Below are 57,671 nucleotides of genomic sequence, written 5' to 3'. Positions count from 1 at the left end.
CGGTATCGCGTACGACGCCGTGGCACGAAGAAGGGTTGCACAGCCACCTGTTGTTTCCATGTGAGGACGAAACGGACACTCGATACGGTTCAACAGCCGGTGATCCGGCGCTCACCTGCGGTTTCTTGTCCGATACAGGCATCACGGCGGGCCCGGCGGCACGTCCCGCATGTGGCAAAGGTCTCGATTCGGCCACGGGTGCCGGGGTCGGCTGCGTCACATTCGCCCGACCCACGGCACAGGGCCGCCCCCGGCACCGAAGTGACGGGGGGCGGCCCTGTGATTCAGCCGGTCCGGTACGACGTCAGTCGTTGCCGTTGCCCGGGGCCGGCGTCGTCTTCTGGATCTGGAGCAGGAACTCCGCGTTGGACTGGGTCTTCTTCATCCGGTCCAGGAGGAGCTCGATCGCCTGCTGCTGGTCGAGCGCGTGCAGCACCCGGCGCAGCTTCCAGACGATCGCCAACTCCTCGCTGCCCAGGAGGATTTCCTCCTTGCGGGTGCTGGACGCGTCGACGTCCACCGCCGGGAAGATGCGCTTGTCCGAGAGCTTCCGGTCGAGCTTGAGCTCCATGTTGCCGGTGCCCTTGAACTCCTCGAAGATCACCTCGTCCATGCGCGAGCCGGTCTCGACGAGCGCGGTGGCCAGGATGGTCAGCGAACCGCCGTCCTCGATGTTGCGCGCGGCACCGAAGAAGCGCTTCGGCGGGTACAGCGCGGTCGAGTCGACACCACCGGACAGGATGCGGCCGGAGGCGGGGGCCGCGAGGTTGTACGCACGGCCGAGGCGGGTGATGGAGTCCAGCAGGACGACCACGTCGTGACCCAGCTCGACGAGACGCTTGGCGCGCTCGATGGCCAGCTCGGCGACGGTGGTGTGGTCCTCGGCGGGACGGTCGAAGGTCGAGGAGATGACCTCGCCCTTCACCGACCGCTGCATGTCGGTGACCTCTTCCGGACGCTCGTCGACCAGGACGACCATCAGGTGGCACTCGGGGCTGTTGACGGTGATCGCGTTGGCGATCGCCTGCAGGATCATGGTCTTGCCGGTCTTCGGCGGGGCCACGATCAGCCCTCGCTGGCCCTTGCCGATGGGGGCGACCAGGTCGATGATCCGCGTCGTCAGGACGTTGGAGTCGGTCTCCAGACGGAGCCGGTCCTGCGGGTAGAGCGGGGTCAGCTTCTGGAACTCCGGGCGGCCGCGGCCGGTTTCGGGCGCCATGCCGTTCACCGAGTCGAGGCGGACCAGGGCGTTGAACTTCTCCCGGCGCTCGCCGTCCTTGGGCTGGCGCACCGCACCGGTGACGTGGTCACCCTTGCGCAGGCCGTTCTTGCGGACCTGGGCGAGCGAGACGTACACGTCGTTCGGGCCCGGCAGGTAGCCGGAGGTCCGGATGAACGCGTAGTTGTCGAGGATGTCCAGGATGCCCGCGACGGGGATCAGGACGTCGTCGTCGGAGACCGGGACCTCGTTGGCGAAGTCCTCGCGGCCACGACGGCCACGACGGTCGCGGTAACGGCCACGACGGCCGCGACGGCCGCCCTCGTCGTCGTACCCGTCGTCCTGCGGGCCGCCGCCCTGCTGGCCCTGGCCCTGGCGCTGCTGACGCTGGCCGCCCTGCTGGCCCTGGCCACCGCCCTGCTCGTCGCCCTTGCCCCTGCGGTCGCGCTGACGGTCGCGGCGCTCCCCGCGCTCGCCGCGCTCCTGGCGGTCGCCCCGGTCGCCGCGCTGACCGCGGTCCTGGCGGTCGCCGCGACGGCCCTCGGCCGTGTCGGCGGCGGCTTCGGCCTTGGCCTCGGCGCGGTCGTCGCCCTTGGGCTCGGCCTGCGTCTCCGCCTTGGCCTCGGCGGACTTGCCCTCCGCCTTGCTCTCCGGGCTGCCCGCCTGCGCGGTCGCACGGCGCCGACGGCGCTCGCCCGCGGGCTGGTCGTCGCTGGCCGGCTGGCCGGGGATGTCGATCTGCTGCTGGGCCGCGGCCTTCTCGGCGGGCGCGGCGGCTGCCGGCTCGTCCCCGGTGCGCGTCTTGGAGGTGGCGCGGCGCTTCGGCTTGGTCTCGGACGCCGCGGCGGGCGCGGCGGCCTTGGGCGCAGCGGAGCTACCGGCCTGCGCCTCCTTGATGACCTCGATCAGCTGGCCCTTGCGCATCCGCGCAGTGCCCTTGATGCCGAGGCCGGACGCGACCTGCTGCAGCTCGGCCAGGACCATGCCGTCAAGGCCGGTGCCGGAGCGGCGGCGCCGTGCGGTGGTGCCAGTGGCAGCACCTTCGGCGGGCGCGGCGCTGTCGACGCTCTTGTCGGCAGTCACGCCCATCAGATCGGTGGTGTCGCTCACGAAGGGTCCTTCCCTGGAGCGGACGTCGGCCTTCTGGCTCGGCGACCGGTTGTGCTGTCCGACTGCGGTCTGTTTCTTGCGGACCGTGCCGGGGCGGTGGTCCGCCGGGTACGGCGGAGAGATGAAGGTGTGCAAGGGCCCGGCGCGAGCATCCCCCTGCTCGGCCCACTCCTGGACAAGCGAGGGGTGTCGTGCCGGTTCCGGAGCGTGCACGAAACTGCTCAGGCAGGCTGCTCAGGCAGTTGGGGAGGCTCCCGGAAGAATTGGTGGTCCCGGAAAGGGACACGAAGCAACGCGCCACATAGACGTCGGTTGCAGACTTGAGGTTAACACTACCGGCTCCAACAAACATTCCCCCTCTCACTCACCGGCAATCACTTCTCGCCTACGGGACGAGCGGCAGCACACTCGCGCCCGGGGCGTCGAGAGCGAGGCGATTGGCCGCCCACCCCTCGCCCGCCAGCTGTGCGACCTTGTCGGCCGCACCGTCCTCGGCCAGTGCGAGCACGGTCGGCCCGGCACCGGAGATGACCGCGGGGACGCCGTCCGCGCGCAGTCGGTTGACGAGTTCCACGCTCTCGGGCATCGCCGGGGCGCGGTACTCCTGGTGGAGACGGTCCTCGGTGGCGGTGAGCAGCAGCTCGGGGTGCCTGGTCAGCGCCTCGACGAGCAGTGCGGCACGGCCGGCGTTGAAGGCGGCGTCGACATGCGGGACCGAGCGCGGGAGCAGCCCGCGGGCGGTTTCGGTGAGCACCGGCTTGCCGGGGACGAAAACCACCGGAACGATGGATTCTGCGGGATCCATCCTGATCGCGCGCGCCGATCCGCCGTCCATCCACGCCAGCGTGAAGCCGCCGAGCAGACAGGCCGCGACGTTGTCGGGGTGGCCCTCGATCTCGGTGGCGAGCTCCAGCAGGGCCGCGTCGTCGAGCCGTACGTCCCCGCCGGTCGTCACGGCGCGGGCGGCGACGATGCCGGCGCAGATGGCGGCGGAGGAGGAACCGAGACCGCGCCCGTGCGGGATGCGGTTGGCGCAGACGATCTCCAGGCCCCGGGGCTGCCCGCCGAGCAGGTCGAAGGCCGTGCGCAGGGAGCGTACGAGGAGGTGGCTCTCGTCGCGGGGCAGCGTGTCGGCGCCCTCACCCGCGATGTCGATGTGCAGTCCGGAGTCGGCGACGCGGACGACGACGTCGTCGTACAGCCCCAGCGAAAGGCCGAAGGCGTCGAAACCCGGGCCCAGGTTGGCGCTGGTCGCGGGGACGCGCACCCGGACGGCGGCGGCTCGGAAGGCGGGACCGGCCATCGGTTGGACGACTCTCCTTGTGTGACAGCGGGGGGGTGGTGAAGCGTTTTCTCCGTGGTGGCGGGAGGTCGTGGTGACGGGGAGTGGAATTCCGGGGAACCGACGGCCACAACGGCCCAGGCACCGCGGCAGATGCGGCGGGCGAGTTGAGTACAGCTTATCGAAGGAAGGTTCTGTGGCGACATAGGGCGCACAGGAGGCGCACGATGCGTGTCGCACTCCTCCCCTGCGCTCTCCGCCCCGAAAAGAGGCGGTTGAGCTGGGTTCTTCCCCGGCCCGTCGGGCATGACCGACGGGCCGGGGCAGGCTCTAGACCAGGCCCAGCTTCTCTGCGGCGGTGGCCGCGTCGACCGGGACCGTGACCGGCTGCGGGGCGCCCGCGACGGCCCAGTCGGGGTCCTTGAGGCCGTTTCCGGTGACCGTGCAGACGATCTTCTGGCCGGGGTCGACCTTGCCCTCTTCGGCGGCCTTCAGCAGACCGGCCACCGAGGCGGCCGAGGCGGGCTCGACGAAGACGCCCTCCTGGGAGGCCAACAGCCGGTAGGCGGCCAGGATCTGGCGGTCCGTCACCTCATCGATGAATCCGCCCGATTCGTCCCGGGCGTCCAGCGCGTACTGCCAGGAGGCCGGGTTGCCGATCCGGATCGCGGTGGCGATGGTCGACGGGTCCTTGACGATCTCGCCGCGCACGATGGGCGCGGAGCCGGAGGCCTGGAAGCCCCACATGCGCGGGGTGCGCGTGGAGACCGCGTCCGCCGCGTACTCCTTGTAACCCTTCCAGTACGCGGTGATGTTGCCCGCGTTGCCGACCGGGAGGACGTGGATGTCCGGGGCGTCGCCGAGCGCGTCGACGATCTCGAACGCGGCGGTCTTCTGGCCTTCGATACGGACCGGGTTGACCGAATTGACCAGTGCCACCGGGTAGTTGTCCGAGAGCGAGCGGGCCAGCGTCAGGCAGTCGTCGAAGTTGCCGTCGACCTGGAGGATCCTGGCGCCGTGCACCAGCGCCTGGCCCATCTTGCCGAGCGCGATCTTGCCCTGCGGCACGAGGACGGCACAGACCATGCCGGCCCGCACCGCGTACGCGGCGGCGGAGGCGGAGGTGTTGCCGGTGGAGGCGCAGATGACGGCCTTCGCACCCTCCTCCTTGGCCCGGGTGATGGCCATCGTCATGCCGCGGTCCTTGAAGGAACCGGTGGGGTTGGCGCCCTCGACCTTGAGGTGCACCTCGCAGCCCGTGCGCTCGGAGAGGACCTGAGCGGGGACGAGCGGCGTACCGCCCTCACGAAGCGTGACGACCGGCGTCGTGCTCGTGACCGGAAGGCGGTCCCGGTACTCCTCGATGATGCCGCGCCACTGGTGGGTGCCCTTGCTGGTCATGGGTCCTTACTCCCCTTCAACACGCATGATGCTGGCGACACCGCGCACGGTGTCGAGCTTGCGCAGCGCCTCGACGGTCGCCGAGAGGGCGGCGTCGGACGCGCGGTGGGTGACGACGACGAGGGACGCCTCGCCGCCTCCGTCCGGTCGGCCTTGCTGGCGTACCGTATCGATCGATACGCCCTTTTCGGCGAAGACCGTCGCGACCTGGGCGAGCACGCCAGGCTTGTCGGCCACGTCGAGACTGATGTGGTACCGCGTGACCACGTCGCCCATGGGGCTGACCGGCAGACGCGTGTACGCGGACTCACCGGGGCCGGTGGCCTCGTTGAGCTTGTTGCGGCAGACCGCGACCAGGTCGCCGAGGACCGCGGACGCGGTCGGCGAGCCACCGGCGCCGGGGCCGTAGAACATGAGCTGACCGGCCGCCTCCGCCTCGACGAAGACCGCGTTGTACGCCTCGCGGACGGAGGCCAGCGGGTGGCTCAGCGGGATCATCGCGGGGTGGACGCGGGCGGTGACCGACTGCCCGTCGGCGGCGCGCTCGCAGATGGCGAGGAGCTTGACGGTGCAGCCCATGCGGCGGGCGGAGGCGATGTCGGCGGCGGTGACCTCGGTGATGCCCTCGCGGTGCACATCGCCGATCCTCACCCGGGTGTGGAAGGCGATGCCGGCGAGGATCGCGGCCTTGGCGGCGGCGTCGAAGCCCTCGACGTCGGCGGTCGGGTCGGCCTCGGCGTATCCGAGCGCGGTGGCCTCGTCGAGCGCCTCGGAGTACCCGGCTCCACTGGTGTCCATCTTGTCGAGGATGAAGTTGGTCGTGCCGTTCACGATGCCGAGGACCCGGTTGACCTTGTCACCGGCGAGCGACTCGCGCAGCGGCCGTACGAGCGGAATGGCGCCGGCCACCGCGGCCTCGTAGTAGAGGTCCCGGCCGTGCTGCTCGGCGGCGGCGTGCAGCGCGGCGCCGTCCTCGGCCAGCAGCGCCTTGTTGGCGGAGACGACGCTCGCACCGTGCTCGAAGGCGGTGGTGATGAGCGTGCGGGCGGGCTCGATGCCCCCGATGACCTCGATGACGACGTCGATGTCGCCCCGTTTGACCAGGGCCGTCGCATCGGTGGTGATCAGCGCGGGGTCGATGCCCTCGCGCACCTTGGAGGGCCGGCGCACGGCGACACCGGCGAGCTCGACCGGCGCACCGATGCGCGCGGCGAGGTCGTCGGCGTGCGTCGTCATGATGCGCGCCACCTCTGAGCCGACCACTCCACAGCCCAGCAGCGCCACCTTCAGCGGACGCGTACGCATCATCCGACCTCGTTTCCTTTACATCCGATGTGTGGACCAGTCTCACTCACCGGACGGGAGTTTCTGCCACTCGTCCGGATCCTGAGACATCTATTTCATCAGCCGACATCGAGACGCAGGAGATCTTCCTCCGTCTCGCGCCTGACGATGACACGCGCCTGCCCGTCGCGCACGGCGACGACCGGCGGACGCAGGGCGTGGTTGTAGTTGCTCGCCATGGAACGGCAGTACGCGCCGGTGGCGGGCACGGCGATCAGATCGCCGGGGGCGAGGTCGGACGGCAGGAACGCGTCCTTGACCACGATGTCGCCGCTCTCGCAGTGCTTGCCGACGACCCTGGCGAGCATCGGCTCGGCGTCGGAGGTGCGCGAGGCGAGCGCGACGGTGTACTCGGCGTCGTACAGCGCGGTGCGGATGTTGTCCGACATGCCGCCGTCGACGCTGACGTACGTGCGCAGCCCCTCCAGGGGCTTGATGGTGCCGACCTCGTACAGCGTGAAGGCGGTCGGGCCGACGATGGCGCGTCCCGGCTCGACGGAGATCCGCGGGGTGGCGAGCCCGGCCGCCTCGCACTCGCGGGTCACGATGTCGCCGAGCGCCTTGGCGATCTCGTGCGGCTCGCGCGGGTCGTCCTCGGAGGTGTACGCGATGCCGAGCCCGCCGCCGAGGTCGATCTCGGGCAGCTCCACCCCGTGCTCGTCGCGCACCTCGGCGAGCAGCTGCACCACGCGCCGGGCGGAGACCTCGAAGCCGGCCATGTCGAAGATCTGCGAGCCGATGTGCGAGTGGATGCCGATGAGCTCCAGGCCGTCGAGGGTGAGCGCCCGGCGCACCGCCTCGGCGGCCTGTCCCCCGGCCAGCGCGATCCCGAACTTCTGGTCCTCGTGCGCGGTGGCGATGAACTCGTGGGTGTGCGCCTCGACGCCGACGGTCACCCGGATCTGTACGCGCTGCCGCTTGCCGAGCCGCTGCGCGATGTGCGCGACACGGGCGATCTCCTGGAAGGAGTCGAGCACGATGCGGCCGACACCGGCGGTGACCGCCCGCTCGATCTCGGCGACGGTCTTGTTGTTGCCGTGGAAGGCGATGCGCTCGGCGGGCATCCCGGCGTCCAGCGCGGTGGTCAGCTCACCGCCGGAGCAGACGTCGAGGTTGAGCCCCTCCTCCTGGAGCCAGCGCACGACGGCGCGCGACAGGAAGGCCTTCCCGGCGTAGAACACGTCGGCGCCCGGTCCGAAGGCGTCGGCCCAGGCGCGGCAGCGGGCCCGGAAGTCGCTCTCGTCGAGGAAGTAGGCGGGGGTGCCGAACTCCTCGGCCAGCCGCGTCACTCCGATCCCGCCGACGGTGATCGCGCCGTCCTCGTCGCGGGTGACGGTACGGGCCCAGACCTTCTCGTCCAGGGCGTTGAGGTCGGTGGGCGGGGCGGTGTAGTGCCCCTCCGTCATGACATCGGCGTGACGGGGCCCGGCGGGGTGTGCGGATCGACTCATGGTCTTGCTCTCTCGGATCTCTCAGAGGACTTCGGGTGCGCTGATGCCGAGCAGGGACAGGCCGCCCGCCAGCACCGTCCCGGCGGCTTCGGCAAGAGCCAGCCGGGAGCGGTGGGCGGCCGAGGGTTTCTCGTCACCGACGGGCAGCGGCGAAGCGCTGTCGTGGAGGTCGAAGAAGGCCAGCGCGAGGGCTTCCAGCTGCCGGGCGACCCGGTCCGGCTCGCGGTGCCGGGCGGCGGCGGCGAGCACTCCGGGGTGATCGGCGAGCAGCGCGCCGAGCGCGGGCGCGTCCACGCTCTCCTCGTACGCCGCACCGAACCCGAGCTGCCGGGCGTTGCGCCCCAGCGCGCGGATCCGGGCGTGTGCGTACCGCACCCGGAACAGCGGGTTGCTCTCCTGCTGCACGAGGAGCTCGCCGCTCCCCGTGCCGCGGGGCCGGTCGTGCGGGGCGGACCGCAGCAGGGCCCAGCGGGCGGCGTCGCTCCCGAGCCGCTCGAAGAGGTCACGGTCGGCGGCCGGCACCGGCGTCACGTGCAGCGCCTCCCCGCCCGCCGTCCGCTCCCCGACCTCGGCACCCTGGGCCCGGAGCAGCCGCTCGACGGTCCCGGTGACGACGCGGGCGCGGAGCTCCTCGACGGGCGCGAACGAGACCGCCGCTCCGGCGAGGGCGTCGCCGTGTCCGTACGCCGTGCCCCGCGCGGCGACGGTCCGCACCAGCCGGTCGAGGCCGCGTGCCCCGTCCCGCAGCGTGAAGTTCAGGAATCCCGGCCCGGTGACCTCGACGTCCCCGATGCCCGGCGCGTCCAGCATCCGTGCCCGGAGGATCTCCGCCACGTCCCTGGCCGGCAGCGCGGCGGGCCGGGCCAGCTGGAGGGCGACGGCGCAGGCGTACTCCCCGCGCCCGCCGGGGCGCGTCCGCTCCACCCGCACGCGCGCGGGCACGGGCGCGCGCAGGGCGTCCTCGTCGACCGCGCGGCGCACGGCGTGCAGCACGGTCCTGGAGAGATCGGCGGGGGTCACAGGACAAGCGTATGGGAGGAAGGGGGGCACCCCGCGACCCGGTTTCGCCATGCGGTCACCCCGCGGCACGCTCCGCGGCTCCGGCACCCTGCCGGCCGTCGAGCGTCGGCGGGTCGTCGCGCTCCATCAACTGCTGTACGAGCCGCACCAGCTCGGTCGGCTCGAAGGGCTTCGCGAGGAAGGCGTCGACCCCTGCGGCGACCCCGCTGTCCATCTCGTACGCCGTGCAGGCGCTGATGATCGCCACGGGCAGATGTCTGGTCCGCGGATCGGAGCGCAGTCTGGCTGCGGTCTGCAGACCGTCCAGCCTGGGCATGACGACATCGAGCGTGATCACATCGGGACGGACCCGATGCACCAGATCCAGACACTCGACACCATCGGCCGCGGTCACGACCTCGAAGCCCTCAAGCTCCAGGTTGACCCTGATCAAATGCCGGATGACCTTGTTGTCGTCGACAACAAGCACGCGGCCACACGCCCCTGACACACTTCGAGAGTAGGGGCGACTCCGCGGCTGCGTCCGGGTTTTACCCACTTCCGCCCCCGGACGGGTGGCGCGAGGGGTGGCCGGATGCATCCGAAACGCACCGCACGCCCCCCTCCACCCGACCCTCGCAGCCTCCCCGGCCGACCCGGAAATACCTGTTCACGGACACCCCGCGGAAGCTGGTAGTGTTTCACCCGTCGCCGAGCAACACAGCGATACGCCCTCGTAGCTCAGGGGATAGAGCATCGGCCTCCGGAGCCGTGTGCGCAGGTTCGAATCCTGCCGAGGGCACCTTGACACTAAGGCCCTGACCAGCAGAAATGCCGGTCAGGGCCTTAGTCGTGCATGCCGAAGCGCACGCGGGACAGCCACCGGTACTGCCTCTGCGCAAAGCGAAGACGCTGCATCACCTCGACCGCCACGAAGCCGGTCCTGGATCCCGGAGTTGCTTCGCACGTGACTGAGCGCGGCTGGGATCGCAAGTGGTTGATGGCTTACAGGATCTGCGGCGCAAGAACCGCGGCCGGGCGGCGGAGCTGGCACGCGGCGTGCGGGCCTACGCGGAGCGGCTGTCCGGGAAGGCCCTGGGGCTTGTCGACAGCGCGGGCTTCTCCTGGGAGAGCGTCGCGGCCTCGCTCGGCCGGCTGAGCGAGGCGAGGATCGACCGCGAAGTGTGGGAGCTTCCGCTCCTCCAAAGGGATCGGCAGCCACTCGCGCAGCTCATCGGCGTGATGCTGGAGGCGCCCGCACTCAGGGACCATCCGGTCGGGATCGCGGATGAACATGATGGGCGCGCCGACGACTTCATCGCCCGAGGCCCGCACCTGGAGCGTCCTGATGCGCAGGGCCTGCCCGAGGCTGCCCGAGGCCGACGCGGCGCTCGTCAGGCGCGAGCTGCAGCCGCTCCTCAAGCCGTACAGGGAAGTCGTGGGGGACTACGCCCTTCACCGTCGGCAGGACCGGCCCGGCCGACGGAACCGCCGCCAGAACAGGACTCCGGTGGCGGAATTGACGACGACAGCGCCCAGCGTGGCGAACAGAGGCGGCCCCGGGGGACCAGGTGCGACGCGCCGTCCGAATTCCAAGGGGTTCGGACCCGTGGTACGTACGGGCTACGCGCCCGCGTCGTCCGGCCCGTCGGAGCCGATCTGTTCGGCCCGCAGCGCCAGGTCCTGGAGCACGTCGGCGGAGGTCACGTCGGTCTGCCCGGAGTCGTGCACCTGGGCCAGCATCGCGAAGGCCAGGGTGAACGCACCGACGAGCTGCTCCACCGCGGCGCCGACCTCCCGGCCGACGAGCGTCGCGACCTCCTCGATCGAGGCGTCCTCGGGGACGGAGATCCGGGGCATCGTCTCGTTGAGGAGAACGGTCACCACACTGGGATCGGTCTCCAGGTCCTCACGGTCGACATTCTCTTCGAGCAGCCGACGGATCTCGCCCGCCTCCGTGAGGATGCCCACCACGCGCTTCACCACTTCGCTCTGCTCCATCCGGCGAGCATAGGCGCGGAGCGGTGCGGGCGGTGATCAATCGGAGTTTCGGGGCGCCCGGCCGGTGTGCCTGAGGGGAGCACGGGTGGCACTCGCGGCGTCGGGGGCGGGGCGCCGCGCCCCGGAAGTGCGCCCGGATTGACACTGTTCGGGGTGTCGTGGATGGTGTTCCGGCCGGGTTCGATTCGAGGCCCGGCTTGCTCAACCGTTGGGGGGCCGACGTGAGTTGGGACGATCAGAGAGTTACCGGCGGAGCTGGTTCCGGTTCGCCGCCGCCCGGATTCGCCCCGCCTCCGCCGCCACCCGCGCAGCCGCCCGTGGTCGGACCGCCGCCGCCCGGGGGCGGGCTGCGGTCCGCGGCCGTGGCGTTGCTCAATCTGAGCGGGTTCGGGCTCGGCTACGCGCTGATGCGGTGCTGGGTGCGGGTGGCGTTGTGCTGGGCCGCGACCGGTGCGCTGCTGTGGGCCCTGCTTCCGGCCGAGCCCGAAGGGGCCGCCGGCGGGGTGGTCGTCGCGTATCTCGTCGCGCTGGTCCTGGCGGCCGTGGACGGGGCGCGGGTCGCACGGCGCCGGGCGGTCGGCGGGTCGTGGCGGCCGGTGGTGGCGGCGGGGGCCGGTCTGGTGCTGCTGGCGGTGCCCGCCGGGGGCGTGGTGGCCTACGGCTCCGCGCAGGACGAGGCCGTGGAGCAGATGCTGCTCGACCGGCTGGACCGGGGCGACCGGAGCGTCGAGGCCGTTTCCGGCAGGCCCTTCGCCGAGGCGCGGGACGACTACCGGGCGGCGCTCGCCGTCTACCGGGACCTCGGGGAGGAGCATTCCGGGTCGAGGGCCGGGAAGCTGGTGCCGCAGCGGCTGGACGCGTACTACAAGGCGGTCTCGGCGCCGTACCGGCAGAAGAAGCTCTGCGAGGCCATCGAGCCGCTCGCCTTCCTGCGGACCCTGCCCCGGGAGATCGACCCGAAGCTGCTGGGCGATCTCGCCGGCTACCCCGACGGTCCGCTCGCCGCCTCGCTGTACGCGTGCGGGGTGTCGAAGCTGGGCGCCGTACCGACCGGCGGCAAGGACGGCGACGAGCTGGGTGAGCTGCTGCGTACGTTCCCCGACTCGGCCGAGGCCGGGAAGGTGGGGCCCGCGGTCTCCGGGAAGATCTCTCAGCAGAACCGGGCCGTGCGCGGAAGCGACCCCTGCGCCGCCAGGGACACGCTGCGGCGGCTGCGTACGACCGCCCTCGCGATGCCGGACAAGTCCGTCTCGGCACTGGCCCCGAAGGCCGACGGCGGTATCCGGAACGGCGAATACGCCTGCGGCGTCGCCCAGTTCAAGGCCAGGAAGTTCAGCCAGGCACAGCTGACGCTGACGGAGTTCGCCGCGTCGTACAAGAAGGACGAGCGCGGGGCGCGGGCCCGGGACATCGCCATCGCCGCCGAGATCGCCGACACCCGGGCGGCGGCCGGCAAGCACCTGCCGCCCTCGGGCAGTCCCGGCGGGGCCCGGATGGAGCTGGTCATCAGCAACGACGCCCCGGACGGGGTCGAGATCCTGTACACCGGGCCGGTCACCGGGAAGACCGCCGTCAAGGGGTGCGGCAGCTGCGGGACGCACTCCGGGCCGACCGCCTCCCTGTCGGCCTGCAAGGCCAAGGGGAAGAGCTATCCGCATGTGACGCTCCGGCTCCCGGCGGGCGAGTACCACTTCCTGTACAAGCACCGGGGCGGCTCGTCCCGAACGACCGTCAGCAGTTACGCGGACGGGTCGAGGATCCAGCCCGGGTACCGCTACACCAGCTGTACGTATGTGTCCACTTCGCCCTCGTTCGGGGTCGGACCGTCGGACTCGCTCACGCACACCTGAGGGTTCGGCAAGAGACGGCAGAGGTGACACGGGGCGGCAGGGGCAATTGCGCAGAAATCATGCGAACTCCCCTGCCGACTCGTGCACTTGGTCGATTCTTGGTCATCGCATGCCCCTTACATGAGATGTTCCTCGCCAGAGTGGCGCATTACATGTGCACATCATCCGGCACATGTAATCCACACGCGTAGACCCACATCGCAGGGGGTTGTATGAGAACCAGCCGCGCGAGAAGTCGCGCCGCCCTGAGCATGGCAGCGACACTGCCACTGCTGGCCGGCGCGCTCGCCCTCGGGACACCGAACGCCAGCGCCGACTCCGCGCCGAGCGGGCGGGACGCGCTGCAGGGCACCAAACCCGCCTGGGCGACCGCCGGGGCGGACCGGGGAGCCACGTCCGACAGCGGCAGGGTCAGCGTCCGGGTCCACCTGGCCGGGCGGGACGCGAAGGGGCTGGCCGCCTATGCCGCGGCCGTCTCCGACCCGCGGTCCCCCTCGTACGGGAAGTACCTGAGCGCCGCTCAGGCGCAGGCCCGGTACGGGGCGACCCAGCAGCAGATCGACCAGGTCAGCACGTGGCTGAAGTCGAACGGGCTGACCGTCACCGGTACCAACCGGCACTACGTCTCGGCCACCGGTGAGGTCGCCGCCGCCGAGAAGGCGTTCGGCACCCAGCTGCGCAACTACCGCAAGGGCGACCGGACCTACCGCGCACCGGCCTCCACCGCCTCCGTCCCCGCCGCGCTGAGCGACGCCGTCCTCGCCGTCTCCGGCCTGGACAACGCGCCGCACAAGTCGAGCCACGACGAGACGCTGCCGCCGCCGGACGCGGTGTTCCGCAACTCCGGCCCCTTCTCCACGTACTACGGCTCGAAGACCGCCTCGACGCTGCCGAACGCCTACGGGACGCAGGCGCCGTACGCCGTCAAGGGGTACACCGGCAAGCAGCTGCGCGCCGCCTACGGTGCGGGCAGCTGGACCGGGAAGGGCGTCACCGTCGCGATCACCGACGCGTACGCCTCGCCGACCATCGCGAAGGACGCCGCCGAGTACGCCAAGCGCAACGGCGACGCGCCCTACCGCCGCGGTCAGCTCACCCAGGTGCTGCCGGACGACTACACGAGGACCGAGGAGTGCGGGGCCTCCGGCTGGTACGGCGAGGAGACCCTCGACGTGGAGGCCGTGCACGCGGTCGCCCCCGCGGCCGACATCGTGTACGTGGGCGGCGCCTCCTGCTACGACGCCGATCTGCTGGACTCGCTGAACAAGGTCGTCGACCACCGGCTCGCCGACATCGTCTCCAACTCCTGGGGCGACGTCGAGGCCAACGAGACGCCGGACGTCGCGGCCGCGTACGACCAGGTCTTCAAGATGGGCGCGATCGAGGGCATCGGCTTCTACTTCTCCTCCGGCGACGACGGCGACAACGTCGCCTCGACGGGCACGAAGCAGATCGACGTGCCGTCCAACTCCGCCTGGGTGACCTCCGTCGGTGGCACCGCGCTGGCGGTCGGCAAGAACGACAAGTACCAGTGGGAGACCGGCTGGGGCACGCTCAAGTCGAGCCTCTCCGAGGACGGGAAGAGCTGGGACGGCTTCCCGGGCGCGTACACCTCCGGCGCGGGCGGCGGCACCAGCTCGTCCGTGCAGCAGCCGTTCTACCAGCGCGGTGTCGTGCCCGACTCGCTCGCGCGGGCCAACGGGAAGCAGCGGATGCGCACGGCCCCGGACATCGCGGCCGTCGCCGACCCGAACACCGGCTTCCTGGTCGGCCAGACCCAGACGCTGCCCGACGGCTCGCTCGGTTACGACGAGTACCGCATCGGCGGTACGTCGCTGGCCGCGCCGGTCATCGCCGGTGTCCAGGCGCTCGCGCAGCAGGCCCGGCACGGGCTGCCGATCGGCTTCGCCAACCCGGCGATCTACGCCCGGTACGGCTCGAAGGCGTACCACGACGTCACCGACCACCCGCTGGGCCCGAACCGCGATCTCGCGGTGGTCCGGGTCGACTACGCCAACGGCGTGGACGGGGCGGACGGCCTGCTGACATCGCTGCGCAGCCTCGGCAAGGACGCCTCGCTCAAGGCGGTCAAGGGGTACGACGACGTGACGGGTGTCGGGACTCCGGCGGCCGGCTACGTGAACTCGTACCGCTTCCCGTTCCGCAGGCACTGAGCCACCGGTCCGGTACCGACGGCCGTCCCGGGGCACTGCCTCCGGGGCGGCCGTCGGTCGTGTGCGCGCCCGCCGGGGCCGGGCCCCGGCTCACGCCGAGGCGCGCTTGCGGGAGGCCGGCTTCTTCGTCGCCCGCTTCGGGTCCGACTTCGCGGTGGTCTTCTTCGCCGCCGTCCCGGAGCCGGTCCTGTCGCCCTGCTTCTTCGTCGACCGGGCGGCGGTCTTCCTGGCGGGCGCCCGGCTCGACGCGGACTTCTTGGCGGCGGCCTTCTTGGTGGACGCCGCGGCCTTCTTCTTCGCCCCGGTCCCGCCGGACTTCTTGCGGCCGGCGAGGGAGGTGACCTCGGCCACCGGGGCGTTCGCCGGTTCCTCCCCGGCCTCCGGCTCCTCGCCCCGGGCCTCCTTCGCCGCCCGGACGCTGCTCTCCAGGGCCGCGATCAGGTCGATGACCTTGCCGCCGGATTCGTCCGGCCCGGCCGGCTCCGGCGTCCGGCCCTCCGCCTTCGCGGCGATGAGCTCCTCGACCGCCTCGCGGTAGTCGTCGTGGAGCGAATCCATGTCGACCTCGCCGAGGGTGTCCATCAGCGCGTCGGCCAGGTCGAGTTCGGCGTCGCGGACCTTGACCTCGGTCTGCGGGGCGACGCCCTCGGGGCTGCGGATCTCGTCCGGCCAGAGCAGGCCGTGCATGGCGATCACATCGTCGACCACCCGCAGCATGCCGAGCCGTTCGCGGCCGCGCAGCGCGTACTTCGCCACGGCGACCTTCCGGCTCCGCTTCAGCGCCTCACGGAGCAGGGTGTACGGCTTGGCCGCCGGGACCCCGTTGGCGGAGAGGTAGTACGCCGCGTCCATCTGCAGCGGGTCGATCGAGGCGGCCGGCACGAAGGCCACGATCTCGATCGTCCTGGCCGTGGGCAGCGGGAGCGAGTCGAGGTCCTCGTCGGTGATGGGGATCATCGAACCGTCGGGCTCCTCGTACGCCTTCCCGATCTCGGCGGCGGTGACCTCCTGCTCGTCGATCTCGCAGACCTTGCGGTAGCGGATCCGGCCGCCGTCGGCGAGGTGGATCTGGCGGAAGGAGACCGAGTGGTTCTCGGTGGCGTTGACCAGCTTGATCGGGATGCTGACCAGCCCGAAGGAGATGGCGCCGTTCCATATGGACCTCACCGTTCACCCCTTGTGTCCGTGTAGATACCTGTAGGTCCGTGAATCATGTGATTCTTATCGTATGACGCCGATCACAGAGGTGGAGGGGCGGCGGCTGGCGCTCAGCAATCTCGACAAGGTGCTGTATCCGGCCACCGGAACCACCAAGGGCGAGGTACTGCACTACTACGCGGCCACCGCCGCGGGGCCCCTGCTCACCCATCTGGACAACCGGCCCGTCTCCTTCCTGCGCTATCCGGACGGGCCGGACGGGCAGCGCTTCTTCACCAAGAATCCGCCGCCGGGTACGCCGTCCTGGGTACGGACCACCCCGGTGCCGCACCACGAGGACAAGAAGGCCAGGCAGGTGGTCGTGGGGGATCTGGCCTCGCTGATGTGGGCGGCCAATCTGGTGGTGGAGTTCCACACCCCGCAGTGGCGGGCCGGGGCGCCCGGGATCGCCGACCGGATGGTGTTCGACCTGGACCCGGGCGCGCCCGCGAGCGTGGTGGAGTGCTGCACGGTGGCGCTGTGGCTGCGCGGGCGGCTGGCGGCGGACGGGCTGTGCGCGTACGGGAAGACGTCCGGGTCGAAGGGGCTGCATCTGCTCGTACCGCTGGAGCCGACCCCCGCCGACCGGGTGTCGGCCTACGCGAGGGGGCTGGCCGTCCAGGCGGAGCAGGAACTCGGGGACCTGGTCGTGCACCGGATGAAACGGGCGCTGCGGCCGGGGAAGGTGTTCGTCGATTTCAGCCAGAACGCGGCGTCGAAGACCACCGCCACCCCGTACACCCTGCGGGCCCGGCCCGAGCCGACCGTCTCCGCGCCCGTCACCTGGGCGGAGATCGAGGAGTGCCGGGCCCCCGGGGAACTGGTCTTCCTGGCGGGCGGGATGGGGGCGCGGCTGGAGCGGTACGGGGATCTGCTCGGGCCGCTGGCCGATCCGGACGGGGCCGGGCGCCTGCCGGAGGTGCGGTAGTCCTTCAACAGGGCCGTGCGGGAGCCTTTCCGGCGTCCCGCCACCGGAGAATGGCCGTTTCGCATCGGTCCGCCGATAGCGCATGGCATGGGCGTTTGTCATGCTCGCCAGGAAAAGACCGCATGTGGAGGGCGGATCGTCCGACCCGTGGTGCACACTCCTCGCAGACACTGCTTCGTTGAAATGCGTGGGGAGGCGATGGGGTGTTCGCTGGGATCGACGAGGTCGACTGGGCCTCGATGGAGCATGCCTACGGACCGGCCGGTGATGTGCCCGCGATGCTGCGGGGGCTGGCGTCCGCCGATCCGGCGGAGCGCGAACAGGCGCTGGACGGGATGTACGGGGCGGTTCACCACCAGGGTGATGTGTACGCCTGCACGCTGGCCTGCATTCCTTTCCTCTTCGAGCTGGTCGTGGATCCGGGGATCCACGACCGGGGCAGCATCGTCGAGCTACTCACCAGCATCGGCGGCATCGATCTGGACGAGGACGACGAGGACGAGATCGACGACGCCGAGATCGAGGGCGCGGCCAACTACGCGATGGCGGCGACCGCCGTCACCGCGGGCGCCGGGGTGTTCTTCGAGCTGATGACCGACGAGGACCCGGGGGTACGGCTCTGCGCGCCGCTGGCGCTCGCCGCGCTCCACGGCCATCCGGACCGGGTTCTCGCGCTGCTGCGGGAGCGGCTGCCGGTCGAGCCGGACGAGGAGGTGCGGCTCGCGCTGGTCGAGGCGGCGGGGCGGGTCGCCCTGCGCCATCGGCTGCTGGCCGGGGAGGCGGCGGCCTGGCTGAGCCGGCTGGCGGGCGAGGGCTTCCCGCCGGGGCTGCGGCTGGCGGCACTGGCCCAGCTGGCGCGGTGCGCGCCGGACGCCCTGCCCGGCGATGTGGTGCGGGTGGTGACGGGGCTGCTGCGGCAGCTGCGCTCGGTGCCCGCGCGCCGGTCCGGGGCGGCCCCGGCGGTGGACGCCCCGGCCGGAGCGGCAGAGGGGATCGCGGCCGTCGAGGCGTACCCGGACGCGGCCGGGGAGCCGCCCGCCGAGGAGCGGGTCGCGCCGGCCGCCCGGGTCGGCCGCTTGCAGGCGCTGTCCGACGACGAGATCCCGGCGCCCGCCGCCCCATGGACGGCGGATCTGCTGCGCACGCTGCACGCCGGGCTGGACGACCGGGTCGCCGAGCGGACGGCGCTGCTGACGGACCAGCTGCGCAGCCCGGACCGCCGGCAGCGGATCGACGCGCTCCGGATGAGCAGCGGGCTGATCCGGGTCTGGCGGGGTTCGTACGAGGAGCTCGTCCGGCTGGTCGGCGAGCAGCTCGCCACCCCCGATCCGCTGCTGGCCGAGGCGGCCTCGCACGTGCTGGAGGAACTCTTCGGGCTCGCCGCGCCCGCCGCCGACGCTCTGGCGGCGCGGGTGGCGGCGGATCCCGAAGCCTGGGTGCGGGACTGGCCGAGCGGCCCGCCGGCGCTAGGCAGTGCGGTGAAGGCGCTGGCCAGGCTGGGCGACGCCCGTGCCGTGCCCGCGCTGGCCGCCGCGCTGGAGCGGCCCGAGGTACCGCACGACGTGGGGTTCGCCATCGGGTATCTGGGGGCGGCGGCGGCCCCGCTGTCCGAGGTACTGCGCCGCAGGCTCGGCGAGGTCCCGCTCGACGAGCGGGCGCACGACCGGGCAGGCCCGCTGCTCACCGCCCTGACCGTGCTGCGGGCCGACGAGGCGGTGCCGGAGGTGCTGCGGGTGCTGCGCGGGGTGCCGGAGTACCGCGGCGAGTGGGTGCGTACGGCGGCGCTGCGGGCGCTCGGTGCGTTCGGGCCCGCGGCGCGCGGTGCCGTGCCGGAGCTGCGGGCGCTGCTGCGGAGTCCCGGGGCCGCTTCCGCGACCGAGGTCGCGAAGGCCCTGTGGGCGGTCGAGGGGGATGCCGGCGCGGTGCTGCCGGTGCTGATCGACGGTCTGGGGGCGGAGCACGTCCATGAGGTCCGGTCCGCGGCGAACGCGCTGGGCATGCTCGGGGCACGGGCGGCAGTGGTCGCACCGCGGCTGCGGGCGCTGCTGGGGCACGAGGAGCAGTGGCTGCGGATCGACGCGGCGGTCGCGCTGTGGGAGGTGTCCGGGCGGGCCGACGAGTCCGTGCCCGTGCTCCTGGCGGACTGGGAGAAGAACCATCATGTGCGCGTCCGGGTGGCGGAAGGCCTGGCGCGGATGGGTGCCGCTGGTGCAGGGTCGGATGCGGCACGCGTGCTGCGCGCCGAACTCACCTCCGTACGCCGTCACAACGCGATGGACGGCGTGTTCGGCAGCCACGACACCTACGAGGACGAAAAGCTGCTGGCGCTCTGCCGCCAGGCGCTTCTGTGGAACACGGGGAAGGGACCCACACCATGATCATTTTCGGTACGCGAGGCTATCTGTACCAGCTGGCCATATTCACGCTGGTCTGCGGCTGGTGCGGGAATCCGGCCGCGCACACGCTGCGCAAGAGGGTCACCAAGTTCACGCTGTTCTTCGTGCCGCTCTTCCCCTTCTCGACGAAGTTCGCGACCCAGTGCACCTTCTGCGGCGGGGAGCAGCAGATCCCGAAGGAACAGGCCGAGCAGCTGCTGGCGCAGCACGCGGCCTCGCAGCAGGGCAACCCCTACGGGCAGCCGCAGGGTCAGCCGGGGTACGCGCCGAACGCGCAGGGCCAGAATCCCTACCAGAGCTGACACGCACCTCCGTCGCTGCCGGGACGGACGTCACCACCGGGACGGATGTCGCCGGAGCGACCGCGTTGTTACCGAAACGGATGCCTCCATCCGTACTAAATAGGCATTACAGACTTCCTTCCGAATAGGGTCATAGGATCTGGACCTCGGAAGGGAGGGAGTCATGCGTCCGCTTCGCCGGGTGCGCCGCCGCACGGCGGCGGCCCTCGGGGCCGCCGCCGGCGTGGCACTGCTGAGCGGCTGCGTCAACGGCGGCGGGCTGCGGAGCGCCGGCCCCACCCCGACCGCCGTCGGGCCCGCCCGGCTCTGGCCCGAGCTGCCGCCCGCCTCCGCCGCGCCGTACGACTACGGCGAGGGCGAGACCGCCCGCATCCCCGGGATCGAGGTGCCGGACGGCGATGTGCACCGGCTGAATCCGGTGGCGGTGGTGCAGGCCGGTCTGCGGGCCCGGCCCAACCGGTCCAGCGGCACGGCGGACCTGCCCGCCGACACCGTGCGCAGGATCAACGCCTGCCGGACCGATCCGGCCTCCTGTCCCGTACTCCGGCCGTACTTCCGCGATCTGACCGGCGACGGCAAGGACGATCTGGTGCTCGGCATCCGGCTGCCCGACCATCAGCTCTCCGTGCGGGTCTACATGCCGGAGGGGGGCGGGCTGACCCGGATCCTGTCCACCTCGGACGCCGTGATCAGCGTCGAGCTGGCCGGCCGGGACCTGATCATGCGGGCGCCGTCGGCGATCGCGGGGTACGAGTACCGCACCGCCTGGACCTGGGACGCCCGCCAGCGCGCGATGCTGCCGACGCAGGACGAGATCCAGCGGATCCCGCCGTCCCGGGCGCCGCGCCCGCAGCTCACGACCGCCGCGCCGAGCGCGGCGCCCGTCGCGCCCACCGGCCCCGTCGGTCCCAGCGGCCCCACCGCGACGCCGTCCGCCGGTATCTCCGCGGAGCGCCGATGAGCGGGCCCGGCGCGGACGGACGCCGGTCGGGGCTCCGGCCGCGGGTGCCTTCCTGGGCCGCGACGCTCACCTGGAAGTCGGCCGTCTTCATCGCCGTGATGTGCTGTGCCCTCGCCGCCCTGCTGGGCGTACTGGTCCACAGCGAGGTGACCCGCCAGACCGTCGGCCAGGCCCGCGAGAAGGCCCTGTCCCGGCTGACGGACGTCACCGACGCGTACGAGACGGGCGAGGCGCTGCCGCCGGGTTCCGGGATCGATCCGCCGGGGCTGCCCGCCGCCCTGCGCGCCCTGGCCACGAGCGGCGAGCGCGGCACGCTCGTCGGCGAGCACGACGGGCGTCCGGCCATGTGGGCGGCGGCCCCGGCCGACGGCCGGGCGCTGGCCACGCAGGTGGACTACAGCCAGAGCGCCCGCACCATCGACAGCCTCGACGGGGCGATCGTCGGCTCCTCCCTGCTGGCCATCGGCGCCACCCTGCTGGTCGGCGCCTTCGCGGTCACCCGGGTCACCCGGCGGCTGCACCAGACGGCCCAGGTGGCCCGCCGGATCAGCGCCGGCGATCTCGACGCCCGGGTCGGCGACCCGCGTACGGCGGACCCTTCGCGTCCGCAGGACGAGGTCGCGATCGTGGCCGGGGCGCTGGACACCATGGCGTCCACGCTCCAGCGCAAACTGCAGACCGAGCAGCGCTTCACCGCCGATGTGGCGCACGAGCTCCGCACCCCGCTGACCGGGCTGTCGGCCGCCGCCGAACTGCTGCCGCCGGGGCGGCCGTCCGAGCTGGTGCGGGACCGGGTCCGGACGATGCGGGCACTGACGGAGGATCTGCTGGAGATCTCCCGGCTCGACGCCCGCAGCGAAGCGGTCGATCTCGACGTGTACGAGCTGGTGCCGCTCGTGGAACGGGTGGTGCGCGCGTCCGGGACCGCGACCACGATCCGTGTCGGACACCCGGAGCGCACCGCGCACCTGCGGGTCGAGACCGACAGACGGCGCCTGGAGCGGGTGCTGGGCAATCTGATCAGCAACGCGCACCGGCACGGCCGGCCCCCGGTGGTGCTGACGGTCGACGGGCCGGTGGTGACCGTACGCGACCACGGACCGGGGTTCCCGGACTATCTGCCGGCCGACGGCCCGCAGCGGTTCCGTACCGAGGGCGGCGGCCGGGGCCACGGCCTCGGGCTGACCATCGCCGCCGGTCAGGCCGCGATGATCGGCGCCGGCCTGGTGTTCCGCAACGCCCCGGACGGCGGGGCGATGGCCCAGGTGACCCTGCCCGAGTACCCGGAACCGGACGACGGGGAGCCGGAGCCCGGACCCTAGGGGTCTCGTCCCCCGGGCATGCCATCGGACATACTTGCTACGACATAAGGGAAATACGCACCGGCTCTTGCTACGTTGCCTGGCATGACCGCAACGACGGCGGACGCACCCCCGCCCGATCTACGGCTGCCCAAGCGGCGCGGAGTCGAGCTGTTGCTCCTCATCGGGGCCGTCCTCATCCCCGTCTACGGCTACGCCGCCGTCGGTCTGGCCAAGAACCAGGCGGTCCCGCCCGATGTGGCCGGCTACGGCGCGGGTCTGGGGCTGCTCGCCCTGCTCGCCCATCTCGCGGTCCGCTTCCGCGCCCCGTACGCCGATCCGCTGCTGCTGCCCATCGCCGTACTGCTCAACGGGCTCGGTCTGGTGCTGATCTACCGGCTCGACCTGGAGACGCCGAAGGACCAGGCGGCCCCCACCCAGCTGGTCTGGTCCACGCTCGGCGTGGCGCTGTTCATCGCGGTGGTCGTCTTCCTGCGCGACCACCGGGTGCTCCAGCGGTACGCGTACCTCTCGGTCGCCACCGCGCTGGTCCTGATGATCGTGCCGATCTTCTTCCCCGCGGTGAACGGCGCCAAGATCTGGATCCGGGTCGGCGGATTCTCCTTCCAGCCGGGCGAGTTCGCCAAGATCCTGCTCGCCGTCTTCTTCGCCGCGTACCTCGCCGCGAACCGCAACGCGCTCGCCTACACCGGCCGCCGGATCTGGAAGCTCCAGCTGCCCACCGGCCGGGTGCTCGGACCGATCGTGGCGATCTGGCTGCTCAGCGTCGGCGTGCTGGTCCTGGAACGCGACCTGGGCACCTCGCTGCTCTTCTTCGGCCTGTTCGTGATCATGCTGTACGTAGCCACCGGCCGGACCGGGTGGATCGCGGTGGGGCTGCTGCTCGCCGCGGTCGGCGCGTTCGTCGTCGGCTCCTTCGAACCGCATGTGCACAGCCGGGTCCAGGACTGGCTCGACCCGTTCGCCTCCATCGCCGCCGGTCAGGGTCCGGGCCAGCTGGCCCAGTCGCTGTTCGCGTTCGCCGCGGGCGGGATGCTCGGCACGGGGCTCGGCCTCGGCCACTCCATCCTCATCGGCTTCGCCGCCAAGTCGGACTTCATCCTGGCGACGGCGGGCGAGGAGCTCGGGCTGACCGGGCTGACCGCGATCTTCCTGCTGTACGCGCTGCTGGTGGCCCGCGGCTACCGGGCCGGTCTCGCCCTGCGCGACCCCTTCGGGCGCCTGCTCTCGATCGGTCTCGCCTCGATCCTGGCGCTCCAGGTGTTCGTGATCGCGGGCGGGGTGATGGGGCTGATCCCGCTGACCGGCATGGCGATGCCGTTCCTCGCCCAGGGCGGTTCGTCCGTCGTCACCAACTGGATCATCGTGGCGCTGCTGATCCGGGTCAGCGACCAGGCCCGCAGACCGCAGCCCGGCCACGCGGAGACCGGGGTCATCGCGGCGGTCAAGGAGGGCGAGCGGTGATCCGCTACATCCGCCGGGCCGCCGCGCTCCTGCTGCTGCTGCTCGTGGCACTGCTGCTGAACGCCGCCCGCATCCAGGTCCTGGAAGCCGACAGTCTGGACAACAATCCCGCCAACCGCCGCCTGACGATCGCCCGTTACGACCAGCAGCGCGGCAACATCCTGGTCGGCGGCAAGTCCGTGACCGGTTCGAAGGACACCGGCGAGCAGCTCGCGTACGAGCGCACGTACGTCGACGGCCCGCTGTACGCGCCGGTGACCGGCTACGCCTCGCAGACGTACGGCACGACGCTGATCGAGAACGCCGAGGACTCCGTCCTCTCCGGCACCGACCCGATGCTCGCCCCGCTCCCGCTGTGGAACGAGATCACCCGCAGCCGGCAGCCCGGCGGCAATGTCGTCACGACCGTCAAGGACTCGATGCAGCGCGCCGCCTTCGAGGGGCTCGGCGGCCGGCGGGGCGCGGTCGCCGCCCTCGAACCGTCCACCGGGAAGATCCTGGCGCTGGTCTCGACCCCCTCGTACGATCCCGGCCTGCTCTCGGGCACCGGTTCGTCCGTCACCGACGCCTGGGCGCGGCTGAACGCCTCGAAGAGCCAGCCGATGCTCAACCGGGCGATCCGGCAGACCTATCCGCCGGGCTCCACCTTCAAGATCGTGACGGCGGCGGCGGCGCTCGACGCGGACGTCGTCACGGACCCCGACGCGGACACCGGCACCCCGTCCCCGTATGTGCTGCCCGGTACGTCGACCACGCTGCCCAACGAGGCGCAGGGCTGCGAGAACGCCTCGCTCACCGAGGCGATCCGGGTCTCCTGCAACACGGTGATGGCGGATCTGGGGGTGCGGGTCGGGCTCGACGGCATGGTGGACGCCGTGCGGAAGTTCGGCTTCAACGACACCGGCCTGAAGATCCCCTCGGGGGTGGCGAAGAGCAACTTCGACACCGAGATGAGCAAGGACCAGCTGGCGCTGTCGTCGATCGGGCAGTTCGACACGACGGCGACACCGCTCCAGATGGCGATGGTGGCGTCCGCCGTGGCCAACGGGGGCGACCTCAAGTACCCGTATCTGGTGGACCGTACGACCACGCACGGCGGTACGACCGTCCACCGGAACGGCTCGCACACCTACCACCAGGCGATGAACCCGGGGACGGCGATGGAGCTGCGGAGGATGATGGTCGATGTCGTGGAGAACGGCACCGGGTCCAACGCCGCGATCGACGGGGTGACGGTCGGCGGCAAGACCGGCACCGCGCAGCACGGCATCGACAACTCGGGCAGGCCGTACGCCTGGTTCATCTCCTGGGCCCAGTCGCCCCGTTCGGGACAGCCGGCCGTCGCGGTGGCGGTGGTCGTGGAGGACGCCGCGGCGAACCGGGCGGACATCAGCGGCGGCGGCAGCGCTGCCCCGATCGCCCGTTCCGTCATGGAGGCGGCCCTGCGAGACTGACCGGATGGCTGAGGCTCGGGCACGGATCGGGGTGGATCAGGCGCTGGAGCGCATCGGGCGGGAGGATCCCCGGCTCCGCGCGTTCATCGAGGTGTGGCCGGAGCGGGCGCTCGCCGACGTGGAGCGGGCCCGGGGGCTCCCGCTGGCCGGGATGCCGTTCGCGGTCAAGGGGCCCAACGGCATCCGCTCGTACGCGGCCCGGCGGCTGATCGAGGCCGGCGGGGTGCCGGTCGGCGCGACCTCGGTGCCCGGTCCCGGCACGCACTGGCAGACCTGGGGGCTGGGCGCCCACGGCCGCACGGTCAACCCGTGGCGCCCCGACCGCACCCCGGGCGGCTCCTCGGCGGGCTCGGCGGTCGCCGTCGCGGCGGACCTCGTGGAGCTGGCGACCGGCAGCGACGGGGCGGGGTCGGTACGGATCCCCGCGGCGTGGTGCGGGGTGTTCGGCCTGAAGACGACGAACGGTCTGCTGCCCTCCCCCGACCGCACCGGGCTGGCCTCCGCCGGGGTGCTGACCCGGTCGGCGGCCGGGGCCCGGACGTATCTGGCCGCCGTCCTGGGCGACCGCGAGCCGGTGCCACCCGTCCTGCCCCTACCGGCCGTCCTCAGCCCCGATCTGGGGTACGCCGAGGTCGACCCGGAGGTCGCGGCGGTCGTCCGGCGGGCGGTGGGGCGGCTCATGGCGGCCGGGGTGGTACGGCTCGTGGACCGTACGTGCGAGCTGCTCGACCCGCGAGAGGCGTGGCAGGCGGTCCGGGGCGGGTCGCCGTCCGCGCGCGCCGCGGAGGTCAGGCGCGCGAACGACGCCGTGCTGGACGCCCTGTTCGCCCGTACCCCGCTGCTGCTCACGCCGACCACGCCCAACCGCCCGCACGGCCACGACGGTCCGGGCGAGCTCTTCTCGACCGCGCTGACCTGGGCGTTCAATCTGAGTGGGCATCCCGCGGCCAGTGTCCCCGCCGGATTCACCGCGGACGGCTGCCCGGTCGGACTCCAGCTGGTCGCGGAGCGCGGGGCCGATGTCCCGCTGCTGGCCATGGCCTGTGCGGTGGAGGAGGCGATGACCGCGAACGGCTGACCGGCCCGTGCGCGGGCGGGCGGGAAAGGGAGCCGGCCCGCCCGCGCGGCCTCAGCCGAGCGGCTCGCGGCGCCGCAGCCACTCCTCGGGCACCCCGTCGACCCCGGTGGCCGCGCCCACGACGCCACCGGTGATGGCGCAGGTCGTGTCGACGTCGCCGAGGCCCTCGGCGGTCGCCCAGAGCGCGGCCTCCAGGTCGTCCGGGTGCCGGGCCGCCGTCCACAGGGCGAACGGGACGGTGTCGTCGGCGCGGATCCGCTGACCGTTGCCCAGCAGATCGGCCGCCTTCCACGGTTCGGTGGCGAAGGGTACGTCCACGGCCCGGCGCAGCCCGTCGCGCACCGGCCCTTTCGGGGTCCGGCCGGCGACCGCGGCCAGGGTGAACTCGCCGCGGACCGAGAGTGCCGCCGCGACCGCGACGGCCACCGCGCCCGCGATCCCGTCCGGGTGCGCGTGGGTGACGGCCGCCTGGAGCGCGGCCTGCCCGGCGGCGAGTCCGAGGTCCTCGTGGAAGCGGGCACCGAGCGGGGCGACCCGCATGGCGGCGCCGTTGCCGAGGCTGCCACCCTCGAAGAGTTCTGGAGCAAGGGTGCGCCAGTCGGCCGGGGAGGCCAGCAGTTCGGGCAGCAGGATGTGCATGCCGTGGCCGTAGCCGCGGGCCGGGTCCGCCTCGAAGGCGAGGGCGAAGCAGAGCGCGAGACGGTCCTGCTCGACCCGGCCGTGCTCGTCGAGGACGCGCAGCAGGGCCCGGGCGAGGGCGGTGTCGTCGGTCCAGTGCCAGACCGGCTCCTCGGGGGTGCGGCGGGCCCTGATCTCGTCGAAGGCCCGGCGGGGCTCACGGAAGAGCGGGAACCACCGCTCGCCGAACGCGTCCCCCAGGGCCAGTCCTTCGAGGCTCCGGCGGGCGGCCGCGGGGCCGGCGGCGAGGGGCGGGGTCGGAGTCGTCATGCCCGCCATACTCCCCGCACCGGCCGATGGCGTACATCCCGTTTCGGCCCCGCGAGGGCGTGAGTTCCGGTCACTCCCCCGGTGCGCCCTGCGCTATGGCCTCCTCGACCTCGGCGACCCTGGCCCGTTCCTCCTCCTCGAACCGGTCCCGGTCCAGCTGTTCGGCCATCTCCTCGTCCTGGGCCATCAGCAGGTCCAGGTTGGAGTCGCCGAGTTCGAAGACGCCCATGTCGACGTAGGCCTTCTGGAGCCGTTCGCCCCACAGGCCGATGTCCTTGACGCACGGCACTATCCGGCTGAACAGCAGCTTGCGGAAGAGCTGGAGGTACTCCGAGTGCTCGGAGAGCTCCTTGGCCTCCTGCTTGCCGATGCCGAAGTTCTCCAGCACCTCGACACCGCTGAGCCGGTCCCGCATCAGGTGGCAGCCCTCGATGACGAACTCCTCGCGCTCGCGCAGTTCGGCGTCGCTCAGCTGCTTGTAGTAGTCGCGCAGCGCCATCCGCCCGAACGCGACGTGCCGGGCCTCGTCCTGCATGACGTACGCGAGGATCTGCTTGGGCAGCGGCTTGGTCGTCGTGTCGCGGATCATGCCGAACGCGGCCAGGGCGAGCCCCTCGATGAGGACCTGCATGCCGAGGTAGGGCATGTCCCAGCGGGAGTCGCGCAGGGTGTCGCCGAGCAGCCCCTGGAGGTTGTCGTTGATCGGGTAGAGCATCCCGACCTTCTCGTGCAGGAACCGTCCGTAGATCTCGGCGTGCCGGGCCTCGTCCATGGTCTGGGTCGCGGAGTAGAACTTCGCGTCCAGGTCGGGGACGGACTCCACGATCCTGGCCGCGCAGACCATGGCGCCCTGCTCGCCGTGGAGGAACTGGCTGAACTGCCAGGAGGTGTAGTGCCTGCGCAGCTCGCCCCGGTCCTTCTCGGTCATCTTCGCCCAGTGCGGGGTGCCGTACAGGGTGAGGGCCTCGTCAGGGGTGCCGAGCGGATCGGCGGGGTCGACCTCCAGGGACCAGTCGATGCGCTTGTTGCCGTCCCACTGCTTGTCCTTGCCCTTCTGGTAGAGGGCGAGCAGGCGTTCGCGGCCGTCGTCGTAGTCCCAGCTGAAGCGGGCGGCGCCGGAGGCGGGTACCTGCCACAGCGGTGCTTCGGGGGCGGTGGTGTAGAGGTCGTGTGTCGACACGGACGGCTCCTTCGCCTTGCATGTTTCGGCAATTCCCTCGGCAGTTGCGTCAGTTGGCAGGTTCACACGTTGGTAGACACCGGGTCAACAAGTCGCGCGCAAGGGATTGACGGCCTTACTGACGAGGAGTCTCATAAGGAGTGACCGCCGGTAACCCATGTGTGAGGTGCCTCCAGCATGACCACAGTGAGCGAACGCGACGTCCAGCTGCTTCGCGACGCACTCGGCCCGCTCCGGGACCGGGAACAGATCGCCGAGCGGCTGCTCGACTCCTCGGCCAAGCACTCCTTCGACCCGGACAAGGAACTCGACTGGGACGCGCCGGCCGAGGACGGCAAGTGGTTCTGGCCGCCCGAGCTGGTCTCGCTCTACGACACCCCGCTGTGGCGGAAGATGTCCGAGGAGCAGCGGATGGAGCTGTCCCGGCACGAGGCGGCCTCGCTCGCCTCGCTGGGCATCTGGTTCGAGATCATCCTCATGCAGCTGCTCGTCCGGCACATCTACGACCGGCCGGTGACCAGCAATCATGTCCGCTACGCGCTCACCGAGATAGCCGACGAGTGCCGGCACTCGATGATGTTCGGCCGCATGATCAAGTGGGGCGGTTCGCCCGACTACCCCGTGCCGCGCGTCTATCACAACCTCGCGCGGGTGCTGAAGACCATCTCCACCACCCCCGGTTCGTTCGCCGCGACCCTGCTCGGCGAGGAGATCCTGGACTGGATGCAGCGGCTGACCTTCCCGGACGAGCGTGTCCAGACGCTGGTGCGGGGCGTGACCCGCATCCATGTGGTCGAGGAGGCACGGCATGTCCGCTACGCCCGCGAGGAGCTGCGCCGCCAGATGGTGACCGCCCCGCGCTGGGAGCGCGAACTGACACGGCTGAGCTCCGGCGAGGCGGCCCGCGTCTTCTCCGTCTGCTTCGTCAACCCCCGGGTGTACGAGAACGTCGGCCTGGACCGCCACGAGGCCCTCGCCCAGGTGAAGGCGAGCGGCCACCGGGCGGAGGTCATGCAGTCGGGTGCGAAGCGGCTGACGGACTTCTTCGACGACATCGGAGTGCTGAACGGGGTGGGACGCAGGCTGTGGAAGCGCTCGGGCCTGCTGGCCTGAACCGGCCCGGTACGGGGGAAAGGGCCTAGGCTTCGGCATATGACCCCTGCTGCCGCCTCCGCGCCGCCGGCCCGCGCGTACCGAAGGCTCGGCGTCGAGGAGCGCCGGGCCCAGCTCCTCGGTGCCGCCCTCACCCTCTTCGCCCACCGGGCCCCCGACGAGGTCTCGCTCGACGAGGTCGCGACGGTCGCCGGGGTGTCCCGCCCGCTCGTCTACCGCTACTTCCCGGGCGGACGGCAGCAGTTGTACGAGGCGGCGCTGAGGTCCGCCGCCGAGCAGCTGATCCTGTGCTTCGGCGAGCCGCCGGTGGGAGCGCCCACCGAGCGGGTGACCCGGGTGCTGGACCGCTATCTCGCCTTCGTCGACGAGCACGACACCGGGTTCAGCGCACTGCTGCGCGGCGGCTGTGTCGTCGAGACCTCCCGTACCTCGGCGATCGTCGACGAGGTACGACGGGCGGCGGCCGAGCAGATCCTGCTGCACCTGGGCAGTGGCGCGGCGGCCGGCCCGAGGCTGCGGATGATGGTGCGCACCTGGATCGCGGCCGTCGAGGCGGCGTCCCTGATCTGGCTCGACGAGGGGAAGCAGCCGGCCGCGGCCGAGCTGCGCGACTGGCTGGTCGACCAGTTGATGGTGCTGCTGGCCGCCACGGCGGCCACGGACCCGGAGACCGCTTCGGCGGTGGCGGCGCTGCTGCCGCTGGAGACCGCCGGGGGTCCGGCAGGGCGGCTGGCCCGGCGGCTGGTCCCGGTGCTCGGCGAGGCGGCCCATCTGCTGCCCGAGGGCGGCTGATCGGTCAGACTGGGGCGGTGAGAAGCGAGAACACCGCCTTCACCGGCGGGCCCCTGGACGGGCGGGTACTGCCCGTCCTCGTCGGCCCGACCGGCCATCCGCCCAAGTGGTACGAGGTCCCCGTACCGGCCGCCGACGGCGGTCCGCCCACCGTGTACGCGTACCGCAGGGTGCCGGCCGGGCACTCCAAGCGGCTGGGGCTCCCGCGCGGCTGGGTCTACGAGTACGCTCCCGGGGGCCGCGAGCGGCACAGCCCCAAGTGGCCCTGGTCCAAGCCGGACTGAGGGTACGGGGCCCGATGGGCCGAGGGGCGGTCGGTCTAAGATCGACGCTCTGGTGCCCAGGCACGGTCAGCGAGGGGGTGCGCCATGGAGGCGCTGCGTCAGGACGATCCACGCCGCTTCGGCCCGTACACCGTGCTGGCGAGATTGCGCGGGACCGCGAGCAGCGTGCAGTATCTGGCGCGCGAGACGGCCTCCGAGGACGCGGTGGTGGTCACCGCCGCCCGCCCCGAACTCGCCGCGCTCCCCGCCTTCCGGCGCCGGTTCCAGGCGGAGGCCCGCACCGCGGACCGGCTGACCGGCGGCTGGGTCCAGCCCGTGCTGGGCGACCCGGACGACACCCCCGACGACGAGCCGCTGTGGACGGCGGGCCCGTACGTACCGGCGCTGACGCTCGCCGAGGCGATCGAGCTCACCGGGCCGCTTCCCGAGCGTGCCGTGCGGATACTGGGCGCGGGCCTCGCCGAGACCCTCGCCCGGGTGCACGCCACCGGAGCCGTGCTCCAGGGCCTGGCTCCCCGGACGGTGCTGCTGGCCGAGGACGGGCCACGGCTCACCGCGTTCGGCCCGCTGGGCGCGGCGGCCGACGCGGAGGCCCGGCCCGGCGGGCAGTTGTCCGTACGGCTCGGCTACCTCACCCCGGAGCAGGTCGAGGGCGAGGACCCCGGACCGGCTTCCGACCTCTTCGTGCTGGGCCTGCTGCTGGCGTACGCGGCGACCGGCACGACCCCGCTCGCCGACGGCCCGGCCGCCGAGGGCGCCGAGCGGATCGCCCGCACCGCGCCCGAACTCGGCGCGGTTCCCGAGGAGTTGCGCGGCCTGATCGCCCGCTGTCTGGAGAAGGACCCGGCCGACCGGCCGAGCGCCGGGGCGGTGGCGGCCGAGCTGGCCCTGGAGGGGGCGGCGGGCCTGGCGAAGGGCGGCTGGCTGCCGGAGGCCCTGGCCGCCGCGGTGGCGGAGCAGGGGGTGCGCGTACGGGAGACGGTCGCGGCCGGTGCGCCGGCCGACGCGGTCCCCGCCCCCGCCGCGGCCCCGCTCCCTGTCCTGGACACCCGGACCGCTCAGCTCGGGGACATCGGGCGCCATGTCCCGCGGACCGACCGGCCGACGACCCAGCTGTCCGTACCCCCCGAACTCACCGGCCGTCCCGCGGCCCCCGCCCTGCCCGGCGGGGTGCCCGCCGTACCTCCGCCCATGGTCCCGGTGGCCCCTCGCCCCCTCCCGGCCTCCACGGGTCGCGCCGCGGCCCCCTCCCCCGCCGTGGACCGGCGCGGTCTGCTGATCGGGCTCGCCGCCGGGGCCGCCGGACTGGTCGTCGGTGGCGGCGGTGTGCTGGCGCTGGGCGGTGACGGAGGGGACACGGACGATCCCGAGCCCGCGCCGGGCCACAGCGGTCCCGCCGTCGCGGGACTGCCGCCGCAACCCCACTGGGTGTACACGCACCCGGCAACGGAACCGGCACCGCTCACCGCCGCCATCTGGAACGAGCGGCTGCTGGTGCTCACCGGAAAGAACGGCGCGACCGCCGTGGACCTGCGCACCGGACGCCGGACCTGGCAGAACGCGGACGCCGCCGACGCGGAGGCCGCCCTCCCCGCCGGCAAGGACCTCTGCTTCGTCGCCGCCCCCTCCGGGTTCCTCTGGCTGTCGCCGAAGAACGGGAAGACCGTGCACCGGGCGGAACACGCGGCCCTGTCCCCTCAGATGCCGAAGCTCTCGGCGCCGGCGTTCGTCGGCGCGTCCGGCCCGGTGATCTGGTTCACCGGCTCCGAGACGGTCACGGTCAAGGCCCCGCCCCCGAAGAAGGGCAAGAAGCGCGGCAAGGACAGGCAGGTCGTCAAGGCCTACCTCTTCGCGTACGACATCGTGCGGCGCGAGCAGCTGTGGCGGACCCCCGTACCTGCCGGGCGCGGCACCGCCGCCCCCGTCCACCGGCTGATCGCGGCCCGCCAGGACGACCTGGTGGTACGTCAGAGCCCGGCCACCCTCGCCCCCGGCGATGTCAGGGCCGCCAAGGGCAAGGCGGTCTTCCGGAGCTTCGACCGCAGGACCGGCAAGGCGCTGTGGAGCAAGCAGTTCGGCACGGTCGCCCCGGACGCGGCGGCCATGGGCGACGACCGGGGCCTGCTGTACGCGGCGGTGGGCGACGACCTCCAGGCCTTCGAGACCCCGTCCGGCAAACCGAAGTGGACGCTGAACGGCACCGGCGGCACCCCGTACGGCACTCCCGTGGTCACCGGGACCGTGCTGCACACCACCAACCGCAACCAGGAGGTGGGCGCGGTCGAACGGGAGACCGGGCGGCTGCGCTGGCGCCGCTCGACGGAGGCGGCCATCACCACCGCCGCCCCCGCCGTCACCCTCAGCACGACCGGCCGGACCCTGCTGGCCTCGGACGGCTCCCAGGTCACCGCGTTCGCCGCCGAGGACGGGCGACGGCTGTGGAAGTTCCAGGACATCGGCGTCCAGGACCCGAAGGGCCCCACGGTCACCGCCCCGTACCGGGTACTGACGGCCGGGGGTACGGCCGTCGTGCAACGCGACCGGATCTTCTACGCGTTCCCGGTGGCCTGAGCGAACAGCGCGTCGATCCAGGCGTCCCCGGGCGGCGGCACGAAGAAGTACCCGCCGCCGGTGGTGAGGATGTACTTGGCCATGGCCTCGCCCTCCAGACGTTTCTGCACGGCCTCGAACCCTTGGCCCAGGTCCCGTTGGAAGCAGGAGAAGATCAGCCCGCTGTCGCCGCTGCCACGGTCGTAGTTGTAGCTGCGGCGCACCAGGGGCGGCGGGTTGCGCCGATCGGGGGCTGCGAGCCGCACATGCGAATCCAGTGGTGTGGCCCTGCCGTCGGGGTCCGCCGCGAAGCCGGGCTGTTCGTCGGTCGGGGTTCCGTCGAGCCACCGGCCGTCGCGCCGGCGCCCGATGATGCGCTCCTGCTCGCGGACGGAATCCTTGTCCCACAGCTCGGTCGCGAACCGCACGATCCGCACCACTTGATAGCTGCCGCCCACGGCCCAGTCCGGCTCCCCCTGCCCACTGCGCACAACGGCCCGGTCGGCGATCTCGCGCTCGGTGCCCGGATTCCCGAACCCCTCGGTGAAATGGAACGGATTACGGGAAAGCCCCCTACCGGCCTCGACCCGGTTCTCGTCCCGGACCCCGTCGACCTGCCACCGCACACGCCATCCAGCAGCCTGCCCCACCAATTGCTCGGCAGCTTCCCGCACCGCCCTCTTGCCGGCCCCGGTCACCTGCACGAGCACGTCACCGTGCGACTGTTCCGGGTCGAGCAGATCTCCGGCAGAGGCCGGCATTTCCTTCAGTTGACGAGGACGTTGCGCGCCTCCGGGCACCCCTCCGGGCACCCCTCCGGCAAAGACACGGCTCCCCAACGCGAGCCAGACGTCAACGCCGCCCTCGTCGGCCGCCGAAACCGACTGCTGCAACCGGGCCAGGGCAGCCTTCAGCTCTCGGGGCTTCCGACCTGCCGGATCACCGGCCAGATCAAGGGCCATGACGCGCGCACAAGCGGCAGGCAGCGAGCCCCGCAGAGAAGCCAACGTGCGTATGGAATCACCCGGTGACGCCCGGAAGGACGAGGCATTCGTCGCGATCACGCCGACCCCTCCCGCGGCCACCACGGTCGCACCCAGCAATATGCCTCTTCTGCTTCTCACGCCCATATCCCCACCCCAGGGCCGACCTTGAGGGCCGGAACCCGGACATCGCGTCACGTTCGCGCCGAACCGCAAATCTATAGGGAGTCTCCAACTGCCGACGGGCTTCCAGTCGGCTCGGGTGACCTTGGCGTGGTCAGTGACGGCACACCGGAACAGGTCGTGGCCGGTGCGTCCGGTGCGTCCGGCGTGGGCAAGTGGCCCATCCTGTGCGGCCTCTTGCCTGTCGTGCGGGCTGCATGCGGCGCCGCAATCCCCAGCGAGTGAAACCGCCTTGACCTCAACCGAACCTGAGGTTCTACGTTGATCACATTCCGTTGATCACAAGGAGGGGCACATGAGCGCGACGCTCAGGGAGTACTCGCAGAGGGAGTTGGCTGCTCAGCCCATCGGAGCATGGACTGGCGTGGCATGCCGGCTGGTGGTCGGAGCCATCCGTGAGCAGTTGGCGGTGGAGGGCCTCACACAGCCTCATTGGTGGACGCTCAACCACGTCGCCGGGGAGCCGGGTAAGTGGACCCGCGCAGCGTTGATCGAGCGGCTGGCGAAGTGGGACGACCTCGGGATCGACTTCAGCGGTGTCTTCGATGACCTCGTCGGCCGCGGTTGGCTGACGGAGGATGCGGGGCTCATGACTTTGACCGAGGCGGGCGAGGACGGGCGCGTCCGGGCCGAGGAGCGCAACTTGCGCGTGCATCAGCAGGTGCACGAAGGCATTGACACGGCCGACTTCGTGACCACGATCAACGTCCTGCGTCGCATGGTCGCCAATCTGGGCGGCGACGGCAACCTGCCCGACTGACGGGTGCCGCGGGCCGCCGTACGCGGTAGGCAGATCTCGGCGTGACCGGTGTGATCACGGCGTCGGAGTCGTCCTGGACAGCACCGTTCACCGGGCTGGGCCCTCGCCTGTTCGGGGAGTTGGCGGCGGTCCTGCGGAGTGAGGGTGCCCACGCGGTCCGCATGGGCCGACCCTGGAGCCTGCCGCTTGAGGACCTGGTCCTGTTGGTCGCGGCCTACTGGCGCACGAACAGGACCATGCGCCAACTGGCCCCGCTGTTCGGCCTTTCCGAGTCGGCGGCGGACCGGATCACCGATCACCGCGGGCCGATGCGCGCTCTCCAGCCCCGCAAGCGGTTCACCAAGGACACCGTGCTCATCGTGGACGGCACCCTCGTTCCCACCCGCGACCACACGGTCACCGGGCAGTCGAAGAACTACAGGTACTCGACCGACCACCAGGTCATCATCGACGCCGGTACCCGCCTGGTCGTCGTGATCGGCCGGCCGCTCGCCGGAAACCGCAACGACTGCAAGGCCTGAGAGGAATCCGGCACCAAAGCCGCCGTCGGCAACACACTGACGACCGCCGACGGCGGCCACCCGGGTACCGGACTTGTCTTTCTCTGGCGAGGCCCCCACCTCAGACGGATCTCGGCTTATCGAGCATATGGGAGCTCGAACCCATTCTCGGCCGACGCCGCTTCAAAAGCCGACACCATTGACGAAACCGCCGACTGGATTTCCCCAAGGGGGAAACTGGCCTCACCCAAGTCTCCAGACTCCAGATTTCCAGCCAGCTCTTCAATAATCTCATGGAGGATTTTCAGAGAGTCCCCCTGTACCGCAAGTGCGGGATATCTACGCCCTTCCAAATGGACGACCGCATAGTTCCCTGAAACAGCCAAGACCGCGGCTGCAATTTCCCTTTCAGTCATTACTTTCCCTGAGGATGGAAGGTTACGTTCGGCCTTGCCGTGTCAAGCAGTCCGGTAAATACATCCTGCCACCTACCGACACCCACAGTAATGTCGGCCTTCGGGAGCGAGCTTGACACGGAATGCTTCATGCGGCTGTTATTACCCGTGATCACGAAGCCCCAATCCGACAAGTGGCCCACAACATCTGGGTTGGCTACCGAGCGTGGCCCCAATGTTCTACTCCCGACTACCGATATCGGCTTTCCCATTCGGTTTGCGACATTCTAGATACGAGCTATTTCCGATCCCGTGAGAGTCAACAAATTGGCGCCGGCTCACACAGCCGGACCACAGGGAGTTGAGTTGTGGACGAGGACCGGCTTAGCACCTGCCAGCGCATAGTACGTGTGCTACGTGGCCCCTCTCTATCTGCGTATTCGCAGATCAGCGGCGGTTTCGGGTTCCGCTGGTGTCCGTGGTTGTGCGGTGGAATCCGTGGGTGTTGCCGTCGCTACTGCCGTCAGGCGGTATGGCCCGCGCGGTCGTGTCGTACGTGAAGTGGTGCTGGCGCAGGGGACTTTACTGCCAGGCTCCGGGCTCGGCGCGGAGGAGGGTGCGGGTGGTCTGTTCGTACAGCTCGTGGCCGGTGGCGGCGCAGTGTCCGGCAATCCAGCGGGTCAGTTCGTCCGGGGTGTGCAGGGGGCCGGAGGTGGCACCGCAGTTGCGGTCCTCTCCGGTGACGCACTCCGCCGCGACGGTCGGCAGGGCCAAGGTGTCGGGGACAGTAGTCACGTGGTATTCGCGAAATCGAAAGCGGCCACGGGCAGTACTGCGGGCTGGTGCGTCGGTGTTCGTGGGGTCAGACATCTTCGCCCGCTTCCGCTTCCTCCTCCGGGCCCGGGAGGCGTTGTCCGCGTGAGTCGGCGACCCGGAGGGCGTCGGAGAGGGCTTCGGTCAACCGGCAGGCCAGCCAGCGGTATTCGGTGGCCGACAGGATCTTCGCGCCGGGGGCCATGGTGTCTCGGGCGTACTCCAGCAACTCCGCACCCAAACCGATTTGTACCGACTCGATGTTGTCGGCGAAGGTGGCGAGGTAGCCGCGGCCGTCGGTGCTGAGGTAGCAGGGTTTCCCCTCGGCGGTGGCCCACGGCAGCAGGCGCGGCTCCTGCATAGCCGGACCCTCTGGCCACGGTGTCGCATGCTCAGCCATCTTGTTGCCCTCTCCTCGACTCAACCCGGGGTTGCTGATCAGCGTCCCGCTGGCGTGGACCTTGCGGAGGAGCCAACGCGTCTGCCTTGCTGTCTGCCAAGCTGGTGGGGTGCGGGAAACGGTCGGGGAACTGGTCAGGCGGCTGCGCCTGGCGCGTGGTTGGAGTCAGCAGCGGCTCGCCGAGGCTCTGGCTGAGGCTGCTCCTGGGCGCGTTCCGCCGACGCGAAATGACGTGTCCCGTTGGGAGATCGGGACGCGGTCTCCGCGGGAGTGGCTGCCCTTCCTCGCGCAGGTGCTTCAGGTGCCGCGCGAGATGCTGGAGATGGCGAAGGCCGTTCAGCCGGTCGAGTCCGCGCCGCGTGTCCGGTCCGTCGCCGACTTCCTGCCCGAGGGCGACCCACTGGACCCGCTACGTGCTCGTACGGGCCGCCGGATCGGGGCCGGGCAGGTGGCCGACCTGGCCCAGCGGGTCCATGGCCTGCGGCTGGCTGACGATGTGGTCTACGGCAAGGATCTGATCGGTCCCGCCCTGCGCGAGTTGCGGGCGGCGGTGAAGCTCTACCGGGAGGGTGCGCATACCGAGGAGGTCGGCCGTGAACTGCTTAGGGCTATCGGGGAGTTGGCACAGATCGCCGGGTGGGTCGCGTCCGACGCTGGGGAGCATGCGGAGGCGGAGCGCATCTACCGGCTCGGCATGAGCGCCGCACGGGCCGCCGGGGACGGCGTGCTGTCCGGGAACGTGGCGGGCTCGCTGGCCTATCAGTGGAGCAACACCGGGCACACTGCCGACGCGGTCGGGCTGGCCCGCGCCGCGCTGGAGGAGGCGGGTCCGGACGCCCCGGCGAAGGCTCGCGCGCTGTACCTGGACCGTGTCGCCTGGGCGCATACCCGTGCCGGGCAGGACCGCCCGGCGATGACCGCCCTCGGGGAAGCAGCCGAGGCTCTGTCCGAGGACTCGGCCGACGCCGAATCTCCGTCGTACCTGTACTGGATGGACGCCGGGGAATTGCAGGTCATGGAGGCCCGCGTCTACACCGAACTGCGGCGCCCGCTGCGGGCCGTACCGCTGCTGACGGACGTGCTCGGACGATACGACGCCAGCCACGCCCGGGAGTTGGCGCTGTACCTTTCCTGGCTGGCGGTGGCCTACGTCGATGCCAACGAGCCCGAGGCCGCAGCGGGAACAGCGGGCCGGATGCTCACCCTCGGGCAAAGCGGCAGCGAACGCACGGCGGAACGCACGAGGATCGTGCTCGATCGACTGCGGGCCTATCGCGACGTGCCCGAAGTCGCCGAACTGCTGGCGTCCTGAGCGCCCTCGGAGTTGGCCGTCCGCCGGCCGGAGCCAGCCTCCGGCAGATTCCAGACCTGAGTGGGAGGGGATCCCTCGTCGGTCGGGCAGCTTCGCCGTACCAGGGTTCTCCGGGGGCCGCCAAGGCTCACTTCGTGACGCGTGCGCTCGGCCTTGGCGGCCCCCGGGGGTTCCTGGTACGCCTCCGGTGACCGGGCGACGAGGGGTCGCCTACCGCGACCGTGAACCCCACACCACGACGCAGCCGCACTCGCACACGGCCCCCTGCCCCTCGGAGGGAGGGGCAGGGTCTGGGGCGGAGCCCCGGAAAGAGTTCGCTGTGCTGGCTGTTGCGCGCCCGGACCGGCGGGGCCGTCGCCAGCGGGGCGGAGACAGGAGCGGGCGGCGGCCCCACCGGGCCGGAGCGCGCGCGGGCCGCGCCAGCGGGCCGCCTTGATCAAGTAAAGAAACTCTGAACAGCTCAGGCGGAGAATGCGGAGAACGTGCACCGCATGCGGTCAGTTCAGCGTCTGCGCCTCGGTGCGTTCAGCCGTTCCTCGAGACGCTGCGCCTTGGCGGCAGCTTCCTCGGGCGTGTAGTTGCCGCTGAGGCGCTTGCGTTGGTCCATGACGGCGCGCATGGCGTCGCGGTGGGCGGTGGCGGCTTCGAACTCGGTGCTGGCCTTGGCAAACCGCTCCTCGGCGGCGGCGAGTTCGGCGGCTACCTCGTCATCAGTCTTGCCGCTGAGCCGTACCGCTTCCTCGTCCGCCCGGTGCTGGGCGGCCATCTCCTCCAGCGTCTCGTTGTAGCGCTTTAGGAATTGATCGCGCGGGCTGAGCTGGCGGACGAAGACGCCCCGGCCCTGCACGGAGTAGATCAGCCCCTCCTCCTTGAGGACGCGCAGGGCGTTCTGTGCGGTGGAGTTGGCGATGCCGTACTGGGCTTGCAGGTCACGGGCGGACGGAAGTTTGGCACCTGGCGCGAGCCGGCCGTCCTGGATCTGCTTGCGGAGCTCGTCCGCGGTCCGCACGTATGGGGGGCGGGGATCGTCAGCGGGGCTGGTGGCGGTCTGCCAGCCGTGCCGGAGGCCAGCAAGACCGGTGTACTCAGGATCGGACTCGCCGGGATCGATCTCGCCTTCGTCTGCCGCGTCCGTCTCCGCTTCGGTGGTCACCGTCGGCTTCGGCGCGCGGACGTAGCTGCCCCGGCCGAGGACGGAGTAGATCAGCTCTTCGTCTTTGAGGAGCCGCAGGGCGTTTTGGACCGTGGAGCTGGCGATGCCGAAGCGTCGTTGCAGCTCGCGTGCGGCGGGGAGCCGCTCGCCGGGGCGCAGCTCGCCGTCGTGGATGGCGGCGCGCAGGACGTCGGCGGCCTGGACGTACGGCGGCCGGGGGTCCTCTCCCAGGGGCAGCTTCATGGCACGAGGGTAGCGGCGCCAGCAGTCGCGGCACACCCGGGCGTCCTCGGCGTTCCAGCCGTATCGGTGTATCGATACGAATCGAGTGTTGCGGGTGTAGCGAGTGTCCCGCTATGGTCATGGCGAGTCGATCAAGCGACTCCATCGAACGAGGATGTGATGGCATGGCCATGACCCGTATCCGTGTTGCTCTGCTGCCGTCGGCGGTGTGCATCGCGGGCACCGACCCGGCGCTGAAGATCAAGGATCAGCAGACCGGGGAGGTCGCCACCGACCGGGAGACCGGTGCGTCGCTCTACGCGGTGACGGTGATGCTCATGGAGGACGGCCGGGCCGAGGTCCTGAAGATCACGGTCCCGGAGACGGGCCTGGCCGCCGGGCTCAAACCGGGCGTGATGGTGCGGCCCGTCGAGCTGTTCGCGACCCCGTGGGCGCGGATCTTCAACGGTCAGCTCTCCGACGGCGTCGCCTACCGGGCCGCCCGTCTGGAGCTGGTGACGGTGGAGGCGGCCCAGTGATCCGTTTCGAAAACCCTGCGCCGGAGCGGGAGTTGCACCCGCTCCGGCCCCTGCCGGGGACCGAGGGAAAGGCCGCGTTCGCCGTCTCGGCCGCGGTGCTCGATCTGCTCGTCCTGAGCCCGGAGCACGCGCCCCGCCTGGACCTGGTCCACGTACTCCGCCTGATACGCGAAGAGGGGGTCTGACATGGAAGCCATCAAGGGATACGCGTCGTACGCGCTGCCGATCGCTACTGCGCTGGTCGGTGTGTGGCTGCTGGCGACGGTGGTGCGCTACGTGCGGGCTGACCGGGGCACGCGGGTGGGCATGTGGCAGGCCGTCCGGGTGCGCTGGGGCTGGGTGCGGCTCGCGCGGATGGCCGGGCTGACGGTCACCGACAAGACCCCGGGGCTGCTCGCACAGATCACCGCGTCCAAGGACGGCCCCGCCCCCGCGCCTCGGGTGCTGACGCCTCGGATCAAGGCGAAGCCGGACCGGTTCGGCGTGGTCGTGCGGGCGAAGACGCTGCCGCAGGTCGGGCTGGAGGAGTACCAGAAGTCAGCGCGGTTCCTGGCGGACGCCTGGCGGTGCACGCGAGTCTCTGTCCTGCCGGACGGCCCCGGCCGAGTAGTGATCCGGGGCGTGCGCTCCGACCCGCTGACCACGCCGACCGGGCACCGGCCCACCGGCCACCCGCCCACGGACCTGACACGCTGGGAGCTGGGCGTGGACGAGTACGCCGCCCAGGTGTGCGTGTCCTTGGCCAACGTGCCCGGCGTGACCGTGGCCGGCACCCCCGGCGCGGGCAAGACCTCGACCGTCAACAAGTTCGTCTGCGACTTCGCACCCTCCCCGGCCGTGCAGATCGCGACGGCGGACGGCAAGGTGTCACGTGCCTCGGAGGGCGACTACGCCGACCTCGCCAAGCGGATGTTCGCGTTCTGCGGTGACGACCTCGACGAAGCCAACGCACTGTTCAAGCGGCTGGTGGAGCTGCGTCGACGCCGGTCCTCGACCATCCGTGACGTACTGGGCGTGAAGAACATGTGGCACGTCGGCCCCTCGCCGCAGTGGCCGCTCACGGTCCTAATCATCGACGAGGCGCACACGTTCTTCCGCGAGTACAAGGGCAGCGACGCCGAGACGAAACGTTTGGGCGCGTTGACGGCGGAGAATGCCCGGCTGGTGGAGGACCTGGTCAAGAAGGGCCGCAGCGTCGGCATCCTGGTGATCCTGATCAGCCAGAAGACCACTGGCGACGCCCTCCCGACGTTCATCCGTGACGTGTGCCCCATCGGGGTGTCCTTCGCGCAGAAGACAGTGGAAGCCGCGGTGGCCGCGCTGGGCGACGACATCCGCAACTGGCCCGACGCCAGCCCGGTCACCTTGCAGGACCCCGCCTACGTCGGTGTCGCGGTGATGGCGATGCAGGGCCGCCCCGGCTACACCCGCATCCGCACCCCCTACGTCTCAGACGCCGACGCCGCCCGCGTCGCCGAGGACACCTCTGATCTGACCGCCGATCCCGCCCTGTGCCTGGACGCCCTCCTCGACTCGACCGGCCGGACGTTCCCCGACGACGAAGGACCGGGCGGCGCCTCTGCCCCGCTCGTCAAGTAGACCGAACGACCCACACCAGAAAGGAGTTTGAGGATATGACGGAGGAACGGTTCACCCGGCGCACCGTGACCGTGGTCATGGCGGTCATCGCGGCCCTGGCCTTCGTCTTCTCCTTCGGCAACGTCTGGGCGCTCGCCCTGCGCCTCGGCGTCCCCCACCCGATCGCCCCACTGATCGCCCCCATGGTCGACCTGTCCGTCGTCGGACTCCTGGTCGCCCTGCGGTTCCTGGCCCTGCGCGGCGTACCCAAGACGGAGTTGAAGGCCGGTACCCGACTGCTGCACCTGTGCGGCCTGCTCACCCTCGCCCTGAACACCGCCGAACCGCTGCTGACCGGACGCTACGGACGGGCCTGCCTGGACACCGTCGCCCCGCTCCTGCTACTCGGCTGGGGCCACGTCGGCCCCGCCTTCCTCGCCCAGTTCCACACCCTCACCCGCCGCACCCCGCACCTGGAGGCCACCGACCCCATCTCTGAACCGGTGCCCGACGAAGCACCCGTACCCGAGCCCCCGACGCCCGCCCCGGCTCCGGCCGCCGCTCTGCCCGTCGCCGTCGCCAAGACGACTCGGCCCGCCTCCGGCCCGGCCCTGCCGGTCGCCCTGATCGACTCAGCCCGGCGCATCGCGGACACCCACCGCGCCGAGCACGGAGCGCCCATCACCGCCGCCCACCTGGGCACGCGCATGGGCGTCGCCCTGCCGGTGGCCACCGCCGCACTCGCTCAGCTCTGAGCCCCGGTCGCCCCGGGGCAAATCCCCCTCTCTGAACCCACGCCCGCCAACGGGTCTGGTTCGCCATGCCCCGAGCAGCACCAACACGCCTACAGATCCGGCTGGTTGCTGCTCGGGGCCACCCACCCGAACAGAAGGGACACGCCCCGAATGGTCACCCTGGACCTGCGCCACGTGGCAAGCCCCGCCGTGCGGGACCTGCTCCACCTCGTCAACCACCCCGACTTCGACCGCGCACAGCAGCAGATCGAACACCTCGGCGGCTGCACCGAACCCATCCGCCTGACCGGCCACACCACCACCGTCGACACGGCGACGGGTGAGGTTCTGCGCTCCTACACCTCCTCCGACGAGCCCACGGGCAGCCTGCTCACCGCGTGCGGCAACCGCCGGGCCTCCCGCTGCCCGGCCTGCTCCCGCCTCTACGCCGCCGACACCTACCACCTCATCCGCGCCGGCCTCTCCGGCGGCAAGACCGTGCCCGACACCGTCCGCACCCACCCCCGCGTCTTCGTCACTCTCACCCCGCCGTCCTTCGGCCCCGTCCACAATCGCCTCACCACCCCCGGCGGCGGCATCCGGCGCTGCCGCTGCCGCAAGTTCCACGAACTTAGCGACGCTCTGATCGGGACGCCGCTGAATCCGGCGACGTACGACTACGAGGGCGCGGTCCTGTTCAACGCCCACGCCTCCGTCCTGTGGGCACGCTTCACCACCTACCTGCGCCGCGAGATCGCCGCCGGGCTCGGCATGACCCAGAAGGCCGCCCACGCGGTACTGCGGATCTCCTTCGCGAAGGTCGCCGAGTACCAGCAGCGCGGCCTGGTCCACTTCCATGCCGTCATCCGCCTCGATGGCCCGGACGGCAATAGCCAGCCCCCGCCGCCCTACGCCACCGTCGCCGTGCTCACCGACGCCGTACGCGCCGCCGCCGCACGGGTCCGCGTCACGGTCGAGTCGGATGCGGTCGGGGAACGCGAACTCGGCTGGGGCGAGCAGCTCGATGTACGCGAGATCACGGCCTTCGGCACCGACGCCGAATTCACCGACCAGGCCGTGGCCGCCTACGTGGCGAAGTACGCCACGAAGTCCGCCGATGCGTCCGGTGCCCTCGACCGCGCCCTGTTCTGCCGCCCCTGCCAGGGACGCGGCGCCACCCTCCTGCCCCACGGGACTCCGCTCCCGTGCACCGCGTGCGACGGCACCGGGCAGGCTCTGCCGCTGTCCCGGCTCGCCGTCGCCCGGCACGTCCGGCAGATGATCCGCACCTGCTGGGAGCTGGGCAGGCTGCCGGAATTCGCCCACCTCAAGCTCCGGAAGTGGGCACACATGCTCGGCTTCCGGGGCCACTTCTCCACCAAGTCCCGCAGCTACTCCACCACCCTGGGCGCGCTGCGCGACGCCCGCCGCTCCTGGCGCACCGAACAGGCCCGCATCCGCGCCGGCCTGCCCGACCTCGACCCGACGACCACACTCGTCGTCGGTCGCTGGGACTACCTCGGCTCGGGCTACAGCCCCGGCGCCGCGCTCCTCGCCGCCCACGTCTGGCACCGCAAGGAACTGGAACGGCAGTTCGCGGCCGAAGGGGGCTGTTGATGGCCTCGCCCCCGCTCGCTGTCCTCCACGCGGAGGCGGCACCGGCGCTGGATCTGCTCACGGTGCCCCAGGTGATGGCCCGCCTCCAGCTCGGCCGCTCCACCGTCTACGACCTGCTCCGCTCTGGCCAGCTCGCCTCGATCACCCTCGGCCGCGCCCGCCGCATCCCCACCCACGCCCTCACCGACTTCATCCGCACCCGCCTGGAACAGGAAGCCGCCTAATGACCACAGCCAGCCCCGCTTCGTCCCGCCGCTCCCGCACCCGTGCGAACGGCGACGGGACCGTCTACCAGCGTAAGGACGGACGCTGGGAAGCCGCCGGATACGTCCTCGCCCCCGGCAACACCCGTAAGCGCGTCCGCGTCTACGGTGCTACCCGTAAAGACGCGCTGACCAAGCTCACCGAGAAGATCGCCGCCAGCAACCGCGGTCTCCCCGTCGCAGCAGCCGACAGCACGGTGAGCGCCTATCTCGCGTACTGGCTGGACGGCGTCGCCGTTCACCACCTGCGGGAGAACACCCACACCCGCTACGCCGCCTCGATCCGTCTCCACCTCAATCCCGGCCTCGGCGTCAAGAAGCTCGCCCGGCTCACCACCCGCGACGTGCGCACCTTCCTCGACGGGCTCCGTACCACCTGCCAGTGCTGCGCCCAGGAACGGGACTCCGTCCGGCGATCCTGCTGCGCCATCGGCCAGTGCTGCGGAAAGCGGCTCTCACCGCTGACCGTGACGTACGTCCACGCGGTCCTCAAGTCCGCCCTCGAACACGCTGTCCGCGAGGACGAACTGCCGCGCAACGTCGCCCGGAACGTCAAAGCCACCACGCCCAGGCCGAGACGCTCCCAGCCTCTCACCGCCGTCGAAGCACGTCAGTTCCTCTACCGAGCCAGCGGCGACCGGCTCCACGCCCTGTACGAACTCGCCCTGCGCACCGGGCTCCGTAAGGGCGAACTCCTGGGCCTCCACTGGGAAGACCTCGACCTCAACGGCGGCACCGCCACCATCCACCGCTCTCTCCAGCGCACCCGCAGCCAGGGCCTGACCGTCCTGAACACCAAGACCCTCGCATCCGAACGCCGCATCGCCCTCCCCACCGAATGCATCAGCTCCCTCAAGACCCACCAGGAACGGCAACAGGAAGAGCGCCAGGCCGCCGGAACGGGCTGGGCGGACAACGGGCTCGTCTTCACCACCCCGAAGGGCAGGCCGGTCGACCCCACCAACCTCACCCGCCACTTCCGCCGCCTCATCCACAGCGCAGGACTCCGGACGATCCGCTTCCACGACCTCCGCCACTCAACCGCCACCCTGCTCCTGGAACAAGGCGTCGACCTCGTCGTGATCAAAGAACTCCTCGGCCACGCCCACATCGGCGTCACCACCGGCGTCTACGCACACGTCCGACTCCGACTCCAGCGCCAAGCCATCGACACCCTGGGCACCATGCTCGGCCTGGCCAACGACGAACCTGACGACCCATCCGACGCAGCAGCCGTCCGCTGACGTTGCCGTCAGCGTTGCCGTCAAACGCCCAGAGAGCCCTGCCGGACTGCGTCCGGCAGGGCTCTCTGTTTTGATATTTTCCGCAGCACTTCCCCTTCACTGCCTGGCACTTACTTACAGACCCGAAGAAGTGAAGTGACTTACGGAATCCCGAGAACGTTGGATACCGCTTCGTGCACCTGAGTCGCAATGCGAGTTAGCTGCTTAAGCTCATCCTCGCTCTTGGCGGCTCGCTCCAGTTGCCACTCGATGAACATGGGGGCGAACCAGATGAGTTGTACGAGTCTCGCTTCCACAGTCTCACCGATCGGGGGAATCCGAGAAAGTAGCGCTACGTACGCTTCGCCAGCATCGAGATCAAATTCTCCGGACCGAAGCTTTCCGAGAAATCCAGACTCGTCATCCCATGCTTCGTCTAGAAGTTCCAGCAGGTCATCCATGTTCATCCTCCAGGCCAGTGTCCGACGATCGCTTCCGCCGGAATATTCTGCCAGACCAAAACTTCTGAGTCCTTCCTGGCGTAGGCGCTATGCCTCCTACTCGACGGGAACGGGCCAGAAGAGATATCCACGTAGCTATACGGAATGCGCCTTAGGTCGATCGCAACCACCCCATGACCTTGGTTGTACTTATCGAATTCAATGCCGGGGTTCTTGGTTGTCGAGATCCATGGCGTCAGCTTCTTTCCGGCAACATGCGACAGAGGACTGACCCCTGCATTGCCGGGAGCCCTAGCCGTCAATCCCATTGCAGGGTCATCATTCTCAGCCAGCGCACGGTAGACGATATTTCCGTCGGGATCCGGTCCATCGGGCCTGCTACCGCAGTTGTGAACCAGGACCGGCGTGGTTCCCGCCAGCGCATAGTACGTGTGCTGGTCGTCCACGGTGAGGACCAACGGCGCTGTCCCGCCGAACAGACTTCAGCGGACAGTAACTTCGATCATTCGACTACGGAATATTTTTCCATGGTTTCGAGCCTACAGGCCCTCAGTTTTCAGCCATTTCCGGTTTATCCGCCGCGCTGAAGAACTCATCCAGCAGAACAAAGAGCACCGCCACCATCTGTTCATCCTGCTCAGGCGTGAAGTATCTGATGTCCGGCAGTGCGCCATCGCAATAAACTTCACAGAGCACGAGAAGAGGCCAGAAAAGCTCCGACCTCCCCTTCCGTCGAGGCAATAGCCAGCTATGGAATTCCTTCAGGAAGTAGTGACCCGAACCCAATTCGTACCCCGAAAGGAACGCGCAGGTTCCTTCATAGGTTCGCCGCATGACATAGATACCGTGATGCTTTTTTAGTTCGGGAAGGAATTCACGCAACGGCTCACTCACGGCTAGAATCCAAAATCAATGTCATCTCCATAGTCGAAGCGTTTCTTGAATTCGTCAACGCTAATTCCCCTCGGCGCCCATTGGTCGTAGACTTTCCCGCCCCTGACCACCACAGTGTGATGAAACCAACTCTCGTCGAGTTCTGGAGTACCAGGCCCCTTAGGTCGATACGGGCCCATGGGGAGCCTTTTCCCACCCGGACCGTGGAATGTGAAGATGTCGCCGCCATTCTTGGCGGCATTCTTAACAGCCCACTCATCGCAGCCCGCATTGTGAACTAGAACCGGTGTCCCGCCCGCCAGCACATAGGTACGTGTGCTACGCGGACCCCTCTACCTGCTTTTTCGCAGGTCAAGCGCAGTTTGCTGGTCCGGTGAAGTGCGTGGGCGTTCGTGGTTGTGCGGGGTTGTTACCGTCGCTACTGCCGTCAGACGGTTCAGCCCAGGTACGGCTTTTCGCGCTGTTCCAGGAAGTGTTGGAGCCTGAGTCGTTGGGTGTGGTGCATCGGCAACTGCTCGATCTCATGCGGCGGCACGAACCTGAGTTCGGTGGACTCCTCGGAGATCTCCAGCTGACCACTGGCGATGCGGGCGGTGAAGCAGACGTTGAACTGGCGGCGGACCTCGCCGTCGGTGTAGGCGATGATGTGTTTCGGGTCGGTGTAGGTGCCGACCAGGCCAGTGATCTCGACGTCGAGACCGGTCTCTTCCTTGATCTCGCGGACGGCCGTGCCCGGCAGGGAATCGGTGAGGTCCATGCCGCCTCCGGGCAGGGCCCATAGGCCGTTGTCGCGGCGGCGCTGGAGGAGGATGCGCCCGTGGTCGTCGGTGACGACGGCGGACGCGGCGACGACCATGCTGTTCGGCTTGGGCGCGTTCGGGTCGTCGTAGTACTCGGTGCGGGCCACGGTCAGCCTTCCTGTTGTACGGGGGTTGCAGTTGCCCATACGGCGTCAAAGCTCTCGGCGTAGGTGTCGAACATGCCGCCTGTCTCGTGCCGGCGAAGATGCCATACAGGGGCGGCGTACGCGTTGACGCCCCAGACATGGGCGTTGACGAGTTGTTGGTCGTCGATGCGGTAGAGGGAGTTGTAGAGCGTGGTTTCGTGGAAGCGGACTTCGATGCCGGGGGTGCCGGCGAGCGGCCTGTAGTGCATGAGCGCGAGGCGGCAGCGGGATTCGATGCCATGGCCGAACCGCTCCTCCTTGCCCCGGGCTTGGACGGTAGCGCTGTCAGCGTCCCCGATCGCGATGCGGACGGTGCAGCCTTCGGCGGCGCGTTCGGTGAGAAGTTCGTTCAACCGCGGGTACGCCTCGTGGAGGAAGACGGCCGCGTAGACCAGGATGTCGATCCGTTCCCGGGCCTGGGCCATCAGGTCGGTGAACGCCGAAACGGGGACATCGGCCCGCTGCTCGTAGAGCGCCACCAGCTCGGGACTGATGGCGCGGGCGGGGCGGGCCTGGCGGAGCGCCGGCCAGAGTGCGTGCACGTCTTCGCCCAAGGCTTTGGCCGCCTGGAGGGCGGTGGCACGACGTGGGATGCGCCCGAGGCTCACCCAGCGCTCGACCGACTTGGGGTCGACCTCGACCTCCTGAGCGAGGGCGGCGTACGTCCAGCCTCCGGCCGCCATGACAACTCGTAGTCTCTCGTTCGGCAAGTTCTCCTCTTACATCTCAGGACGGCACCAGGGACGTTCTACACGGCGTGGGACGTCCCGGAGTGGGGTTTGGTGGAGGTTCCTTCGTCCCGGTGATCGACGTGAGGATCGGTGCCGACCCTGCGGCACCGACACCACCCAGGGGCACGGTCCGAGCCGTCGAAGAGTGTCAACGTGCGTAAGAGCACCGCCACTTGTGTTCCCGCCCTGCGACTGGATGCCCGGTCGCGGACCGCCTCGCCGGGGTGGTCACCATGACGGCCCGCAACCCTGACGCGGTCGAGCACAGCGTCTCGCCCGGCGTGGGCGCCGTCTTGGTCGACCGGAGGAACGGCACGGTGGGCGTAGTGATGGGGCATGTCGGGCCGTACGTGCAACTCCGGCCGCCGCGCGGTGGCCGGGAGTGGGACGTGCCGCCCAAGGACGTTCGTCCGCCGACCCCGGCCGAGGAGTTGAGTGCCAAGGTGGCCGTGGCCAACCGGAGGTGGGGACGGTGACCCCTCGCTCGGTCCTGCGCTACGAGACCTGGACTCTCCAGCCCGACCGCGAGCCGGACGCGGAGCCGGTGCTGCACGCGATGCAGTGCGCCGTGGACGGCGAGACCTCGCCGACAAGCGAGGACTTCGCCGAGCCGCAGGACTGGGTGCTGCAGCACTGCGGCCAGAACCCGTCTCACCACACCTACCGGGAGATCATCACCCGGCGCCAGATATGACGCGCCCCGCCCTCCCAGACACCGCACCGCGCTGACCCATCCGGCTCCCGTCCTTGCCGGGCGCGGCTGAACGAGGCTCCCCGCCCCCGTCAGCCCGGCAGGGATGGGCCTTCACGTGCGTGCCCTGCTCATGGCCGTGGGAGTTCTGGCCTCAACCACAGAAAGTCAGCCACGACGGCGGCCAAGCCGACCGATCACCCGCCACAGGTGCCTCACTCAACCCCGCACCGGCATCAGCCCAGTTATCTCCATCGTCACGGCCCCGACCAGGCACCAGGCACCAGGCACCAGGCATCCAGCACGGCAGCACCGCCGGGGTGCCGACATCGCACGGCGCGAGCTCGCCGAACGGCCACTCGGGTGCCCGGCCGGTCTGCTGCTGAGCGGTCGGACCGAGGCTTCCGGTTGGGGCTCCGGCTTATGCTTCCGGGCCTTATGCGTGCCGAGTGGCCGGTGGGCGTCGCCAGCGGGGCGGCAGACAGGAGCGGGCGGCGGTCACCGGCCGCTGGCGCGCGGCGGCCCGCGCCAGCGGGACGCCCTTGAACCAGTAAAGAAACTTTGAACAGCTCCTCTCTGTGCGGCGCGTCCGCGCAACCCCCACACGGCAGGCGCCGAGTGGCAGCACAGCAGGTACGTGTTCACCACCCCAGAGCGAAGAGCGATCGCCCCGACCAGCCTCACCCGGACCTTCACCACGCTCCTCAGCAAGGCCTGCCTCCGCCGCATCCGCTTCCACGACCTCCGACACTCCACCGCCACCCTGCTCCTGGAACAAGGCGTCGACCTCGTCGTCATCAAGGAACTGTTGGGCCACGCCCACATCCGCGTCACCGCCACCGTCTACGCTCACGTCCGAATACGCCTCCAGCGATACGCGATCGACACTCTCAGCACCGCCCTTGATGGCCACGCCAACGACGAGTCGACCCACGACGACCTGCCGGCGTGCGGAGCCACCGTCCGCTGACGTTGCCGTCGGCTACTGCCGTCAACACACACTGAAGCCCTGCCAGCTACGTCTGACAGGGCTTCATGTTTGCTACTGCGTTATCCACGCCTCCCGGCAGACACTCGCGACATCACTGGAAGAACGGATGCCGGCTACCACCACCTCCAACGGTATTTCGGGCAGAGAGTCCCGTCAGTAGAGATCTTCGAGAGAGACTTCAATCAGGTCCGTAATCCCTGAACACGACCTCAATTCAAGGGCAGAGCGGAATACATCCGAGACATAGCCTCTGGCTGCTTCATCATAAACCCCACACATAAGGAGAATGTCCACACAGCTCGGATTCCCGTTCTCCCTCAGTTCCTTCACGTACAAGTCAAGCTTTTCAGCCATGCGCCGCACGCAATCCCGCACCGACACCGGCCCCACGGAGTCGATGTCCACGTGATCGTCATAGCCACCTGCAATGGTGGCGAGCAGGTCGAAGATGCGACTTAGCCCCCGCCCTTCGGCGAGGTCAAGACCAACAACAAGGCACGAAGTCAACGGTGGGACGCATTCGGAGAGGCGCCCCTGGACAAGGGCGATGTTTTCAATCCCCAGCTCAGCGATCTCCACCTCTTCTTCCGACTTGGCCGAGACGAGCAGCCTAATGGATTCAGGCAGCCTCGCCGCTCCCCCGACGAACGAACGGAGAACGCGCCAGTCGTATTTATCTAGTTCCGCAGTCAGCAAGGAGACGTCGCCAGTGACCAAGAGATTTCCTCCGTGCGCATAGGGGCTGGCAGGTGATCATACCTGCCAGCCCCTCTCCCTCAGTTGTCGTTCAGCCTCAGCACATCTGACGTGAATGTGGTCTCCGAGCCCGGAAACGCACCGCGCCCAAATCTTCCCTCACAGAACAAGCAGACCGGTTGCTGCCGACCCAGCGCATTCTTCCGGGTCATAACCGCCGGCGTGAATCGAATATCAGCGGCATTTCCACCAAGCGCGTTGATTACGCAGATTTCCGCGCAACCTGCTGTCGACGAGGCACCGGCCGCGTATTCTCCGGTTCTGACGTTGTAGCCAGCCGTAACGACGGTGGGTCGCTGCCTCTGGGACAACCCGCTCATTCTCGTCGCGAAGGCGTCGCGAGCCTGAATCGCCACCCCTTCGAGCTCCGACTCGGAAAGCCCTTGCGATTTGTAGACGCCGCTTGTGTTGCAGTTGTGAACGAGTACCGGCGTGGCCCCCGCCAGCACATAGTACGTATGCAGGTCATCAACGGTGAGGTTGTAGACCTTTGTCGACTGGGCCCGGTGCTTGGTGGCGGTGATCTGGACCCAGGTGCCTGCGCTCGTCCGGAGCCATTGCCCGGCCTTGAGGCTGCCTGCCTCTATCCATTTGTGGAGTGCGGGGACCCAGAACGGGTGGCCTTCGGTGGCGGTGATGTTGCCGTTCTTCGTGTGCTGCGTTTGACCGGTGTCGATGGTGAGGTCGACGAGTTGTTTCTCCCCGTTGCCCTCGATGAGGGCGGTGACGGCGCGGGGGCCGGTTTCGCCGGTCTGCGGGTCGGTGGCGAGGACCTTGTCGCCGGTCCTGATGTTCTTGATCGGCTTGCTCGTGCCGTCCGCCATGACGACCGGGGTGTCGGGGGTGAAGCTGTTGCCCGCCGGGCAGCCGGTGAAGCGCAGGGTGCCCCTGGCGGCCATGAAGGCGCTCAGGGCTTCGCCGGCCATGCCCATCATGCAGCCGGTCAGGGCGGCGTTGCCGACCTGTCCCCAGTTGACCTTGCGGCCGGAGAGGCGCTGGAACGCCCAGTCGATGCCGCCGTCCACGAGGCCGCCGACGGCGCAGGCGGCGATCATGGGGTTGTCGCCGGTGGGGTCGGTGTAGGTGGTGGGTGAGGACAGGGCGTACTGGTAGAGGTTGGTGCCGCCCGCCTGGCCGATGGGGTCCTGGGAGATGAACCGGCCGGTTTCGGGGTCGTAGTAGCGGTCGCGGTAGTAGAGCAGGCCGGTGCCGTCGGACTCGCGGCCGGTGAAGGTGTACGGGTTGGACGAGGCCGTGCCGGTCGTGGTGGCCTGGCCGTTGGGGTCGTAGGCGTACTTCGTGGCGACGGTGCCGTCGCTGTTGGCGAGGCCGACCACTGAGCCGAGTGCGTCGGTCAGGTAGATCTGGGTGGCGCCGTTCTCGGTTCGGGTGAGGAACTCGTCCAGTCCGGAGGTGGCCACGGTCGCGGTGGTGTCGCCCGTGCCGTTCTGTTCGACCAGCGGGTTGCTGCCGTCGGTGAGGAACTTGTTCGTGGTCCCGCCGACGGTCCTGGTGCTGCGGATGCCCAGGGCGTCGTATCCGAAGCTGCTGCTCTGTCCGGCCCTGGTCAGGCCGGAGAGCCGGCCGCGTGCGTTCCAGGTGTAGTCGCGGACGCCGTCCGTCTTGAGCTGCCCGTCCGCGTCGTAGGTGAAGGAGCGGCCGTTGAAGGTGGTGATGCGGTTGTCCTTGCCGAAGACGGTGCCCGTCTCGGCGGCCGGCAGAGCGACGTTCGCGAGGGAACCGGTCAGACCGGTCTGCAGGGCCCGTTCGTCCCGGGTGTAGGTCAGGTCGCCGATGTTGCTGGTGCCCCGGGCGTAGGCGATGGAGGTGATGGTGCCCGTCTTGTCGTAGCCGGTGGTGCGGGTGATGCCGCCGGGCATCGTGGCGGTCTTCTCCCGGCCCACCGCGTCCAGCTCGAACCCGATCTCCTGGGTGCCGGAGGTGATGGAGGTGAGGATGCTGGACGTGTCGAAGCCGTAGCTGGTCGTCTGGCCGCCCGCGGTCATCGTCCTGCGGCGGTCGGCCGCGTCGTAGTCGTAGCTGACGGTGCCGTTGGGGCCGGTGACCGTCTTGGGGCGGTCATAGGTGTCGTAGGTGAAGGACTGGTTGCCGGCCTGGCTGTCGGTGATCTGCCTGAGCAGGTCGTGGCTGTCGTAGTCGTAACCGACACTGGATTCGGCCTGGCCGGCGATGTCGACGCCGTACTGGGCGGTCTTGGGCCGGCCCAGAAGGTCGTAGGTGGCGATCGCGATCTTCCCGGAGCGGCTGGTCGTCTTCTTGAGCAAGCCGGCCGCGTCGTACTCGAACGTGGCCTGGGCGCCCACGGCGTCGGTTGCCGTCTCGGGGCGGTCCGCGTCGTCGTACTTCCAACTGACCGTGTTGTTGCGGGCGTCGGTGAGGGTGGTGAGGTTGCCGTTGTCGTCGTAGTCGAAGCCGGTGCTCTGGCCGAGAGGGCCGGTGACCTTGCGGGGCTGGTTCAGCTTGTCGTAGACGACGGTGGTGAGCGACCCGGCCGTGTCGGTGAGTGCGGAGGCCCTTCCGGCGGCGTCGGTGAACTGGCTCGACACCCTGCCTTCGGCGTCCTTGACGGAGACCAGGTCACCGTTGCGGTAGGTGAACTCCGTGACCGCGTCGGCGTTGTCCGTGACGGACTTGAGCTGCCCGTCCGGCGCGTGGGCGAGGATGGTCCTGCGGTCCTCCGGATCGGTGACCGTCTGCAGGTTCCCCTGGGCGTCGTATCCGAAGACGGTCTCGTTGCCCAGCGGGTCGGTCGCCCTGCTCGGCTGGTCGTAGGGCCCGTCGAAGGTCGCCGTACCCGAGGAACGGGCGTTGGCGGTACCGGCCTGCTCGACGGAACGGGTCACATGGCCGTTGGCGTCGTAGGTCAGCTCGGTGCGTTGTCCGTACGGGTCGATGACCGCGTCGATGCGGTGGTTCGGGCCGCGGATGTACTGCGTCTTGCGTTCGAGCGACGATCCGCGGGCGGCGATGTCCAGGACGCCGTACCCGGCCGAGTCGAACTCGACCCGGCGTATCGCGCCGCCCGGCTGTGTCACCTCGGTGGAGGTGATCTGGCCGGTGCCCGTCTGGGTGTAGGCGAAGGAGTACTTCGCGCCTTCGGTGAGGAGCTGCTCCTTGACCTTCCCGTCCGGATAGAACGAGTTGGTCATGTACGTGATGTCGCGGGCATCCGTCGCTGTGAGGATCCGGTTCGAGGAGCCGTCGTAGGTGTAGCGGCTGACCTTGTCGGCCGGGTCCGTCACCGTGCTCAGCCGGCCTGCGCTGTCGTACTCGTAGACGGTGGTTCGGCCGGTGTTGTCGGTGGCCGTCTTCACCCGGTGCTCGGTGTCGTAGGCGAGGGAGATCCAGTGGCCTCCCGGTGTCGTGATGCGGGTGATCTCGCCCTTGGTGCCCGCCAGGCGGGTCAGCTTGAGCGTGTTGCCGTGCCGGTCGCGGATCTCCTTCAGCGGTGAGTAGTGCGGGAAGACCCATATGGTTCCGTCACGGAACCGCAGCTCCCACTCGCCGTCACCGTTGTTGATGATCTTTGAGCCGCGGAACCCGGTGGGCGTGTCCAGGGGTTCGAAGACCGCGTCGGGCACTCCTGTGCCCGGTGATGTCCTGGTGAAGTGGACTTTGTTGCCGCCGGGCAGGTAGAGGTCGACTTCCTGCCACTGCTTCTCGGAGTGGAAGAAGGCGTTGTACGGGAGATCGCGGCCGATACCGAAAGCGCGCTTACGGGTGTCGCCCTGCCAGTAGGTGCGGGTGATCTCGGCCGAGCCTCGCGGGTCGGAGACTGCCAGGTCGGTGCGGGAGTCCGTGAGCATGCCGGTCGTGAGATCGACGGGGTCTCCGGAGAGCCAGTCGATGACGTCCGACAGCCAGGATGTGTCCCAGGGAACCAGGCTGCCTATGTTGAACATGGCGCCGTGGAAGGACCAGACGCGGGTCTTGGCGTCGGGTACGACCTGGCGGCCGTCTGTGGAGACTTCGCCGTGTCCGTAGACGTGCCAGCCCTTCGCCTTCGGGTCGTAGTCCATGAACTCGACTCGGGTGCCCGGGGCTTCGTGCGTGTAGTTGGGGTAGATGACCTGCGCGCCCTTGGGGAAGACGTACGTTCCGCCCGGCTGAACGGTGAAGTAGACGGGCACCACGCTGTTCTTCGGGAGCGGGAACGGCGGCCGGTCGATCGGGATGGCCGAGATCCCGAGTTCGGTGACCGGCTTGCCCTTGTCGTCCCGGACCACGGAGCCCTTGGGAATCCGCACCTCAAGGCCGGGGATCTTCGGGGTCTTCAGTACGATTTCAGCCTTGGCCGGGGCGGAGAACTGCACGGTGTGCTCGGTGTCCAGCGGTGTCATCCAGACGGGGAACCCGAGGTCCGTGGTGGTGCCGGTCCTGGGGCGGATGTGGATGTCGAACCGGCCGTAGCTCCGCTTCCTCGTGTTCGCGCCGGCCCCGTCGACCACCAGGGTCGTGACCTCGGGACTGATCCCGGCGAGCAGGAACCTGCCTTGGCTGTCGGTGCGGGTCGTCTTCCGGCCGATGGTCACGGTGACCTCGGGCAGTGGTGTGCCGTCGAGCCGCAGTACATGCCCGGTCATGGCGGTGGAGCGGGCCGGGGCTCGCAGGACCGGCGGAGCCTTGGGTGTCTTGCCCCGTGCCGTGATCCAGTCCCGGCCCGCCAGTTGGGGCTTGCCGGGCTGCCAGGCGTCCTTGCCGGAAGGGACGGCTTTGGCCGCGGCTTCCGGTTCTGCGGGCTTGTTGTCCTGGGCAGGTGCGGAGGTGGGTGCGACGGTGGTGCCGATTGGCTTAAGGCCGAGGTTGTAGGTGCCGGTCTCCATCGGCCCTGGCTCCACGACGAGGGTGTGGGTACCGGTGGCCGTGAGGGCCGGCAGGTCGGTCGTCAGGGTTGTATTGGGCATGTACCGGCCGTTGACCAGTGATTTACCGTCCGGGCCGTAGACGTACAGAGTCCAGTAGGGATGCGGCGGGGTGTCGAGAGCGAGCGCGAGTTTGTCACCTTTGGTGGCGGTGAAGGTGTAGTGCGCGTTCTGGCCGGCCTGGGTGAGGTTTGCCGGGTGCTTCTGCCCGTCGGTCTGAAGGGTGCCTCCGTCGGCGTCCGGCACGAGTGTGGCGGTGGTGCTGCCTGTCGCGGGCTTGCTGGGCCGAACGAATACGTAGTGGGTGCCGGCCGCCAAGGGGGCAAGGAGGTCGGCGTCCGACGGCGCCTTGGATATCGACGTGAGGTATGTGCTGGTGGTGGCGCCAGGCGCCTGATGCGTGACTTGAGCGGTCTCTGTGAGTGTGGTCCCGGTGAACACGACAGCGGCACCGTCGCCCGCCGTGGCGGATATCGCCAGCGCAAGCTGCTGCCCCGGCCGGGTGATCTCAGCGGTCGCGCTCGGGCCGGATGCCGAGAGGGAAGCGAGGGTGGGCTTCGAGAGCCACAGGGTCATGGTGCCGGTTGCCGCGCCGCCGGGGGTGAGGAGCAGGACGTACTTGGCTCCCGGGGTCAGCCCGGACAGGTAGTTGGTCGCAGATGTGGCGGCGGGCACCGTTCCTACGGAGCTGCCGTTGCCGCCTTCCGGTCCGATCAGGCGGACGTCCGTGCCCTGGGTGACGGTGTTCGCTGTGACAGCGAAGCCCAGGGAGACCGTGTCCGGGGCAGTGAACTCGACGCGGAGTCGTTGGCCGGTCCGTGAGAGGGAGCCCTGCACCGAGGCCCCGTCAGGCTGCAGGCTTGTGGTGGCGTCCGGTGACAGCGTGAGCTGGAGGGTTCCGGTCCCACCCAGGTTCGGGGCGACGGTGATCCGGTAGGTTCCGGATTCGGGCAGATCGGACAGGCCTACCGTGCCGGCGGCGCCGGGGGCTACGTACTGTGCGCTGACGACCTTCAGTCCCGACGGGGCAGTCACCGTAATGTTCACGGCGGTGGTGAGGGTGTTGCTGTTGATACCCAGTGCCAGGTCGTCGCCGGCTTCAGCTCGGAGTGTCGCTTCCGCGTCCTGTCCGAAGCGCGGGATGTCGACGGAGACCGCGGGACCTCCGGCGGAGACGGCTCCCACGGCGACGGGGGTCGACAGAAGCAGCGTGACCGTCCCGGTTCCGAGCCCATCCGGTTTGGTGGTGACCGTGTAGGTTCCCGTACTCGGGAGCTGCGGGCTGTCCCACTGCAGACGCGAATTCGCCGGAACCGCGAACTTGCTGCCGATGAGTTCTCCGGCCGGGCCTCGGACCTCCAGCGTGTTGGAGGAAGGGAAGTCGCCCGCGGTGGCACCCAGCGAGATGCGCTGCCCTGCCTGAGCAGCGAAGGTGGCGGAACCGCTCTGTCCCGGCCTGCCGATCGGTATCGCGACTTCTGGTCCGGTGTCGCTCAGCCCGCCTGCCTGGATGGGGTGGGATCCGGTGATCCTGACCGCTCCGGTTCCGGCCTGATCGGGTTCGACGGACAACAGGTACTGGCCGGACTCGGTCAGTGACGCAACGACCGATGAGGCTTTCCCCTTGGCTGCTGTGTAGAGGAGGTCCACTTGCTTGCCGGACGGCGAGTACAGCCGTGTATTGACGGACGTGGACATGGCTGCTGCGTCTACGCCCACGTTCAGCGACTGCCCGAGCTGAGCATCGATGGTGAGCAGTGCCTTCTGGCCGGCCCTGGTCAGACTCACGTCGGTGGCGGGGCCTATCGGGTCGACCACACCGGTCTTGGTCTTCGAGACCGTC

General features: G+C 70.0%; 48 protein-coding genes, 1 tRNA gene and 2 pseudogenes (1 of these 51 cut by a window edge). 28 read left to right on the top strand and 23 right to left on the bottom strand.

Annotated features, from left to right (window positions below):
• Positions 1-304: 304 nt before the first annotated feature.
• From rho to ACWCPY_RS15740, 7 genes are all read right to left on the bottom strand, one after another.
• The gene (rho, locus tag ACWCPY_RS15770) at positions 305-2,329 is read right to left on the bottom strand and encodes a transcription termination factor Rho (protein ID WP_451265197.1); all 2,025 of its coding nucleotides are present in this window, start codon (positions 2,327-2,329) and stop codon (positions 305-307) included.
• Positions 2,330-2,714: 385 nt separating this feature from the next.
• The gene (thrB, locus tag ACWCPY_RS15765) at positions 2,715-3,632 is read right to left on the bottom strand and encodes a homoserine kinase (protein WP_451265195.1); all 918 of its coding nucleotides are present in this window, start codon (positions 3,630-3,632) and stop codon (positions 2,715-2,717) included.
• Between the two features lie 309 nt (positions 3,633-3,941).
• Positions 3,942-5,012 (bottom strand): threonine synthase, encoded by a 1,071-nt coding sequence (gene thrC, locus ACWCPY_RS15760; protein WP_451265193.1) that lies wholly within the window; start codon positions 5,010-5,012, stop codon positions 3,942-3,944.
• A 6-nt stretch (positions 5,013-5,018) separates the two neighbouring features.
• Entirely contained in the window at positions 5,019-6,320 is a 1,302-nt protein-coding gene (locus ACWCPY_RS15755) for a homoserine dehydrogenase (RefSeq protein WP_384751820.1), read from the bottom strand.
• A 95-nt stretch (positions 6,321-6,415) separates the two neighbouring features.
• Complete coding sequence (gene lysA / locus ACWCPY_RS15750; RefSeq protein WP_451265191.1) at positions 6,416-7,807, bottom strand: diaminopimelate decarboxylase; 1,392 nt, start codon at positions 7,805-7,807, stop codon at positions 6,416-6,418.
• 21 nt (positions 7,808-7,828) lie between these two features.
• Complete coding sequence (gene nrtL / locus ACWCPY_RS15745; protein WP_451265189.1) at positions 7,829-8,827, bottom strand: ArgS-related anticodon-binding protein NrtL; 999 nt, start codon at positions 8,825-8,827, stop codon at positions 7,829-7,831.
• Positions 8,828-8,882: 55 nt separating this feature from the next.
• Positions 8,883-9,296 carry a response regulator gene (locus ACWCPY_RS15740; RefSeq protein WP_451265187.1) on the bottom strand — a complete coding sequence of 138 codons (414 nt, stop codon included), beginning with the start codon at positions 9,294-9,296 and terminating at the stop codon, positions 8,883-8,885.
• A gap of 240 nt (positions 9,297-9,536) precedes the next feature.
• Here ACWCPY_RS15740 and ACWCPY_RS15735 point away from each other — a divergent pair.
• Positions 9,537-9,608: transfer RNA gene (locus tag ACWCPY_RS15735), tRNA-Arg, on the top strand.
• An 821-nt stretch (positions 9,609-10,429) separates the two neighbouring features.
• On the opposite strand, the gene ACWCPY_RS15730 is transcribed toward ACWCPY_RS15735, so the two are convergent.
• The gene (locus tag ACWCPY_RS15730) at positions 10,430-10,807 is read right to left on the bottom strand and encodes a hypothetical protein (protein ID WP_451265185.1); all 378 of its coding nucleotides are present in this window, start codon (positions 10,805-10,807) and stop codon (positions 10,430-10,432) included.
• 362 nt (positions 10,808-11,169) lie between these two features.
• Between ACWCPY_RS15730 and ACWCPY_RS15725 the strand changes: the two genes are divergently transcribed.
• Together ACWCPY_RS15725 and ACWCPY_RS15720 are read left to right on the top strand one after the other, a co-directional pair.
• Entirely contained in the window at positions 11,170-12,657 is a 1,488-nt protein-coding gene (locus ACWCPY_RS15725; RefSeq protein WP_451265183.1) for a hypothetical protein, read from the top strand.
• A 212-nt stretch (positions 12,658-12,869) separates the two neighbouring features.
• On the top strand, positions 12,870-14,831 hold the full coding sequence (locus tag ACWCPY_RS15720; protein ID WP_451265181.1) for a S53 family peptidase: 1,962 nt from the start codon (positions 12,870-12,872) through the stop codon (positions 14,829-14,831).
• 90 nt (positions 14,832-14,921) lie between these two features.
• On the opposite strand, the gene ku is transcribed toward ACWCPY_RS15720, so the two are convergent.
• Positions 14,922-15,998 carry a non-homologous end joining protein Ku gene (ku, locus tag ACWCPY_RS15715; protein ID WP_451265179.1) on the bottom strand — a complete coding sequence of 359 codons (1,077 nt, stop codon included), beginning with the start codon at positions 15,996-15,998 and terminating at the stop codon, positions 14,922-14,924.
• A 61-nt stretch (positions 15,999-16,059) separates the two neighbouring features.
• Here ku and ligD point away from each other — a divergent pair, with 61 nt between their 5' ends.
• The 8 genes from ligD (at position 16,060) to ACWCPY_RS15675 (ending at position 25,933) form a co-directional block, all read left to right on the top strand.
• Entirely contained in the window at positions 16,060-16,956 is an 897-nt protein-coding gene (gene ligD, locus ACWCPY_RS15710; RefSeq protein ID WP_451265177.1) for a non-homologous end-joining DNA ligase, read from the top strand.
• A 203-nt stretch (positions 16,957-17,159) separates the two neighbouring features.
• Positions 17,160-19,334, top strand: a complete 2,175-nt coding sequence (locus ACWCPY_RS15705; RefSeq protein ID WP_451265175.1) for a HEAT repeat domain-containing protein — start codon at positions 17,160-17,162, stop codon at positions 19,332-19,334.
• Positions 19,331-19,654, top strand: coding sequence for a zinc-ribbon domain-containing protein (locus ACWCPY_RS15700; RefSeq protein WP_451265173.1), 324 nt, complete (start codon positions 19,331-19,333; stop codon positions 19,652-19,654). Before ACWCPY_RS15705 ends, ACWCPY_RS15700 begins: the two co-directional genes overlap by 4 nt.
• Before the next feature lie 163 nt (positions 19,655-19,817).
• On the top strand, positions 19,818-20,615 hold the full coding sequence (locus ACWCPY_RS15695) for a hypothetical protein (RefSeq protein WP_451265171.1): 798 nt from the start codon (positions 19,818-19,820) through the stop codon (positions 20,613-20,615).
• Positions 20,612-21,937 carry an ATP-binding protein gene (locus ACWCPY_RS15690; RefSeq protein WP_451265169.1) on the top strand — a complete coding sequence of 442 codons (1,326 nt, stop codon included), beginning with the start codon at positions 20,612-20,614 and terminating at the stop codon, positions 21,935-21,937. The genes ACWCPY_RS15695 and ACWCPY_RS15690 overlap by 4 nt, the downstream gene beginning before the upstream one ends.
• An 84-nt stretch (positions 21,938-22,021) precedes the next feature.
• Entirely contained in the window at positions 22,022-23,401 is a 1,380-nt protein-coding gene (locus tag ACWCPY_RS15685; RefSeq protein WP_451265167.1) for an FtsW/RodA/SpoVE family cell cycle protein, read from the top strand.
• A complete protein-coding gene (locus ACWCPY_RS15680; RefSeq protein ID WP_451265165.1) occupies positions 23,398-24,855 on the top strand; it encodes a penicillin-binding transpeptidase domain-containing protein in 1,458 nt (485 codons plus the stop codon). Before ACWCPY_RS15685 ends, ACWCPY_RS15680 begins: the two co-directional genes overlap by 4 nt.
• A gap of 4 nt (positions 24,856-24,859) precedes the next feature.
• Positions 24,860-25,933 (top strand): amidase family protein, encoded by a 1,074-nt coding sequence (locus ACWCPY_RS15675; protein WP_451265163.1) that lies wholly within the window; start codon positions 24,860-24,862, stop codon positions 25,931-25,933.
• Positions 25,934-25,984: 51 nt separating this feature from the next.
• Here ACWCPY_RS15675 and ACWCPY_RS15670 read toward each other — a convergent pair whose 3' ends face one another.
• Complete coding sequence (locus ACWCPY_RS15670) at positions 25,985-26,881, bottom strand: ADP-ribosylglycohydrolase family protein (protein ID WP_451265161.1); 897 nt, start codon at positions 26,879-26,881, stop codon at positions 25,985-25,987.
• 70 nt (positions 26,882-26,951) lie between these two features.
• On the bottom strand, positions 26,952-28,061 hold the full coding sequence (locus ACWCPY_RS15665) for a ferritin-like domain-containing protein (RefSeq protein WP_451265159.1): 1,110 nt from the start codon (positions 28,059-28,061) through the stop codon (positions 26,952-26,954).
• A 177-nt stretch (positions 28,062-28,238) separates the two neighbouring features.
• Between ACWCPY_RS15665 and ACWCPY_RS15660 the strand changes: the two genes are divergently transcribed.
• The 4 genes from ACWCPY_RS15660 (at position 28,239) to ACWCPY_RS15645 (ending at position 32,821) form a co-directional block, all read left to right on the top strand.
• Entirely contained in the window at positions 28,239-29,174 is a 936-nt protein-coding gene (locus tag ACWCPY_RS15660) for an AurF N-oxygenase family protein (protein ID WP_451265157.1), read from the top strand.
• A 39-nt stretch (positions 29,175-29,213) separates the two neighbouring features.
• Positions 29,214-29,966 (top strand): TetR/AcrR family transcriptional regulator, encoded by a 753-nt coding sequence (locus tag ACWCPY_RS15655; protein ID WP_451265155.1) that lies wholly within the window; start codon positions 29,214-29,216, stop codon positions 29,964-29,966.
• Positions 29,967-29,983: 17 nt separating this feature from the next.
• Positions 29,984-30,250: a hypothetical protein gene (locus ACWCPY_RS15650; protein ID WP_403768974.1), complete on the top strand. Its 267-nt coding sequence runs from the start codon at positions 29,984-29,986 to the stop codon at positions 30,248-30,250.
• A gap of 84 nt (positions 30,251-30,334) precedes the next feature.
• On the top strand, positions 30,335-32,821 hold the full coding sequence (locus ACWCPY_RS15645; protein WP_451265152.1) for an outer membrane protein assembly factor BamB family protein: 2,487 nt from the start codon (positions 30,335-30,337) through the stop codon (positions 32,819-32,821).
• Here the strand turns inward: ACWCPY_RS15645 and ACWCPY_RS15640 are convergent.
• Positions 32,800-33,762 (bottom strand): Dyp-type peroxidase, encoded by a 963-nt coding sequence (locus ACWCPY_RS15640; RefSeq protein ID WP_451265150.1) that lies wholly within the window; start codon positions 33,760-33,762, stop codon positions 32,800-32,802. The two genes, ACWCPY_RS15645 and ACWCPY_RS15640, sit on opposite strands and share 22 nt — an antisense overlap.
• Positions 33,763-34,261: 499 nt before the next feature.
• Between ACWCPY_RS15640 and ACWCPY_RS15635 the strand changes: the two genes are divergently transcribed.
• Both ACWCPY_RS15635 and ACWCPY_RS15630 read left to right on the top strand, forming a co-directional pair.
• Positions 34,262-34,726, top strand: a complete 465-nt coding sequence (locus tag ACWCPY_RS15635; protein WP_451265148.1) for a MarR family transcriptional regulator — start codon at positions 34,262-34,264, stop codon at positions 34,724-34,726.
• Positions 34,727-34,767: 41 nt separating this feature from the next.
• Positions 34,768-35,352: pseudogene (locus ACWCPY_RS15630) on the top strand (transposase family protein); the annotation flags it as partial.
• Positions 35,353-35,363: 11 nt separating this feature from the next.
• Here ACWCPY_RS15630 and ACWCPY_RS15625 read toward each other — a convergent pair.
• From ACWCPY_RS15625 to ACWCPY_RS15615, 3 genes are all read right to left on the bottom strand, one after another.
• Positions 35,364-35,642, bottom strand: a complete 279-nt coding sequence (locus ACWCPY_RS15625) for a DUF6959 family protein (protein WP_451265233.1) — start codon at positions 35,640-35,642, stop codon at positions 35,364-35,366.
• Between the two features lie 561 nt (positions 35,643-36,203).
• A complete protein-coding gene (locus ACWCPY_RS15620; protein WP_451265146.1) occupies positions 36,204-36,491 on the bottom strand; it encodes a DUF7848 domain-containing protein in 288 nt (95 codons plus the stop codon).
• Positions 36,484-36,795, bottom strand: a complete 312-nt coding sequence (locus tag ACWCPY_RS15615) for a hypothetical protein (protein WP_451265144.1) — start codon at positions 36,793-36,795, stop codon at positions 36,484-36,486. The genes ACWCPY_RS15620 and ACWCPY_RS15615 overlap by 8 nt, the downstream gene beginning before the upstream one ends.
• A 148-nt stretch (positions 36,796-36,943) precedes the next feature.
• Here ACWCPY_RS15615 and ACWCPY_RS15610 point away from each other — a divergent pair, with 148 nt between their 5' ends.
• Positions 36,944-38,146 carry a helix-turn-helix domain-containing protein gene (locus ACWCPY_RS15610; protein ID WP_451265142.1) on the top strand — a complete coding sequence of 401 codons (1,203 nt, stop codon included), beginning with the start codon at positions 36,944-36,946 and terminating at the stop codon, positions 38,144-38,146.
• Between the two features lie 502 nt (positions 38,147-38,648).
• Here the strand turns inward: ACWCPY_RS15610 and ACWCPY_RS15605 are convergent.
• On the bottom strand, positions 38,649-39,542 hold the full coding sequence (locus ACWCPY_RS15605) for a GntR family transcriptional regulator (RefSeq protein ID WP_451265140.1): 894 nt from the start codon (positions 39,540-39,542) through the stop codon (positions 38,649-38,651).
• A 164-nt stretch (positions 39,543-39,706) separates the two neighbouring features.
• On the opposite strand from ACWCPY_RS15605, the gene ACWCPY_RS15600 reads away from it, so the two are divergent.
• The 7 genes from ACWCPY_RS15600 (at position 39,707) to ACWCPY_RS15570 (ending at position 45,496) form a co-directional block, all read left to right on the top strand.
• Entirely contained in the window at positions 39,707-40,060 is a 354-nt protein-coding gene (locus tag ACWCPY_RS15600; RefSeq protein ID WP_451265138.1) for an SCO3933 family regulatory protein, read from the top strand.
• Positions 40,057-40,245 (top strand): hypothetical protein, encoded by a 189-nt coding sequence (locus ACWCPY_RS15595; protein ID WP_451265136.1) that lies wholly within the window; start codon positions 40,057-40,059, stop codon positions 40,243-40,245. The genes ACWCPY_RS15600 and ACWCPY_RS15595 overlap by 4 nt, the downstream gene beginning before the upstream one ends.
• Before the next feature lies 1 nt (position 40,246).
• Positions 40,247-41,659: an FtsK/SpoIIIE domain-containing protein gene (locus tag ACWCPY_RS15590; protein WP_451265134.1), complete on the top strand. Its 1,413-nt coding sequence runs from the start codon at positions 40,247-40,249 to the stop codon at positions 41,657-41,659.
• 35 nt (positions 41,660-41,694) lie between these two features.
• Positions 41,695-42,393: a DUF2637 domain-containing protein gene (locus ACWCPY_RS15585; RefSeq protein ID WP_451265132.1), complete on the top strand. Its 699-nt coding sequence runs from the start codon at positions 41,695-41,697 to the stop codon at positions 42,391-42,393.
• 150 nt (positions 42,394-42,543) lie between these two features.
• Positions 42,544-43,989 carry a replication initiator gene (locus ACWCPY_RS15580; protein WP_451265130.1) on the top strand — a complete coding sequence of 482 codons (1,446 nt, stop codon included), beginning with the start codon at positions 42,544-42,546 and terminating at the stop codon, positions 43,987-43,989.
• Positions 43,989-44,213 carry a helix-turn-helix domain-containing protein gene (locus ACWCPY_RS15575; RefSeq protein WP_451265128.1) on the top strand — a complete coding sequence of 75 codons (225 nt, stop codon included), beginning with the start codon at positions 43,989-43,991 and terminating at the stop codon, positions 44,211-44,213. Before ACWCPY_RS15580 ends, ACWCPY_RS15575 begins: the two co-directional genes overlap by 1 nt.
• Positions 44,213-45,496, top strand: a complete 1,284-nt coding sequence (locus ACWCPY_RS15570; protein ID WP_451265126.1) for a tyrosine-type recombinase/integrase — start codon at positions 44,213-44,215, stop codon at positions 45,494-45,496. The genes ACWCPY_RS15575 and ACWCPY_RS15570 overlap by 1 nt, the downstream gene beginning before the upstream one ends.
• A gap of 140 nt (positions 45,497-45,636) precedes the next feature.
• Here ACWCPY_RS15570 and ACWCPY_RS15565 read toward each other — a convergent pair whose 3' ends face one another.
• From ACWCPY_RS15565 to ACWCPY_RS15545, 5 genes are all read right to left on the bottom strand, one after another.
• The gene (locus ACWCPY_RS15565) at positions 45,637-45,936 is read right to left on the bottom strand and encodes a hypothetical protein (RefSeq protein WP_093761213.1); all 300 of its coding nucleotides are present in this window, start codon (positions 45,934-45,936) and stop codon (positions 45,637-45,639) included.
• A 2-nt stretch (positions 45,937-45,938) separates the two neighbouring features.
• Complete coding sequence (locus tag ACWCPY_RS15560) at positions 45,939-46,382, bottom strand: DUF7587 domain-containing protein (RefSeq protein WP_451265124.1); 444 nt, start codon at positions 46,380-46,382, stop codon at positions 45,939-45,941.
• A 103-nt stretch (positions 46,383-46,485) separates the two neighbouring features.
• The gene (locus ACWCPY_RS15555; RefSeq protein ID WP_451265122.1) at positions 46,486-46,830 is read right to left on the bottom strand and encodes a hypothetical protein; all 345 of its coding nucleotides are present in this window, start codon (positions 46,828-46,830) and stop codon (positions 46,486-46,488) included.
• A gap of 436 nt (positions 46,831-47,266) precedes the next feature.
• Positions 47,267-47,737, bottom strand: a complete 471-nt coding sequence (locus ACWCPY_RS15550; protein ID WP_451265120.1) for an NUDIX domain-containing protein — start codon at positions 47,735-47,737, stop codon at positions 47,267-47,269.
• Positions 47,738-47,739: 2 nt separating this feature from the next.
• Entirely contained in the window at positions 47,740-48,459 is a 720-nt protein-coding gene (locus ACWCPY_RS15545) for an XRE family transcriptional regulator (RefSeq protein ID WP_451265231.1), read from the bottom strand.
• Between the two features lie 281 nt (positions 48,460-48,740).
• Here ACWCPY_RS15545 and ACWCPY_RS15540 point away from each other — a divergent pair, with 281 nt between their 5' ends.
• The 3 genes and pseudogenes from ACWCPY_RS15540 to ACWCPY_RS15530 all read left to right on the top strand — a co-directional run.
• Complete coding sequence (locus ACWCPY_RS15540) at positions 48,741-48,983, top strand: hypothetical protein (RefSeq protein WP_451265118.1); 243 nt, start codon at positions 48,741-48,743, stop codon at positions 48,981-48,983.
• Positions 48,971-49,201, top strand: a complete 231-nt coding sequence (locus ACWCPY_RS15535) for a DUF7848 domain-containing protein (protein WP_451265116.1) — start codon at positions 48,971-48,973, stop codon at positions 49,199-49,201. The genes ACWCPY_RS15540 and ACWCPY_RS15535 overlap by 13 nt, the downstream gene beginning before the upstream one ends.
• A gap of 604 nt (positions 49,202-49,805) precedes the next feature.
• Positions 49,806-50,168: pseudogene (locus tag ACWCPY_RS15530) on the top strand (tyrosine-type recombinase/integrase); the annotation flags it as partial.
• Between the two features lie 174 nt (positions 50,169-50,342).
• Here the strand turns inward: ACWCPY_RS15530 and ACWCPY_RS15525 are convergent.
• Positions 50,343-50,906: a hypothetical protein gene (locus ACWCPY_RS15525; RefSeq protein ID WP_451265114.1), complete on the bottom strand. Its 564-nt coding sequence runs from the start codon at positions 50,904-50,906 to the stop codon at positions 50,343-50,345.
• Between the two features lie 59 nt (positions 50,907-50,965).
• Positions 50,966-57,671, bottom strand: the 3' portion of a protein-coding gene (locus tag ACWCPY_RS15520) for a polymorphic toxin-type HINT domain-containing protein (protein ID WP_451265112.1). 1,190 nt of this gene lie beyond the right edge of the window; 6,706 of the gene's 7,896 nt are visible here — the last part of the coding sequence; the start codon falls outside the window, past its right edge; the stop codon is at positions 50,966-50,968.

It is taken from the genome of Streptomyces sp. NPDC002403 (genome assembly GCF_053593015.1).
This window is presented reverse-complemented; position numbering and strand designations above follow the sequence as displayed.

Bases quoted from the DNA above. Each gene is read 5' to 3' on its own strand.
- ACWCPY_RS15660 (WP_451265157.1), top strand. From the start codon at position 28,239: ATGACCACAGTGAGCGAACGCGACGTCCAGCTGCTTCGCGACGCACTC.
- ACWCPY_RS15645 (WP_451265152.1), top strand. From the start codon at position 30,335: ATGGAGGCGCTGCGTCAGGACGATCCACGCCGCTTCGGCCCGTACACC.
- thrC (WP_451265193.1), bottom strand. From the start codon at position 5,012: ATGACCAGCAAGGGCACCCACCAGTGGCGCGGCATCATCGAGGAGTAC.
- ACWCPY_RS15605 (WP_451265140.1), bottom strand. From the start codon at position 39,542: ATGAAGCTGCCCCTGGGAGAGGACCCCCGGCCGCCGTACGTCCAGGCC.
- ACWCPY_RS15720 (WP_451265181.1), top strand. From the start codon at position 12,870: ATGAGAACCAGCCGCGCGAGAAGTCGCGCCGCCCTGAGCATGGCAGCG.
- ACWCPY_RS15575 (WP_451265128.1), top strand. From the start codon at position 43,989: ATGGCCTCGCCCCCGCTCGCTGTCCTCCACGCGGAGGCGGCACCGGCG.
- ACWCPY_RS15600 (WP_451265138.1), top strand. From the start codon at position 39,707: ATGGCCATGACCCGTATCCGTGTTGCTCTGCTGCCGTCGGCGGTGTGC.
- ACWCPY_RS15655 (WP_451265155.1), top strand. From the start codon at position 29,214: ATGACCCCTGCTGCCGCCTCCGCGCCGCCGGCCCGCGCGTACCGAAGG.
- ACWCPY_RS15545 (WP_451265231.1), bottom strand. From the start codon at position 48,459: ATGGCGGCCGGAGGCTGGACGTACGCCGCCCTCGCTCAGGAGGTCGAG.
- ACWCPY_RS15755 (WP_384751820.1), bottom strand. From the start codon at position 6,320: ATGATGCGTACGCGTCCGCTGAAGGTGGCGCTGCTGGGCTGTGGAGTG.
- ACWCPY_RS15565 (WP_093761213.1), bottom strand. From the start codon at position 45,936: ATGGATGACCTGCTGGAACTTCTAGACGAAGCATGGGATGACGAGTCT.
- ACWCPY_RS15675 (WP_451265163.1), top strand. From the start codon at position 24,860: ATGGCTGAGGCTCGGGCACGGATCGGGGTGGATCAGGCGCTGGAGCGC.
- ACWCPY_RS15700 (WP_451265173.1), top strand. From the start codon at position 19,331: ATGATCATTTTCGGTACGCGAGGCTATCTGTACCAGCTGGCCATATTC.
- ligD (WP_451265177.1), top strand. From the start codon at position 16,060: ATGACGCCGATCACAGAGGTGGAGGGGCGGCGGCTGGCGCTCAGCAAT.
- ACWCPY_RS15625 (WP_451265233.1), bottom strand. From the start codon at position 35,642: ATGACTGAAAGGGAAATTGCAGCCGCGGTCTTGGCTGTTTCAGGGAAC.
- lysA (WP_451265191.1), bottom strand. From the start codon at position 7,807: ATGAGTCGATCCGCACACCCCGCCGGGCCCCGTCACGCCGATGTCATG.
- ACWCPY_RS15570 (WP_451265126.1), top strand. From the start codon at position 44,213: ATGACCACAGCCAGCCCCGCTTCGTCCCGCCGCTCCCGCACCCGTGCG.
- ACWCPY_RS15580 (WP_451265130.1), top strand. From the start codon at position 42,544: ATGGTCACCCTGGACCTGCGCCACGTGGCAAGCCCCGCCGTGCGGGAC.
- ACWCPY_RS15590 (WP_451265134.1), top strand. From the start codon at position 40,247: ATGGAAGCCATCAAGGGATACGCGTCGTACGCGCTGCCGATCGCTACT.
- ACWCPY_RS15615 (WP_451265144.1), bottom strand. From the start codon at position 36,795: ATGCAGGAGCCGCGCCTGCTGCCGTGGGCCACCGCCGAGGGGAAACCC.
- ACWCPY_RS15670 (WP_451265161.1), bottom strand. From the start codon at position 26,881: ATGACGACTCCGACCCCGCCCCTCGCCGCCGGCCCCGCGGCCGCCCGC.
- ACWCPY_RS15695 (WP_451265171.1), top strand. From the start codon at position 19,818: ATGCGTCCGCTTCGCCGGGTGCGCCGCCGCACGGCGGCGGCCCTCGGG.
- thrB (WP_451265195.1), bottom strand. From the start codon at position 3,632: ATGGCCGGTCCCGCCTTCCGAGCCGCCGCCGTCCGGGTGCGCGTCCCC.
- ACWCPY_RS15585 (WP_451265132.1), top strand. From the start codon at position 41,695: ATGACGGAGGAACGGTTCACCCGGCGCACCGTGACCGTGGTCATGGCG.
- ACWCPY_RS15640 (WP_451265150.1), bottom strand. From the start codon at position 33,762: ATGGCCCTTGATCTGGCCGGTGATCCGGCAGGTCGGAAGCCCCGAGAG.
- ACWCPY_RS15635 (WP_451265148.1), top strand. From the start codon at position 34,262: ATGAGCGCGACGCTCAGGGAGTACTCGCAGAGGGAGTTGGCTGCTCAG.
- ACWCPY_RS15730 (WP_451265185.1), bottom strand. From the start codon at position 10,807: ATGGAGCAGAGCGAAGTGGTGAAGCGCGTGGTGGGCATCCTCACGGAG.
- ACWCPY_RS15540 (WP_451265118.1), top strand. From the start codon at position 48,741: ATGACGGCCCGCAACCCTGACGCGGTCGAGCACAGCGTCTCGCCCGGC.
- ACWCPY_RS15685 (WP_451265167.1), top strand. From the start codon at position 22,022: ATGACCGCAACGACGGCGGACGCACCCCCGCCCGATCTACGGCTGCCC.
- ACWCPY_RS15620 (WP_451265146.1), bottom strand. From the start codon at position 36,491: ATGTCTGACCCCACGAACACCGACGCACCAGCCCGCAGTACTGCCCGT.
- ACWCPY_RS15690 (WP_451265169.1), top strand. From the start codon at position 20,612: ATGAGCGGGCCCGGCGCGGACGGACGCCGGTCGGGGCTCCGGCCGCGG.